This is a genomic window from Chryseobacterium koreense CCUG 49689 (genome assembly GCF_001045435.1).
Lineage (GTDB): Bacteria > Bacteroidota > Bacteroidia > Flavobacteriales > Weeksellaceae > Kaistella > Kaistella koreensis.
Genome location: NZ_LFNG01000004.1, coordinates 172,057 through 229,354, shown reverse-complemented (window position 1 = coordinate 229,354; position 57,298 = coordinate 172,057). Strand labels below are relative to the sequence as shown.

60 protein-coding genes and 1 pseudogene (2 of these 61 running past the window's edge) are annotated in these 57,298 nt (G+C 40.0%); 43 read left to right on the top strand and 18 right to left on the bottom strand.

From position 1 onward, the window contains the following. The 4 genes in view from ACM44_RS03930 to ACM44_RS03915 are tightly spaced (at most 7 nt apart) and all read right to left on the bottom strand, a layout consistent with a single transcriptional unit that may run on beyond the window. A protein-coding gene (locus tag ACM44_RS03930) for a DUF2326 domain-containing protein (RefSeq protein ID WP_002996024.1) crosses the window boundary here: on the bottom strand, positions 1–1,038 show its 5' portion. It extends 738 nt beyond the left edge of the window; only the first 1,038 of its 1,776 coding nucleotides appear in the window; its start codon is at positions 1,036–1,038; its stop codon lies beyond the left edge, outside the window. Further along, complete coding sequence (locus ACM44_RS03925; protein ID WP_002996022.1) at positions 1,028–1,318, bottom strand: hypothetical protein; 291 nt, start codon at positions 1,316–1,318, stop codon at positions 1,028–1,030. Before ACM44_RS03925 ends, ACM44_RS03930 begins: the two co-directional genes overlap by 11 nt. Further along, complete coding sequence (locus ACM44_RS03920; RefSeq protein ID WP_002996021.1) at positions 1,315–2,211, bottom strand: hypothetical protein; 897 nt, start codon at positions 2,209–2,211, stop codon at positions 1,315–1,317. Before ACM44_RS03920 ends, ACM44_RS03925 begins: the two co-directional genes overlap by 4 nt. 7 nt (positions 2,212–2,218) lie before the next feature. After that, a complete protein-coding gene (locus tag ACM44_RS03915; protein ID WP_227533391.1) occupies positions 2,219–2,575 on the bottom strand; it encodes a helix-turn-helix domain-containing protein in 357 nt (118 codons plus the stop codon). Between the two features lie 116 nt (positions 2,576–2,691). Here ACM44_RS03915 and ACM44_RS03910 point away from each other — a divergent pair, with 116 nt between their 5' ends. From ACM44_RS03910 to ACM44_RS03820, 19 genes and pseudogenes are all read left to right on the top strand, one after another. After that, on the top strand, positions 2,692–2,997 hold the full coding sequence (locus tag ACM44_RS03910) for a DUF4134 domain-containing protein (protein WP_002979435.1): 306 nt from the start codon (positions 2,692–2,694) through the stop codon (positions 2,995–2,997). Positions 2,998–3,007: 10 nt separating this feature from the next. Then, entirely contained in the window at positions 3,008–3,340 is a 333-nt protein-coding gene (locus tag ACM44_RS03905; RefSeq protein ID WP_002996016.1) for a DUF4133 domain-containing protein, read from the top strand. Beyond that, positions 3,337–5,418, top strand: a pseudogene (locus ACM44_RS03900) (TraG family conjugative transposon ATPase); the annotation flags it as partial. The gene ACM44_RS03905 and the pseudogene ACM44_RS03900, both read left to right, overlap by 4 nt. Positions 5,419–5,971: 553 nt before the next feature. Continuing rightward, positions 5,972–7,783 (top strand): reverse transcriptase/maturase family protein, encoded by a 1,812-nt coding sequence (locus ACM44_RS03895; RefSeq protein WP_048498772.1) that lies wholly within the window; start codon positions 5,972–5,974, stop codon positions 7,781–7,783. A 59-nt stretch (positions 7,784–7,842) separates the two neighbouring features. Further along, positions 7,843–8,328, top strand: coding sequence for a TraG family conjugative transposon ATPase (locus ACM44_RS03890; protein ID WP_168712017.1), 486 nt, complete (start codon positions 7,843–7,845; stop codon positions 8,326–8,328). Between the two features lie 27 nt (positions 8,329–8,355). After that, a complete protein-coding gene (locus ACM44_RS03885) occupies positions 8,356–8,988 on the top strand; it encodes a DUF4141 domain-containing protein (protein ID WP_002996013.1) in 633 nt (210 codons plus the stop codon). A gap of 2 nt (positions 8,989–8,990) precedes the next feature. After that, the gene (gene traJ / locus ACM44_RS03880; RefSeq protein WP_002996010.1) at positions 8,991–9,986 is read left to right on the top strand and encodes a conjugative transposon protein TraJ; all 996 of its coding nucleotides are present in this window, start codon (positions 8,991–8,993) and stop codon (positions 9,984–9,986) included. A 25-nt stretch (positions 9,987–10,011) separates the two neighbouring features. After that, entirely contained in the window at positions 10,012–10,635 is a 624-nt protein-coding gene (gene traK, locus ACM44_RS03875; protein ID WP_002996009.1) for a conjugative transposon protein TraK, read from the top strand. A gap of 11 nt (positions 10,636–10,646) precedes the next feature. Further along, positions 10,647–11,081, top strand: coding sequence for a hypothetical protein (locus ACM44_RS03870; RefSeq protein ID WP_002996007.1), 435 nt, complete (start codon positions 10,647–10,649; stop codon positions 11,079–11,081). 17 nt (positions 11,082–11,098) lie between these two features. Then, positions 11,099–11,383: a hypothetical protein gene (locus tag ACM44_RS03865; RefSeq protein ID WP_002996005.1), complete on the top strand. Its 285-nt coding sequence runs from the start codon at positions 11,099–11,101 to the stop codon at positions 11,381–11,383. Continuing rightward, on the top strand, positions 11,370–12,710 hold the full coding sequence (gene traM, locus ACM44_RS03860) for a conjugative transposon protein TraM (RefSeq protein WP_002996003.1): 1,341 nt from the start codon (positions 11,370–11,372) through the stop codon (positions 12,708–12,710). Before ACM44_RS03865 ends, traM begins: the two co-directional genes overlap by 14 nt. A 23-nt stretch (positions 12,711–12,733) precedes the next feature. Next, positions 12,734–13,627, top strand: a complete 894-nt coding sequence (gene traN, locus ACM44_RS03855) for a conjugative transposon protein TraN (protein WP_002996001.1) — start codon at positions 12,734–12,736, stop codon at positions 13,625–13,627. Positions 13,628–13,654: 27 nt separating this feature from the next. Then, a complete protein-coding gene (locus ACM44_RS03850) occupies positions 13,655–14,215 on the top strand; it encodes a conjugal transfer protein TraO (protein WP_002995999.1) in 561 nt (186 codons plus the stop codon). A 13-nt stretch (positions 14,216–14,228) separates the two neighbouring features. Beyond that, positions 14,229–14,678 carry a DUF3872 domain-containing protein gene (locus tag ACM44_RS03845; protein WP_002995997.1) on the top strand — a complete coding sequence of 150 codons (450 nt, stop codon included), beginning with the start codon at positions 14,229–14,231 and terminating at the stop codon, positions 14,676–14,678. A gap of 232 nt (positions 14,679–14,910) precedes the next feature. Beyond that, the gene (locus ACM44_RS03840) at positions 14,911–15,447 is read left to right on the top strand and encodes a GNAT family N-acetyltransferase (protein WP_002995995.1); all 537 of its coding nucleotides are present in this window, start codon (positions 14,911–14,913) and stop codon (positions 15,445–15,447) included. A 52-nt stretch (positions 15,448–15,499) separates the two neighbouring features. After that, the gene (locus tag ACM44_RS03835) at positions 15,500–15,781 is read left to right on the top strand and encodes a hypothetical protein (RefSeq protein WP_002995992.1); all 282 of its coding nucleotides are present in this window, start codon (positions 15,500–15,502) and stop codon (positions 15,779–15,781) included. A gap of 174 nt (positions 15,782–15,955) precedes the next feature. Beyond that, on the top strand, positions 15,956–16,267 hold the full coding sequence (locus tag ACM44_RS03830) for a helix-turn-helix domain-containing protein (RefSeq protein WP_002995989.1): 312 nt from the start codon (positions 15,956–15,958) through the stop codon (positions 16,265–16,267). 28 nt (positions 16,268–16,295) lie between these two features. After that, positions 16,296–16,541, top strand: coding sequence for a helix-turn-helix domain-containing protein (locus tag ACM44_RS03825; RefSeq protein WP_430827366.1), 246 nt, complete (start codon positions 16,296–16,298; stop codon positions 16,539–16,541). A gap of 280 nt (positions 16,542–16,821) precedes the next feature. Next, entirely contained in the window at positions 16,822–17,544 is a 723-nt protein-coding gene (locus tag ACM44_RS03820; RefSeq protein WP_002995984.1) for a response regulator, read from the top strand. Between the two features lie 250 nt (positions 17,545–17,794). Here the strand turns inward: ACM44_RS03820 and ACM44_RS03815 are convergent, their stop codons facing one another. From ACM44_RS03815 to ACM44_RS03785, 7 genes are all read right to left on the bottom strand, one after another. Next, on the bottom strand, positions 17,795–18,127 hold the full coding sequence (locus ACM44_RS03815) for a hypothetical protein (protein WP_002995980.1): 333 nt from the start codon (positions 18,125–18,127) through the stop codon (positions 17,795–17,797). Between the two features lie 23 nt (positions 18,128–18,150). Further along, positions 18,151–18,588, bottom strand: coding sequence for a hypothetical protein (locus ACM44_RS03810; RefSeq protein WP_002995976.1), 438 nt, complete (start codon positions 18,586–18,588; stop codon positions 18,151–18,153). Between the two features lie 4 nt (positions 18,589–18,592). Then, entirely contained in the window at positions 18,593–19,081 is a 489-nt protein-coding gene (locus tag ACM44_RS03805; protein WP_002995973.1) for a DUF1281 family ferredoxin-like fold protein, read from the bottom strand. A 2-nt stretch (positions 19,082–19,083) separates the two neighbouring features. Next, entirely contained in the window at positions 19,084–19,476 is a 393-nt protein-coding gene (locus tag ACM44_RS03800; RefSeq protein WP_232739544.1) for a hypothetical protein, read from the bottom strand. 70 nt (positions 19,477–19,546) lie between these two features. Then, positions 19,547–20,620, bottom strand: a complete 1,074-nt coding sequence (locus ACM44_RS03795; RefSeq protein WP_002995967.1) for a DUF932 domain-containing protein — start codon at positions 20,618–20,620, stop codon at positions 19,547–19,549. A gap of 42 nt (positions 20,621–20,662) precedes the next feature. Next, positions 20,663–21,055: a single-stranded DNA-binding protein gene (locus ACM44_RS03790; RefSeq protein WP_002995963.1), complete on the bottom strand. Its 393-nt coding sequence runs from the start codon at positions 21,053–21,055 to the stop codon at positions 20,663–20,665. Positions 21,056–21,469: 414 nt separating this feature from the next. Then, on the bottom strand, positions 21,470–22,720 hold the full coding sequence (locus tag ACM44_RS03785) for a site-specific integrase (protein ID WP_002995959.1): 1,251 nt from the start codon (positions 22,718–22,720) through the stop codon (positions 21,470–21,472). A gap of 433 nt (positions 22,721–23,153) precedes the next feature. On the opposite strand from ACM44_RS03785, the gene ACM44_RS03780 reads away from it, so the two are divergent. From ACM44_RS03780 to ACM44_RS03705, 16 genes are all read left to right on the top strand, one after another. After that, positions 23,154–24,464 (top strand): UDP-glucose dehydrogenase family protein, encoded by a 1,311-nt coding sequence (locus ACM44_RS03780; RefSeq protein ID WP_048498770.1) that lies wholly within the window; start codon positions 23,154–23,156, stop codon positions 24,462–24,464. A 32-nt stretch (positions 24,465–24,496) separates the two neighbouring features. Then, positions 24,497–25,471 carry a hypothetical protein gene (locus ACM44_RS03775; RefSeq protein ID WP_152669294.1) on the top strand — a complete coding sequence of 325 codons (975 nt, stop codon included), beginning with the start codon at positions 24,497–24,499 and terminating at the stop codon, positions 25,469–25,471. A 36-nt stretch (positions 25,472–25,507) separates the two neighbouring features. Further along, positions 25,508–26,356: an ABC transporter permease gene (locus ACM44_RS03770; RefSeq protein WP_048498768.1), complete on the top strand. Its 849-nt coding sequence runs from the start codon at positions 25,508–25,510 to the stop codon at positions 26,354–26,356. A 50-nt stretch (positions 26,357–26,406) separates the two neighbouring features. Next, positions 26,407–27,633, top strand: coding sequence for an ABC transporter ATP-binding protein (locus ACM44_RS03765; protein ID WP_048498767.1), 1,227 nt, complete (start codon positions 26,407–26,409; stop codon positions 27,631–27,633). 2 nt (positions 27,634–27,635) lie between these two features. Further along, positions 27,636–28,472 (top strand): FkbM family methyltransferase, encoded by an 837-nt coding sequence (locus ACM44_RS03760; RefSeq protein WP_048498766.1) that lies wholly within the window; start codon positions 27,636–27,638, stop codon positions 28,470–28,472. Then, positions 28,469–29,401: a glycosyltransferase gene (locus tag ACM44_RS03755; protein ID WP_048498765.1), complete on the top strand. Its 933-nt coding sequence runs from the start codon at positions 28,469–28,471 to the stop codon at positions 29,399–29,401. The genes ACM44_RS03760 and ACM44_RS03755 overlap by 4 nt, the downstream gene beginning before the upstream one ends. Positions 29,402–29,452: 51 nt before the next feature. Then, on the top strand, positions 29,453–30,403 hold the full coding sequence (locus ACM44_RS03750) for a glycosyltransferase family 2 protein (protein WP_048498764.1): 951 nt from the start codon (positions 29,453–29,455) through the stop codon (positions 30,401–30,403). A 38-nt stretch (positions 30,404–30,441) separates the two neighbouring features. Further along, on the top strand, positions 30,442–31,182 hold the full coding sequence (locus tag ACM44_RS03745; RefSeq protein WP_048498763.1) for a hypothetical protein: 741 nt from the start codon (positions 30,442–30,444) through the stop codon (positions 31,180–31,182). Positions 31,183–31,187: 5 nt separating this feature from the next. Next, entirely contained in the window at positions 31,188–32,111 is a 924-nt protein-coding gene (locus tag ACM44_RS03740; RefSeq protein ID WP_048498762.1) for a glycosyltransferase family 2 protein, read from the top strand. 18 nt (positions 32,112–32,129) lie between these two features. Further along, positions 32,130–32,930 (top strand): glycosyltransferase family 2 protein, encoded by an 801-nt coding sequence (locus ACM44_RS03735; RefSeq protein ID WP_048498761.1) that lies wholly within the window; start codon positions 32,130–32,132, stop codon positions 32,928–32,930. Next, a complete protein-coding gene (locus ACM44_RS03730) occupies positions 32,927–33,892 on the top strand; it encodes a glycosyltransferase family protein (protein ID WP_048498760.1) in 966 nt (321 codons plus the stop codon). Before ACM44_RS03735 ends, ACM44_RS03730 begins: the two co-directional genes overlap by 4 nt. Before the next feature lie 10 nt (positions 33,893–33,902). After that, entirely contained in the window at positions 33,903–34,724 is an 822-nt protein-coding gene (locus tag ACM44_RS03725; protein ID WP_048498759.1) for an FkbM family methyltransferase, read from the top strand. Positions 34,725–34,977: 253 nt separating this feature from the next. Beyond that, complete coding sequence (locus ACM44_RS03720) at positions 34,978–36,288, top strand: ATP-binding protein (protein WP_048498758.1); 1,311 nt, start codon at positions 34,978–34,980, stop codon at positions 36,286–36,288. 11 nt (positions 36,289–36,299) lie between these two features. After that, on the top strand, positions 36,300–38,099 hold the full coding sequence (gene asnB / locus ACM44_RS03715; RefSeq protein ID WP_048498757.1) for an asparagine synthase (glutamine-hydrolyzing): 1,800 nt from the start codon (positions 36,300–36,302) through the stop codon (positions 38,097–38,099). Positions 38,100–38,114: 15 nt separating this feature from the next. After that, positions 38,115–39,044, top strand: a complete 930-nt coding sequence (locus ACM44_RS03710) for a glycosyltransferase family 2 protein (RefSeq protein ID WP_241477132.1) — start codon at positions 38,115–38,117, stop codon at positions 39,042–39,044. A gap of 34 nt (positions 39,045–39,078) precedes the next feature. Next, complete coding sequence (locus tag ACM44_RS03705) at positions 39,079–40,023, top strand: glycosyltransferase family 2 protein (RefSeq protein WP_048498755.1); 945 nt, start codon at positions 39,079–39,081, stop codon at positions 40,021–40,023. A gap of 7 nt (positions 40,024–40,030) precedes the next feature. On the opposite strand, the gene ACM44_RS03700 is transcribed toward ACM44_RS03705, so the two are convergent. The 4 genes from ACM44_RS03700 to ACM44_RS03685 are packed head-to-tail and all read right to left on the bottom strand — an operon-like array spanning position 40,031 to position 43,949. Beyond that, positions 40,031–41,350, bottom strand: coding sequence for a DUF6056 family protein (locus ACM44_RS03700; protein ID WP_152669293.1), 1,320 nt, complete (start codon positions 41,348–41,350; stop codon positions 40,031–40,033). After that, a complete protein-coding gene (locus ACM44_RS03695; RefSeq protein ID WP_048498753.1) occupies positions 41,340–42,296 on the bottom strand; it encodes a glycosyltransferase family 2 protein in 957 nt (318 codons plus the stop codon). Before ACM44_RS03695 ends, ACM44_RS03700 begins: the two co-directional genes overlap by 11 nt. A gap of 4 nt (positions 42,297–42,300) precedes the next feature. Further along, positions 42,301–43,074 carry a class I SAM-dependent methyltransferase gene (locus ACM44_RS03690; RefSeq protein ID WP_048498811.1) on the bottom strand — a complete coding sequence of 258 codons (774 nt, stop codon included), beginning with the start codon at positions 43,072–43,074 and terminating at the stop codon, positions 42,301–42,303. Between the two features lie 56 nt (positions 43,075–43,130). Then, entirely contained in the window at positions 43,131–43,949 is an 819-nt protein-coding gene (locus tag ACM44_RS03685; protein WP_048498752.1) for a carbohydrate deacetylase, read from the bottom strand. A gap of 176 nt (positions 43,950–44,125) precedes the next feature. Here ACM44_RS03685 and ACM44_RS03680 point away from each other — a divergent pair, with 176 nt between their 5' ends. From ACM44_RS03680 to ACM44_RS03645, 8 genes are all read left to right on the top strand, one after another. Continuing rightward, the gene (locus ACM44_RS03680) at positions 44,126–44,962 is read left to right on the top strand and encodes a glycosyltransferase family 2 protein (RefSeq protein WP_048498751.1); all 837 of its coding nucleotides are present in this window, start codon (positions 44,126–44,128) and stop codon (positions 44,960–44,962) included. 3 nt (positions 44,963–44,965) lie between these two features. Next, positions 44,966–46,039: an acyltransferase family protein gene (locus tag ACM44_RS03675; protein WP_048498750.1), complete on the top strand. Its 1,074-nt coding sequence runs from the start codon at positions 44,966–44,968 to the stop codon at positions 46,037–46,039. Further along, positions 46,000–47,238 (top strand): glycosyltransferase, encoded by a 1,239-nt coding sequence (locus ACM44_RS03670; protein WP_048498749.1) that lies wholly within the window; start codon positions 46,000–46,002, stop codon positions 47,236–47,238. Before ACM44_RS03675 ends, ACM44_RS03670 begins: the two co-directional genes overlap by 40 nt. 10 nt (positions 47,239–47,248) lie before the next feature. Continuing rightward, positions 47,249–47,815, top strand: a complete 567-nt coding sequence (locus ACM44_RS03665) for an acyltransferase (protein WP_048498748.1) — start codon at positions 47,249–47,251, stop codon at positions 47,813–47,815. A 260-nt stretch (positions 47,816–48,075) separates the two neighbouring features. Next, on the top strand, positions 48,076–49,173 hold the full coding sequence (locus ACM44_RS03660; RefSeq protein WP_048498747.1) for a Fic family protein: 1,098 nt from the start codon (positions 48,076–48,078) through the stop codon (positions 49,171–49,173). 16 nt (positions 49,174–49,189) lie between these two features. Further along, a complete protein-coding gene (locus ACM44_RS03655) occupies positions 49,190–50,350 on the top strand; it encodes a glycosyltransferase (RefSeq protein ID WP_083993639.1) in 1,161 nt (386 codons plus the stop codon). A 97-nt stretch (positions 50,351–50,447) separates the two neighbouring features. Continuing rightward, positions 50,448–51,002, top strand: a complete 555-nt coding sequence (locus tag ACM44_RS03650) for a serine acetyltransferase (RefSeq protein WP_048498745.1) — start codon at positions 50,448–50,450, stop codon at positions 51,000–51,002. A gap of 29 nt (positions 51,003–51,031) precedes the next feature. Next, positions 51,032–51,700, top strand: a complete 669-nt coding sequence (locus ACM44_RS03645) for a carbonic anhydrase (protein WP_048498744.1) — start codon at positions 51,032–51,034, stop codon at positions 51,698–51,700. A 445-nt stretch (positions 51,701–52,145) separates the two neighbouring features. Here ACM44_RS03645 and pth read toward each other — a convergent pair whose 3' ends face one another. The 3 genes from pth to mfd form a co-directional block, all read right to left on the bottom strand. Further along, positions 52,146–52,709 carry an aminoacyl-tRNA hydrolase gene (gene pth, locus ACM44_RS03640; protein WP_048498743.1) on the bottom strand — a complete coding sequence of 188 codons (564 nt, stop codon included), beginning with the start codon at positions 52,707–52,709 and terminating at the stop codon, positions 52,146–52,148. 9 nt (positions 52,710–52,718) lie between these two features. Beyond that, on the bottom strand, positions 52,719–53,570 hold the full coding sequence (locus ACM44_RS03635) for a hypothetical protein (RefSeq protein ID WP_048498742.1): 852 nt from the start codon (positions 53,568–53,570) through the stop codon (positions 52,719–52,721). Between the two features lie 944 nt (positions 53,571–54,514). After that, positions 54,515–57,298, bottom strand: the 3' portion of a protein-coding gene (mfd, locus tag ACM44_RS03630; protein WP_048498741.1) for a transcription-repair coupling factor. Its footprint extends 576 nt past the window's final position; the window shows 2,784 of its 3,360 coding nt (coding positions 577–3,360); the start codon falls outside the window, past its right edge — the gene reads right to left on this strand; its stop codon occupies positions 54,515–54,517.

Below are 57,298 nucleotides of genomic sequence, written 5' to 3'. Positions count from 1 at the left end.
TTGGTCTATTGATGATTGTAATTTCTTTTCTTCTTCCAATAAATATTTATTTCTATTCGCCAGAAGTTGTTTTTTAAAGTCTATAACTTCATCTAAACTCTTTTTTACAAAGTTGCCAAATGTAGATACGGTTTCATTGTAGAGCTTACGAATTTTGTCCAGGTCGATAGATGTTACATCATTGTAAGAGGATTTGAGTTTTTCTAATTTACGGTTTGTATTATGATAGATGACAGATTGCTCGTTAATTTCAGATATAACCTGATTTAGCTTTTGCTCTATCTCTTTGTGATTAGCAAGAAAGTTGTACTCTTTCAGGCTATTCTCAAGTGCTACAATATCTTTTTCGATTTTTAGCCGCTCGGTTCTAAACTCCTGAATATCTTTCCCTGTATCTGCCTTAACCTTTTCTGATAATGATTTTACTGTATTATTGTATCTTTCATATTCAGAAGAAACTTCGTTATATTTTAAAAGTGTTTTAGTCGGGAGATTAAGCAAATAAAAATTATACAACGCCTTTTCTCTTGCATTGGCGTTATAAGAAACAAAATTTAAAGGGTCAACTCTCTGCTGACTTTGCAAGTCATCCTTAACAAAAAATTCCATCAACGTTCCATATCTTTTTCCCTCAAAGAATACTTCGTTGTTCTCTGTCGGAAAAAATATCCCTTCCAGCAATTTCGGCATTTCAGATTTTTCATATTCATCGAGAGCATCCGGTCGCTTCCCGAAAAATATTTTTTTTGTATCGGCAAAGCCCCTCTTGAGAAAATATTTTTGTTCCTGTACTTCAATTTCTAAAGTAATCGTGTGTTCATCCTCACGTAAAAAGTCATACTTTTTTTGAGCAAATCTTTTTTCTGCTTTACCGCTTAGTAAGGTAAAATCAACAAGCCTGACCAACGTAGATTTGCCAATACCATTAATCCCTCGTGCTTCTTTATCCCCAGAGTATTTGCCCAATATGATGTTTATTCCATTGTGAAATGGAACAGCATCTATAAGGTTGGTTTCTGAATATATTCTAATTAACATTGTCGAATAAACTTGTTTGATTTTCTTCTTGGCTTTCTTTCTTTACCAATTTAATTTTATATCCTTTTTTCTCAATACTGCCAATTGTATGCAAAAAGGTTAAAGCATACAGAAAAAGGTCGGGTGTTCTATCTTTATCCCTGTTTAAAAACTTATTCATTATATCATCCACGATGGTATATTTGTTTTTAAAAGGGGAATTGCCCATAATACTAATAATATCTGCTCCCAATACCATAAGATTGGTTTTAAGATTGCTTTCTGGCTGCGGTAATATCATAGTTCATTTTCTGTTTTTCTGCCTATTAAACACTGCTCAAACATATAAAGCAATATAGATTTTACACACTTCACATATTCATCATCTTTAATGTTTCCATATGCTGTTGTATATTGGTCGGTTAGATTATATAATCTATCCTTGAAATTTCCTGAAAGTTTATTGTAATCATTTATAACTCTTCTTTTCAGGGTATTAATCTCATCATCGTTATATCCCGAAAGTATATTGGTAATCGTGTTAAATTCTGCCATAACCAGTACCATTTCCGAGTTCATTCCATCCCAATCTTCCTGCTCAAAGTTGAGTTCGATTTTCTTTTGGGGAGGGACTAATGATTTCCTGTCGAAATGCAGAGCCTTATCTTCTTCGCTTGAAGCATTCAATAAGTCATTAATAATTTCCTGAATATAGTCCTGTATAAAAAAGTTCTCAATCCCCAAATAAGCTGCAAGTTTTCTTTTTTTACTTGATACAAGTTCATCAACAATAGAAAGAATTTGGTCTATACCCTTAATCGAAGTATCGCCGTCCAAACTCTGAATTAGCGTAAATTGTTCCGGTGATACTTCGTGGTTTACGTACATTTCCCAATTTGGAAATTTGTCTTTCCAGTTTTTCTGGTATTTTTCGAAATCTCCTTCTTTGTTTGTTGCCCCTAAAACTTTCGTTTCAAAATCAGTTTTGCTATATTTTCTTGGTGCGTAACAAGCCAATATTTTTTGTTCGGGTAAAATAGTACCGTCATTGCCTTTATCCTTATTCCTTCTAATGGGCGTATAGTTATCAACGCCATATTTCAAAAGAAACAGTTCATCAATAAATTCTTCGAACTCAAATCCTTCTTTGGATTGAATTTGCATTTTAAAAGCGTTCTTCAATAATTTATCCATATACAAATCAGAGTTCCAAATTAATTTTAACTGTACCGTCAAATCCCTTTTCTACTATCTCTTTAAGGGTTTGAAGTTTGATATTATTGCCATAATCAGTTTCAACCTTAGAAATGTAACTCCTTTTCTTACCCACTTTTTGGGCTAATTGTTCTTGAGTTAGCTGTCTTTGTTCTCTGGCTTCCTTCAGCATTTCTCCAATATGTCTGCCTGATATTTTCATCTCAAAAAGGATTAAAATTGACTTTATTACGAATGTACAAATGTAATTTAAAAGTTGCATTGAACCAACTGTAAATTGTATAAAAAGCATTTGAAAATTTCCACTCTCGTTCTGAAAATTCCCACCAACAAAGCCACTCACAGCCAAACACTTCCTTTGACTGCCACTTTCTTATAACGCCTCTTTTTCCACAAGACATTTGTCCCGAAAGCTCGCAAGGTGCGGGATAAAATGTAACAAATAAATGTGTTTCAATTATGGAAAAACAGAGAAAAAAAGTTTTGCTGGCAGCCGTGGCGATGCTGTCAGGAATTGGTGCGTTCGCACAGGGAAACGGTTCGGCAGGTATCAACGAAGCTACTCAAATGGTAACAAGCTATTTCGACCCCGCCACCCAATTAATCTACGCCATCGGTGCGGTGGTTGGGCTCATCGGAGGCGTTAAGGTGTATAACAAATTCAGCTCCGGCGACCCTGACACGAGCAAGACTGCGGCAAGCTGGTTTGGTGCGTGTATCTTCCTGATTGTTGCCGCTACCATCCTGCGTTCATTCTTCCTGTAATCCTTTGCTTATGAATAGTTACAATATTAACAAAGGCATTGGGCGTACAGTAGAGTTCAAAGGATTGAAAGCGCAATACCTGTTCATTTTCGCAGGCGGACTGCTCGGTACGCTTATTCTCGTGATGATACTGTATATGGCAGGCGTAAACTCTTACATCTGCCTGTTCATCGGAGCAGGGGGTGCTTCGCTCATCGTATGGCAGACCTTTTCACTGAACCAAAAGTACGGCGAACACGGGCTGATGAAAGTGGGTGCAAGAAAACGGCATCCTCGATACATCATCTGCCGCAAGCCTGTACACAGGTATTTAAAATTCACTTCTAAACCAAAAGCCGTATGAGAAATGTAGCAAAGACCTCCACTTTGGAAAGCAAATTTCCATTGCTGGCAGTAGAGAACAACTGCATACTTTCCAAAGATGCGGACATTACCGCCTGTTTTGAAGTGCGTTTACCGGAACTGTTCACGGTAGCTTCTGCGGAATATGAAGCCATTCACTCCGCTTGGCACAAGGCGATTAAGACCTTACCCGATTTTACGGTCATTCACAAACAGGATTGGTACATCAAAGAAAGCTACGCCCCCGATTTGGCACAGGAAGATCAGAGTTTTTTATCGAAATCTTATCAACGCCATTTCAACGAGCGACCATTCCTGAACCACTATTGCTACCTGTTCCTGACAAAAACCACCAAAGAGCGTATGCGTATGCAAAGCAACTTCAGTTCGCTTTGCAAAGGCACACTCATACCAAAGGAAATCAGGGATAAGGAAGCGATACATCGCTTTATGGAAGCCGTAGCACAGTTTGAGCGTATTGTGAACGATAGCGGTTTTGTGAGCCTGCAACGATTGAGCGAAGAAGACATCATCGGTACAAATGAAAAGCAAGGATTGCTGGAACAGTATTTTACCCTTTCGAGGGAAGCAGGAACGCCGATGCAGGACATCGCACTCGGTGCTGAAGAAGTCCGTATCGGAAACAAAAGGTTGTCTTTGCACACCCTGTCCGATACGGACGATTTGCCCGGAACGGTATCGGCAGATACACGTTTTGAAAAGCTATCTACCGACCGTAGCGACTGCCGTTTGTCGTTCGCTGCACCTGTGGGGTTGTTGTTGAGCTGCAACCATATCTACAACCAGTATTTGTTTTTGGATAACAGCGAAGCGAACCTGCAAAAGTTTGAAAAATCAGCAAGGAATATGCACTCATTGGCTCGGTACAGCCGTGCCAACCAAATCAACAAAGAGTGGATAGAAAAGTACCTGAACGAAGCACATTCGTTCGGGCTTTCCTCTGTTCGTGCGCATTTTAATATTATGGCGTGGTCGGAAGACCCTGCCGAACTCAAACAGCTAAAGAATGATTGCGGTAGTGCGTTAGCACTGATGGAGTGTAAGCCACGCCACAACACTACGGATGTTGCCACGTTGTATTGGGCTGGAATGCCGGGCAATGCCGGCGACTTTCCGGCAGAGGAAAGTTTTTACACGTTCATAGAGCCAGCCTTATGCTTCTTTACCGAAGAAACCAATTACCACAATTCGCCGTCCCCATTCGGGGTAAAAATGGCGGACAGGCTTACAGGCAAGCCTATCCATTTGGATATATCAGATTTGCCAATGAAGCGTGGCATTATCACGAACCGGAACAAATTCATTCTTGGTCCGTCAGGTTCGGGTAAATCGTTCTTCACAAACCATATGGTAAGGCAGTATTTCGAGCAGGGCGCACACGTACTGTTGGTAGATACGGGTAATTCCTATCAGGGTTTGTGCGAATTGATTAAGGGGAAAACCAAAGGCGAAGACGGGGTTTATTTTACCTATACCGAAGACAATCCCATTGCCTTTAACCCTTTTTATACCGATGACGGCGTGTTCGATATTGAAAAGCGTGAAAGTATCAAAACTTTGATACTAACGCTTTGGAAAAGGGACGATGAACCGCCGACCCGTTCGGAAGAAGTGGCATTATCCAATGCCGTTAGCGGTTATATCGAGCGTATCAAAACGGAAAACGTGTACCCATCATTTAACGGCTTCTACGAGTATGTAAAAGGCGATTACCGCAAGGTATTGGAGCAAAAGCAGGTAAGGGAAAAAGACTTTGACATTGCCAATTTCCTCAACGTATTAGAGCCTTATTACAAAGGCGGCGAATACGATTACCTGCTGAACTCAAACAAGCAGTTAGACCTGCTTTCCAAACGCTTTATCGTGTTTGAAATTGATGCCATCAAAGACCACAAAATCCTCTTTCCCATAGTCACGATTATCATTATGGAGGTGTTCATCAACAAGATGCGCCGACTGAAAGGTATCCGTAAGCTCATCCTGATTGAAGAGGCTTGGAAAGCGATTGCCAAAGAGGGAATGGCGGAATACATCAAGTACCTCTGTGCGCCCGTACAGGCGGCTTAGTAAATATCTCTTTGGCAAGAGATTAGGTTAGTGTTCTTTAAAAACCTATCATCAACCGACTTATCTGAAAGGGAAACTGGACAGGGAGTGAAGCATGTCGGTAAAGTCATAAGTCAGTTAGCTATCAGACTGCTACTGAATGGCAAGATGAAAAGATGGATATGAGGATAAAATCCGAATTGATTAAACGATAGTCCAAGCGATTCCACTTGAAATTATGGCGTAAGATAGCTATCAATCGTCATACTGTAATACTCCACCAGTGAATTGGTATGGTTGGAGCAGGAACTTATTACAGCGCAGTCGCAGTAAGCGTACAAAGGACGGAAGTCGTATCCGACAATCCATCGTGCCAATAGTTATTAAGTCGCAAACGGGGATTACCTAAATCGGAATGCCAAAAGGCTATGAGAGTAAAGCTCTCTGAATATCCGACATGGTAACGGAGCTTTCGTAGTAGTCCGAGCAAGGGAAAGCCTTGTACATGGCGAAGGGAAGCAGCTAATTTTTATTAATACGATTAAAGGAAAATGTGAGAGACATTATGAGAAATCCAGAAAGAGTATTAAACAGTCTAATGGAACACAGTAAAACTTCAAGCTACAGGTTTGAAAGGCTTTACAGGATTCTGTTCAATGAAGAGATGTTCTATGTTGCCTATCAACGCATTTATGCAAAAGAAGGTAATATGACGGAAGGTTCAGACGGTCAAAGTATTGACAATATGAGTTTATCTCGGATTGAAAAGCTGATAGCCTCATTAAAAGATGAAAGCTATCAGCCCCAGCCATCGAGGAGAATTTATATACCGAAAAAAAACGGTAAGATGCGCCCCCTTGGCATACCTGCTTTTGATGACAAATTAGTGCAGGAAGTGATAAGAATGATTTTGGAAGCTATTTATGAGGGACGTTTTGAATATACCTCACACGGTTTCCGTCCAAATCGTAGTTGTCACACTGCGCTGGCTCAGATTCAGAAGTCATTCAATGGAGCCAAATGGTTCATTGAAGGAGATATAAAAGGATTCTTTGATAACATCAGTCATGATGTGCTGATAGGCATACTTAAAGAACATATCTCCGACGATAGATTTATAAGGCTAATCAGAAAGTTTCTGAATGCAGGTTACATCGAAGATTGGAAATTTAATAAAACGTATAGCGGAACACCGCAGGGAGGTATTGTTAGTCCATTACTGGCAAATATTTACCTCGACAGATTAGACAAATACATAAAAGAGTACATCACAAAATTCGATAAGGGAGAAAAACGCAGACCAAGTAGAGTCCGTATGGATTTTGAAAATGCTAGAAGAAGAACTGTAAGAAAACTAAGGTATGTAGAAGACGAAAATGAAAAAGCGGTTTTGATCCAACAGATCAAAGCAGAAGATAAGGAACGTGCAATGTACCCAAGCTCTGAGGAAATGGACACAGATTATAAGAGATTGAAATATGTCAGATATGCAGATGATTTCCTAATTGGGATAATAGGCAGTAAACAAGATGCTAAAGCAGTCAAGGAAGATATTAAAAATTTCCTTAATGAAAAGCTCAAGGTGGAACTGTCAGATGAGAAAACTCTCATTACCCACACGGAAGATTCAGCACATTTTCTTGGTTATGAAATCTTTGTGAGAAAATCCAACGCACAGCGAAGAGATATTGCAGGTCGTTTGAGAAGAACCTATGGAAAAAGGGTATATCTCAAATTGAGTACAGAAACAATGAGGAATAAATTACTTGACTATGGCGTATTGGAATTCCGATACCCAAATGGAAAGGAAATTTGGAAACCAAAAAGCAGGTCTGGACTTATATTCAATGACGACCTTGAAATTCTTGACCGATATAATCGGGAAATTCGAGGGTTCTACAATTACTTCTCTATTGCTAACAACTGTTCTGAACTGCACAACTTCAGGTTTATAATGGAGTACAGTATGTACAAAACCTTTGCTGGGAAATATAAAAGTTCAACGAGAAAGATAAACGCCAAGTATCGTAGAAATGGAAAATTTACAGTAAGGTTTACCACTAAATCTGGTGTTGTAAAAGAGAGATACTTCTACGACTTGGGGTTCAAAAGAAAGAACCCGATGACAGACGCTGGCTTTGATATTTTACCCTATTCCATCTTTGATGCAGGTAGGACAAGCCTTATAGACAGGCTAAAAGCTGAGAAATGCGAAATATGTGGAGCTACGGAAAAGCTTGTGATGCACCATGTGCGAAAACTCAAAAACCTTGAAGGTAAAAAGAGTTGGGAAAGACACATGATTGCGAGAAGAAGAAAGACCGTTGCTGTATGCCACAGCTGTCATCAGAAAATCCATAACGGAACATTAGACTGACAAGATTAGTGGAGAGCCGGATACGCGGAGACGTGTAAGTCCGGTTCGGGGGCGAGTGTTTGGAAACCTACCGTAGCAATACGAAAAGGCGCTGGATGCTTAGCCTACTTAAGACCGTTCGCAAATTCTTCGGAGAAGCGATTGTCGTAACGCAAGAGGTCGATGATATTATCCAGTCGCCCATTGTGAAAGAAAGTATCATCAACAACTCCGATTGTAAAATCCTCTTAGACCAGCGCAAGTATATGAATAAGTTTGACGATATACAGGCAATGCTGGGGCTTACCGATAAGGAGAAAGGGCAGGTACTTTCTATCAATATGAACAACGACCCATCAAGGCTTTACAAAGAAGTCTGGATTGGTTTAGGTGGTACGCACTCGGCAGTCTATGCCACCGAAGTTAGTTTGGAGGAATACCTCGCCTATACCACCGAAGAAACCGAAAAAATGGAAGTAATGCAGCTCGCTGCTGAACTGGACGGAAACGTGGAACTCGCCATTAAGCATATCGCTATGCAACGGCGTGACAATTCAAATCAATAGTCATTAACAATTTAAAATTTCAAGAAAATGAAAAAAATCCTTTTTATGGTGTGTACGGCACTAATGCTTGCCGTTGCACCGTCCGCAAAAGCCCAATGGGTAGTAACCGACCCCGCAAACCTTGCATCGGGCATTCTCAACAGTGCGAATGAAATCGTACAGACTTCTTCCACCGTAAGCAATGTGGTTAAGAACTTCAACGAAGTGAAGAAAGTGTACGAACAGGGCAAGGAATATTACGACAAGCTGAAAGCCGTCAACAACCTTGTGAAAGATGCCCGTAAGGTGCAGCAAACGGTTTTGCTGGTAGGCGATGTTTCGGAAATGTACGTGCAGAATTTCGGCAAGATGATGAACGACCCCAATTTCTCGCCGCAAGAGCTGACCGCTATCGGTAACGGCTACTCCGCATTGCTCAATGAAAGTACCGAACTGCTGAAAGAACTGAAGCAAATCGTAACCTCATCCAGCCTTTCGCTGAACGACAAAGAGCGTATGGACATCATCGACCGTGTGTACAAAGAAGTAAAAGACTACCACAGTCTTGTACGCTATTACACCAACAAAAATATTTCTGTAAGCTACCTGAGAGCGAAAAAGAAAAACGATGCCAAAAGGGTGCTTGACCTATACGGAACTGCTAACCAAAAATACTGGTAACAATGGAATGGGATAATCTTCACGAACTCCTGCGTTCGCTTTATGACGATATGATGCCGCTTGCAGGCGATATGGCGGCAGTGGCTAAAGGTCTTGCGGGATTGGGTGCATTATTCTATGTGGCATTAAAGGTTTGGCAGGCTTTAAGCCGTGCCGAACCTATTGATATGTTCCCATTGTTACGCCCGTTTGCTTTGGGGCTTTGCATTATGTTTTTCCCAACCATTGTATTGGGAACTATCAATGCAGTGCTAAGCCCCGTTGTAACGGGAACACATTCCATACTCGAAGACCAGGTGCTTGACCTGAACAAGCTGCAACAGCAGAAAGACCAACTGGAATATGAAGCAATGGTCAGAAATCCCGAAACCGCCTATATGGTATCGGACGAAGAGTTTGACAAGAAGCTGGATGAATTGGGCTGGTCGCCCTCCGACATCGGCACGATGGCGGGTATGTATATGGACAGGGGTGCTTATCAAATAGAAAAAGCCATAAAGGATTGGTTTCGCAATCTACTGGAGATACTCTTTCAGGCGGCGGCTTTGGTTATTGATACCATAAGAACATTTTTCCTGATAGTCCTCTCCATACTCGGACCGATTGCCTTTGCAATTTCCGTATGGGACGGCTTTCAGTCCACGCTCACGCAGTGGCTCACGAGGTATGTGAGCGTTTACCTGTGGTTGCCTGTTTCCGATTTGTTCAGTTCGATGCTGGCAAGGATACAATCGCTGATACTGGAAAAGGATATAGCAATGCTTTCAGACCCGACCTATATACCCGACACCTCCAATACGGTGTACATCATCTTTATGATTATCGGCATCATCGGGTACTTCACTATCCCGACAGTAACAGGCTGGGTAATCCAAGCTGGAGGCGCAGGAAACTTTACCCGCAATGTAAACTCAACAGCAATGAAAGCAGGAAACCTTGCCGGAGCCGGAGCTGGTTCAACGGTTGGAAACATCGGCGGTCAGTTACTTAAAAAATAATGTAAAACAATAATCATTCTTAAAAATGGAATTTAAAACGCTAAGAAATATAGAAAACAGCTTTCGGCAGATACGTTTATATGCCATCGTGTTTGCCGTTCTCTGCATAGGCGTAGTAGGATTTGCCGTGTGGAAATCGTACAGCTTTGCAAATGAACAAAGGCAAAAAATCTATGTGCTGGATAATGGCAAATCACTGATGCTTGCCTTGTCGCAGGATGCCAGTATTAACCGACCTGTGGAAGCAAGGGAACACGTCAGGAGATTTCACGAATTGTTCTTCACGCTTGCACCCGATAAGAACGCTATTGAAAGCAATATGAGCAGGGCGTTCAACCTTGCCGATAAATCAGCTTTCGACTATTACAAAGACCTGTCTGAAAAGGGCTATTACAGCCGTATCATTTCGGGTAATGTTCAGCAACGAATTGAGGTAGATAGTGTGGTGTGCAATTTCGACAATTACCCCTATGCAGTGCGCACCTATGCCAAACAGTTCATCATCCGTTCGAGCAACGTAACACGCCGTAACCTGATTACTTCCTGCTATCTCGTCAACTCCGTTCGTTCGGATAACAACCCGCAGGGATTTAACATCGAAAAGTTTGCGGTAGTAGAAAACAAAGACATCGAAGTTATCGAACGCTAAAAATTAAGGATATGAAACAGTTACTTGATTTAGACGCATTCGCAAAAACGCTGACCGATAAAGGGTATGACGGTTATTTCCAAACGGAGGCAGCTTATGCCGACAAAATCAAAGACAGCATCAGCAGGTTTTTAGAGGCTTGTAAAAATGGGATGGATAAACCGATGTTGCCCAACATTATGATGCTGACAACTTACCTGCAATGGAATGGCGATGATAAGCCAAAGGTTGAATGCAATATGTGGGTAAAGTATGAAGACGGTCTTTTTGATGTACAGAAGATGAATATTGAAAGGATAGACCAATACGGGCAATTATTGAAACAATCCAAACTGACAGACCTCTCTACAAGCTCGGTTCCGACAAGGAAAGAAGCCATTGCCCAAGTGTCTGACAAACCTAAAGAACAGTTGTCTTCCCCGAAAAGGCGGTTTAAAATGCGATAACCGAAAATCATTAAAGTATGAAAAAATTAAGAGCAACTATGGACAGGTTTTTTGATAAGCTCGATGAGCGTTGGCGGGCTTTGCCAGTGCGCAAGCAGCATCAATACACGTTGTACTTTTTTGTGGGTTATCTCTTGCTTACGGCAGGGGTTATTGGCAAAGTAGTGTACGATACGGGCAAGCCGAATGATACCATCAACATCAGGCATATCGAGAACCCTGTCCTCAAAAGTAAAAATCCTGCAAGGTTGCAGGATAGTGTATCAACAATTTTAAAAAATCAGTTTTATGAAAGAAAATGAAAAAAGGGTCAGCATTCTCGTTGAGGAAGGCGACCAAAGTAAAGCATCCAATCTGCTGGATGATAAAAAGAACAGCAAAGACCGCCTTAAAAAGCCCTTGATATTCGGTTTGATGGCGATTGTCTTCTTAGGCTGTATGTACCTCATCTTTAAACCGTCAAAGGATAAAAAAGAGGTCGAAAACATCGGGCTGAACGATGCTGTTCCACAAGCTACCGGGGCAGGAATGCCCGACAGCAAAGGCAAAGCGTATGAGCAGGAAATGCTGGAACAAAAAGACCAGGAGAAACGCAATGCCCTTACCACGCTATCCGATTATTGGAATGAGGACAGCTCATCTGCCAACGCCAAGAGCGAAGAAGATTTTGTAGAAGAGGAAGAAAGCAACGGCTATGGCAGTGGCAGAAATTCGGGACGTTATGGCAATCCTGCCTTGAACAGCTACCGAAATACACAAAGCACGTTAGGCTCATTCTATAATAACGACAATGCAGAAACAATGGAACTCCGCAGGCAATTGGATGAGCTAAAAGAAAAACTGGCTGATAAAGATGTACCTAAAGCAACAACAGTAGATGACCAGCTTGCCCTGATGGAGAAATCCTATCAAATGGCTGCAAAATATCTTCCGCAAGGTAATAGCAGCAATGGAGAAGCCACACCCACAAACGGTACAGCTTCGGGAGCTTCGACTGCCAGCCAAAAAGAGCATTTTGTATCATTTACGCCCACAAGGAAAAACACCGTATCAGCCTTGTATCGTGAGCCAACAGACAGCGAATTTTTGAACGATTTAAACCAGACCAAAAACAGGGGCTTCTATACCGCAGGTTCTACTGAACAGGTGGTACAGCCGAAAAACAGCATCAAAGCCTGCGTACACGATGCACAAACCGTTGTTGGGGAAACGGGCGTAAGGCTTCGTTTATTAGAGCCTGCCAAAACGCCTAATCGTACCATTCCCAAAGGAACTATCGTAACGGCGAATGCCAAGTTTCAGGGCGGTCGTTTACAGCTAAAGGTTACTTCGGTAGAACTGGAGGGTAATATCATTCCCGTAGATATTACCATTTACGATTTGGACGGGCAGCAAGGCTTGTACGTTCCGTATTCGCCCGAAATGAACGCACTTACCGAAATGGCGGGCAATATGAGCCAGACAGGAGGAACGAGCGTGATGCTTACGCAGAATGCCGGACAACAGGTTGCTGCCGATTTAAGCAGAGGCATTGTACAAGGAATTTCGGGCTATTTCGCAAAGAAAGTACGTACACCAAAGGTTACGCTCAAAGCAGGGCATCAGGTCTTCCTTGTATCAAAACAATAATGTTAAACTAAAATAATTTTATAATGAAAAATCTTTTTAAAACACTTTGGGCATTTGCTCTGACTATCGGCTTAGCCGTAAATTCTTTTGCGCAGGACAGCATCAGAACTCCGCTTGCATTGGGCAAGATAGAACCATACAAAATGGAAGTAACCTACGATAAAACTTCGCACTTGATTTTCCCGACTGCCATTCGTTACGTGGATTTGGGAAGCGAATACCTGATTGCAGGTAAAGCCGAAGATGCGGAAAACGTACTACGAGTAAAAGCATCGGTAAGGAACTTTGAACCGGAAACGAATTTTTCAGTAATTACCAATGATGGACGTTTTTACAGTTTCAGTGTGTATTACAGTTCCTACCCTGAAGCAACAAGCTATGACCTGCTAACAATGCAAAAATCAGTAGATAGAACCAACGGAAACGATGTGCTTTTTGAAGAATTGGGCAACAATTCGCCCTCACTGGCAGGCTTGTTACTGGAAACCATTTACAAGAAAGACAAGCGCATTGTAAAGCATATCGGGGCTAAGAGTTTCGGCATTCAGTTTATCCTCAAAGGCATTTACATACACAACGGCAAATACTATTTCCATACCGAACTGCGTAACAAAACCAATGTTCCGTTTGAGATTGATTTTATCAATTTCAAAGTGGTGGATAAAAAGGTTGCCAAACGTACCGTAGTGCAGGAAATTCCTTTGACACCGCTTAGGACTTACAAACCATTGGACGGCATAAAAGGAAAATCTACCGAGCAAAATGTATTCCTCTTAGACCAATTTACCATTGCCGATGATAAGATACTTCTGATTGAGATTTTCGAGAAGAACGGCGGCAGGCATCAAACATTGCAGGTGGAAAATTCGGATTTAATCAAGGCTCGTTTGATTGACGATATGCACCTGAAATTTTAATAACCCATTTAAAACAACAGTAATAAAATGAAAAAGTATATCTATACCGTGATGCTCGTTTTAATGGGTATCACAACGACACAGGCACAGCGAATGCTGCCGAAACAGAAAGGGTTGGAAGTAAATGTTGGTGTGCTGTCCGATGATAAAATCGGCAACGATTATTATATCAATATCGGTATGACCGTGAACGGTAAGAACGGCAATTACCAGCTTTGGGCGTTGGAATATACGCACCAATACCACGATTATAAAGACCTCCGCATCCCGCAGGAAACTTTTACAGCCGAGGGCGGTTACAGCTTCTTCCTTTTGGGCGATGCCCGGAAGAACATCACGCTGAATGCCGGAATAACCGCCGTAGCAGGTTATGAAAGCATCAACCGTGGCGAACCGATGTTGTATGACGGAGCGAAGATATTGGACGAGGACAATTTCATTTACGGAGCTGGCGGACGACTGACCTTTGAAACGTACCTTTCTGACCGATTTGTATTAGTCCTGCAAGGGCGTACAAAAGTCTTTTGGGGTACGGATTTACGACAGTTCCGACCGTCGGCAGGTGTGGGATTAAGGTTTAACTTTTAAAACGTAAAAAACGATGATAGCAATATTCAATAAATTCAGAACAGGGCTACTGCCATTATATATATTCCTGGCAATCCTCACAGCTTCGGTTACGTTGGTATCTTGCAGCAAAGATGATGAACTCGAAATACAGAACAATTTTCCTTTCGAGGTCAATGTAATGCCAGTGCCTAAAGATGTTGCCAACGGACAAACCGTAGAAATACGCATTACCATACAGCGTACAGGCAATTACAGCAACACGCAGTATTTTCTTCGCTACTTCCAGTTTGATGGTCAGGGAACGTTGCAATACTACAATGAGCCGCCGTATCAGCCCAACGACCTGTACCAGTTACCAACGGAGCAGTTCAGGCTGTATTACACGTCAACGTCTGCCGTATCACAATCTTTTGATGTTTGGATTTCGGACAGCTTCGGGAACGAAAAGCAGATAACTTTTCAGTTTAACAGCAGCGATTAAGAGCAGTATTCCAATTCATAAATAACGGCTTATCTGATGGGTAAGCCGTTTTTAATTTTAAATTCGATAGTTGCTAAAGAAATAATTTCTTATCCTTGCAATAATGAAAAAGGGTATTATCCTTTCGGTTTACCAAATTTGAGTAAGTTATTATTTCCATAAACAATGAAAGCGGCTTGCCTTTTTGGGTAAGCCGTTTTCGCATTTTATAAAACTGCTGATTTTACAGACTATGGAAATAAAAATTAGAAAGGAAGAAAAGGAAGATTTCAAAAAAGTTTTTGAACTCATTCGCCTGGCTTTTGAAAACGAGGAATTGAGCGACCATAAAGAACAGTTCTTGGTGGAACGGTTACGCAATTCTGATGCGTTTGTCCCCGAATTATCACTTATTGCCGAAGTAGATAATCAAATTGCGGGATATATATTGCTCACAAAAATTAATATTGAAGACAAGGATAAAAACACTTACACCTCGCTTGCGTTAGCCCCTGTTGCTGTGTTGCCGAATTATCAGGGAAAAGGTATTGGCGGCAAACTCATACAAGCTGCCCACGATATAGCAAAAAAAATGGGCTTTGGCTCTGTGATGCTGTTAGGACACGAAAACTATTACCCTAAGTTTGGCTATAAGCTGACCAAAGAATTTGGGATAAAGCTGCCATTTGAAGTTCCTGAAGAAAACTGTATGGCAATAGAACTATCGCAAAATGCGCTGCAAAATGTAAGCGGTGTAGTTCGGTATCCGAAAGAGTTTGAAATTGAATAATGCCACGGATATTTTTCGTAAATTCAAACAGTGGAAATAAAGTATTTTTGGTATGGTTGCATCATTGGTAATAGGTATTATATTTTTGGTTGCAGGACTGGGACTTCGCTACTGGATTAACCGGAGAAAGTTTTACAGGCGCAGCCCTATGGGAGCAGAGGGCTTCTCATCTTATGAAAGTTCGGTTTTCATTAAATTCGTGGAAAGGGTCGGTAAATGGATAGCTTACGGGCTGATTATTTTCGGTCTGTTGTCGCTGTGGGTTTATTGGCGTGAGAAAAAAGAAAAACAACAACCTGAAGTAAAAATAGAACAACCTGCCGAACGCAGATAGTTATTACAGCATACATTTTTTAAGCAAATCGGATAGCCCAAAAGCTATCCGATTTTTTTATTTACGGCTTAGTAAATCGCCAAACGCTACCTCTCAAAGCCAAACCCTGCAACTTTCCCCAATGCCGTACTAAGCCTTTATAAATTCAACTTCCATAGCAAAATTGAGCAAACAATGGAAGTAATCGCAATACAAAAATCCGCACTGGACGGAATGAAGAATGAGCTGAAAGCACTTTTGGAACTTACCGAAAATGCCACGCAGAAATACACGCCAATTTTTGCGCAAGAGCAATGGCTCGATAACCAGGAAGTGTGTTTGATGATGAACATTACCAAGCGGACTTTGCAGACGTATAAGGACAAAGGGTTATTGCCTTATTCCAGACTGAACCGTAAAAATTATTATAAACGCTCGGATGTACAGGCTTTGCTCGAAGCCGGACAACCGTACAATACTGCCGAAAATGGATTTATTCACGAATGACAATGAAGAAATCATTGCCCATCAGGAAATGATAACACAGCTAAGAACCCGTATCGAAAGCATATTGAAAAACTACCGCCCTGTAATGAACGGAGAAATTTACCTTTCGGGCGAAGATGTGTGCAAGCTGCTCCATATCAGCAAACGCACTTTACAGCAGTACCGTGATGATAATATACTGCCGTATATACAAATAGGCGGTAAGATTATTTATAAGGAAAGCGATATCCTGACTATACTGGAGCAAAATTACATTTCACAAAAAATTGTTTGACTGTAATCTTTTTTGTATTATATGCTGTCAAAAAAGGACGAGTTTAGTATCTTTGTTGTCGAAAATATAGAAAATACTTAAAGTTGTTTTTGCTTTAAGTTCCGCATTAGAAACTGGTAATTTTTAAAACCCCGGAACGAATAAGTAAGAACGCTCACGTTATGGCGTGGGCGCTCGCTTATTTGGGGGTCAGGCGTACCAGTGCCTTAATGCCAGTAAGTGTGGTTGCCTGCGCCTCTTTTTTTTGCAGGTTCCACTAACTTGATAAACATTAAGAGTTATGGACGGCAAGGATATTTTTTACCCCGAATTTGACCACCCTGCTACGCAATTATCAGCGTTCTCTCTCTGCATTGATGTTTTTATCATATCCCTTAAAAACGGGGAAATTGTACATTTTAAACCTAACGAGATAGCACACTTTAAAGATTGGCTTGACCGTTTTAAAGTCAGGGACATTGAGGTCGATAAAGGAATACCTTACGTTACTCGAACTCCGAATTTATCTAAAGCTCCCAACGGATTTTTTAACCTCATCAAACTAAGCAAAAAGAAAATGAGCAAAGAACAAATAATAAAGGTAGGGATGATAGATGACCACGATATGCTTAGAAAGGGTATTTGTGATTTTCTAATGGGTTTCGGTTTTGAAATACTTTTTGAAGCCGAGAATGGAAAAATGGCAATGAAAAAAATGGAGGAAATCGAAGTTGTTCCCGATGTAATGGTTGTTGATATAAATATGCCGGTAATGAATGGTTTTGAAACCGCTAAAGCATTGAATGAAAAATATCCGCAAACCAAAGTCCTGGCTTTTAGCATTAATGATGATGTACAGGATGTAGTAAAGATGCTTCAGCGTGGCGTAAAAGGGTATATACTGAAAGGCGCAGACCCCGAAGAACTTAAAAAAGCCATAACCGTTATAAATGATGGAGGACATTATTTTAGTGCTGGCGTAGCCGAAATTGCAAAAGAATACTATAAACAGTTTCCGCAATAACAGGTTTCTTTGTTACTTTCTTTTCCGCAGAACTCACGAAAGAAAGTAATCCCCCAATAATAAATTATGGGATAATGAATATCCCAAGCAATAATGTCGCAACCTGTTTGGTAAAATGGAAAAGAAAGGATTTGTGTAAGGGCGCATTTTGCTAAAGGGGATTGCACCAATTTAAAGCAAAAAGACTGCCCAACCATCGGGAGGATCTGTCTTTTTGCCGCCCGACTTTTCGGGTCAGGCGGCTGCTATTTTAGCTTATGGTTTTTAAATACTCGTCATAACGTTCCGTTATATCCTTGCCTTTCCTGAACGTGTCTTTTGTGTAGCTGTAATGCTCTTCAAAGAACTTTACTTCTTTGGTGGTAAGGTCTATTAAATAGCGGTAGTCTGCGTTTATCCGCCTTTCATCCATTGTACAATGCTCCGTAAGCATTTCGAGTTCTTGCTCACTGTTGTCAAGGGATAACAAAGGCAAAAAAAGCCTTTCAACGATATATCCCTGTTCGGGTGCGCTGCTGCTGTCGGCAACGCAAATAAGAGATTTGCCGTTGCTCAATTTGATATGAAGATTTGAACGTGTCATAAATTGAAATTGGGGTTTATTGATTAAGCCGTTAATTGGATTAATGAAAATTCTTCCGTCCAAAATTCCTCGCTGGTGTGCTTGCCGTATGCTGTATAGTAGCCTGTACCGTTTGCACGCAATACAAGCCTGTAACAGTCCAATCGGTTTTCGGGTGCGGTAAACATTTCCTGCTCCCCCTCGTCAAGCTCCACAAATGCCCATTCTTTATCGTTTAGCATTTCTTCAATGTTCGGGGTATCGTCTTCGCCTGTGCAATAAAAATCTACTGCCGTATCATAGTAGTTCATTGAGCAGAAATAATGATTGCCCTCTAACGGCTTAACCAATGCAAGCCGTTTTGCCTGTTCCTGTTTCCATTCTTCGGATAGATGGATAATTGCAAACTCGCAATTATCCCATTCGCTATTGGTGTTGGCTTTAACCAAAATATGTGCTGTCGCTTTATCGGATAGTTTCATCGTTCTAAATTTTAATGGTGTTTAACTGATTTTCGATTTTACGTTCTAATAGAGTGTCGAGTATTTCCCATTCGCTGTCGTACTCCTTGCCCTCAAAATGGTAGGTGTCTGTTTCCTTGTCTAATTCGTAGCTGTCAAAATCTTCGTCTTCCAGATAAATATCTATGAGTAGCTTGTCAGAAAACATTGTCCTGCCATATACCAAACAACCTAATTCCTCATAATCCAATTGGAAATCTATGTTGTAATGCTCGGCTATCTGCTTAACTGCTTCCGCATTTGGCGACCATTTTGTTTGATAATTGAATATTCCCGTATCGCTTTCGTAAACCTCAAAGAAATATCCGCCGTTACTGTCGTCTATGAAATCGGGCAGTTGTCCGCAATTCTCTTTCCTTTCTCTTTCAGCCATTGATTTGAATAGCTGTGTTACCTGTTCGATTGCTTCAGGCTTCCCCTCGAAGACAACCGTATTGTTGCACCAATTTGGCATAATTATTTATCGTTTAAGGTTATTTTTAATAAAGGCTCACTTCCGAATATTAGGTGTATAGCCTGTTTTAGATTGGGTTTACAGTCCTCTGTCTGTGCATATTCGATAAGGCAGTGCATCGCAAATATTGCGTTGTATCCGTCAAAAAAATGGTCTGCAAACCAGCGTGGTTTTTTGAGAAGTTTGTCCTCGTTCTTCTCGATTATCCTGTGTGCATCCTGCACAAGCCTGTACCAAAATTCTGCGGTAAAAAAGCCCTTTTGATACCAACCCTCACGAATGGTAATTTCATTTTTCAGAAAGTATTCGCACTGCTTTTTTACGGCGTTCTGAATGTTCGCCATTTCTTCGGGGAATAGCCTGCAAAGCAATTCGCCTTTATCTAAGTTGTCCATTTTATGTAATGCTTTCATATTGTTGTTTTATAGTAGGCTACCACCATTTAAGGCGGTAGCCTGTTGTTATCTAATTAAGGTTTAGGATTTCCGCACCGTCCAAAGCAAATGCGGTACACAATTCAAATGCTTTCTGTGATTTGAGTTGGGCAGTACCACCCAATACAATGCTCTGTAATTTGGCTTCATCATCTTTGTAATTGCGTACATTCTGAAAGTAGCCTGTAACAGCGTTGTATGCTCCGAACAAAGTCCCTTTGGTCGTGTTCATCTGTTGTGCATCATCTGTCATAGCATATAGAAGCGCATTATCAACCACGTTTTTGAACACGGTGGAAACTTCATCGTCAGCCCCTTTGTTGATAAGGTCAAGTGTTTCTTTGTTCGGGCAAAGTGCCAACTGGATTAGCTTTCTTACTTCTCGGTCTGATACTTTTACCTTTGTCCAATTATTGAAAATGCCCTCTAATTGGTTGCTCAATGTGTTGGCAAGCCCCATAATCTTGTGGGCGTTCTCGATACGTTGTTTTGCTCCCGAAGTATGTTTGATACGGACTACATTGGTCATACTGCGTAGTGAGGCATTCAGCGTGTTTTGGCATACGATACGGATAGGCGTAAATGCTGCGGTAATACTTCCGCTACCATCGTGCGAAGTGGTTAGAAAAATGTACTTTTCCGTTACATCATCGCCATTGCCTACACGGATATAATCGGGCAGTTTGGCAGTGATAAAGATGCGTTCCCCTTTGCCCAATGCCCCTGCGGTTTCGTACAGGATACCTTCGCCACCACCTACAATAGCATCAAAAAAATTAAAGGCTTCCCGATTTTGTACAATGTGGTAATCCTTACCGACTACACCCAATACTGCATTGTTATCGGTGCGTATGTTAGCGAAATAGTTAGGTACTTCTAATTCGGTGCTACCTATTTCTATACCGTTGGCAGTTTCGATAATGCCCGAACCTTTGGTAAACAGTGGGGATTTTACGACATCGTAATCTAACCCTGCGTATTTGATAGCTTCCTCGCTCGTTGGGTATTGCTCTACGATTTGCCCCAAACCGTGCCACGCTTTTTGCTGTACTGAAAAGAAACTGTGCTTTCCTGTTTGCTCGTTGAAATGAATGTTATGTGCCATTTTGATAAATTTTGATGTTAAAAAATGATTGAATACTCGTTGTTAGAATGGGAGGTCGTCATCTGCTCCCTGTGCTGTAACCTTGTTGTTCTCGGCTTGTGCAGTAGCTTGTATGGTTTCGGCTCTCCTGCTACCTCCGTGCAGTTTGATTTGTGAGGTATGAAAGTTCAGCCCCGAATGTGCTTCGCCGTCTTTGCCTATCCACGCTCGTGTATTCACTCGCCCTGTGAGTTCTACCAATGTGCCTTTTGTCAGCAGTCTTGCCACGTTTGCAGATAGCCAGTAGGCACAATCGAAGTAGGTCGTTTGCTCTACACGCTCGCCTTGTTTGTTCTTGTAGCTTTCGTTGCTCGCTACCGAAAAGTTTACTACTTGCTTGTCGTTGTTAAGGGTTCTTACTTCCGCATCCCTTGTTAGTCGTCCGATGATGTTCATAATCGTTCTGTTTTAAAAGTTTGACATTTTGTTACGTTCGCTTTTCTCGCTTCCTGCTTCCTGTTGTGGTCTGCTCCGCTTCGCATAATATTTTCCAAAAGAAAAACCGGAAAAAAGAAAGCAGATAATCCAAGCGGGCAACAGCGATGACCAAGAAAAAAAATGATTTAATGGGGGTTCCTTTAGGGGGAAACCGTTCATTCGTTTTTTTTATTGGTGGGTGTGTGCGATGGCTGCCCGCTATAACTTAGCTGCCTTTTTACCGGTTGATTGTGGAAATTTTCTATTCCTAATTTTTATGTCAATTATGAACAGGCTTCAATAGTCTGAAACAAAGGAGGAGTAATAAAAAAGTATGGGCATAAAAAAAGCAGAACCGTTAAGTTCTGCTTCTTGTGGTTAGATAAAAGCGGATTAGATTGCCATCATAAATGCCTCTTCCATTGCTTTGAATTTCGGTGTAACCAAATCCATATCCTTGCTGATTTTTTGGCTTGTGATTTTAGCATAAATTTGTGTGGTGGAAATGTTTTTATGCCCCATCATTTTGCTAAGGCTTTCAAGCGGTACGCCCTCGGTCAGAAACATTGTTCCAAAAGTATGTCTTGCGGTGTGAAAGGTTACTTTTTGCTCCGTGATAATCTCTGCCTTTTCAACCAATTTACCTATGTGCGTATTGCAGGTTGCATTGGTAGGAACCGGAAAGATAAATTCATTCCTTGTTGTACCCTGATATTTCTCAATGATACGTTTAGGGATTTCCATTAACCGAACATTGGAAGCAACATCAGATTTCTTTCTCCGGCTGATAATCCATTGATGACCGTCAAAGAATGATTGAATATTGCTTCTTGTCAATTTCTTAATATCAGCGTAAGCCAATCCTGTAAAGCAACTGAAAATAAAAATATCTTTTACAAGTTCATATCTTTTATGCGGAACCTGACACATCATCAGCTTTTCAACGTCTTCTTTCAGTATGTACCCTCTGTCGGTTTCTTCCATACTTATTTCGTAATCCTCAAAAGGATTATCACGTATCAGCCCTTTTTTGATAGCCAGTTCAGCCAAAGCAATAACAGGCATTGTGTAAATCCAAACCGTGTTATGGGCGCATTGCTTATCGTAGCGGAGGTAAAAGTCAAACTCACGGATAAAATCTGCCGTCAGTTCCCGAAATGCCATATCTTCCCTGTGATAACGCTCTTTTATAAATTCCGTAAGATGATTGTAAACAGTGATGTATTTGTTGTAAGTTCCTTGTGAACGCTCCTCTTTATCAACCAATCTTTTAAATTCAACATTCTGGTCGTTAAAAACTTTCAATATGGCATCATCCATTACACCAACACCGAGAAAAGAGAGCTTTACTTTTTGGGCAGTTGCAAAGCCCTCGTGCTTCAGCATATCTTCATAAATCTTGTCGATACGTCCCCGTATATTGTCCAGCTTTTGGTTGATGCTCAAAGCTGTGGCACTTTTGCCCTGAACCCGTCCGTGTTTTAAATCCCAACTATTAGGGTTAATTTCTAACTTTGTCCCGAAAGTTTTCGGTGTTCCATCAATGGTAATACGTGCCATAACCGGGGCATTACCGTTCTTTTTCAGTTCGTTCTTTTTCAAATAGAAAAGCAGTTTGAACGTCGATTTTTTTGTCTGCTCCATAACTCAAATGTTTAACGTTTAAAATTAAATTACATTGAGTTACAAGGGAATATAAAAAAGGGTGCAAAAGACTGAAATATAATCAGTTAAGCTATATAGTTGCCTTTATCAATCGGTAACGAATTAGTAACCTAACCTTGTCAATTTAAGCCCAAAACCTATCAGACACCGAGTTCCAAACTAAGACTACACATTTATAAAGCATTGTATAGTAGCGGTTTTAATCGCTTTGCGTACTTTTGCTTTTTATTAATCTTTTTATTTCAAAAAGCAAAAAATTTATTCGTCACGAAAATTAAATCTTTGAAAATCAGAGCCGTGTGATTTTACGAATTAAGGAACTTTCTACAGCGGTCTTTCATCAATTCCTGTAAACGGAACAAGTTACGACAATTTTTCCCTATTTTTGTCCATGAATTTGAGTAAATCATAGATGAATATCACAATTGTAGGAACCGGTTACGTGGGTTTGGTCACCGGAACAACTTTAGCAGAATTGGGAAACAATGTCTATTGTGTGGATATTGACGAAAAAAAAGTGGAAGGAATGCGAAACGGCATCGTTCCCATCTACGAACCGAATCTGGAAGAAATGTTCCTGCGAAATATCCAGGCGCAAAGATTATTTTTCACTACCGATTTAAAAGAAGCTTTGGATAAAAGTGAGGTCATCTTTCTGGCTTTACCCACTCCACCCGGAGAAGACGGCTCTGCCGATTTGTCCTATGTCTTGCAGGTTTCCAATGATATTGGCGAAATGATGACCAGCTATAAAGTCATTGTCAATAAATCTACTGTTCCTGTGGGAACCGCAGAAAGAGTTCGCGAAACCATTTCCGCGAAAACCAAAATTCCTTTCGATGTGGTGTCCAATCCCGAATTTTTGCGCGAAGGTTTTGCTCTGGAAGATTCGATGAATCCTGCGAGAGTCATCGTGGGAAGCAGTTCCGAAAAAGCCAAAGAAATCATGGCCCAGATTTACCAACCGTTCACCAACACGGGCATTCCCATTATTTTCATGGACGAGAAATCCTCTGAGTTGACCAAATATGCGGCAAACTCTTTCCTCGCCGTGAAAATCACCTTCATGAATGAAATCGCCAATTATTGCGAAAAAGTGGGTGCCGATGTGGACAAAGTGCGCCTCGGAATGGGAAGTGACGATCGAATCGGGCACCGTTTCCTTTTCCCCGGAATCGGCTATGGCGGAAGCTGCTTTCCAAAAGATGTGAAAGCACTGATCAAATCCGGAAAGCAGGAAGATTTTGATTTTCAAATTCTGGAGGCCACCGAAAAGGTGAACCAAAACCAAAAAACCATTCTGGTGTCTGAAATCGAAAATTATTTTGGCGGAGATTTAAAGGGGAAAAAAATTGCTTTGTGGGGACTTGCCTTTAAAGCAAATACCGATGACATAAGGGAAGCTTCCTCTTTAGATAATATTAAGATGCTCCTAGAAAAAGGTGCCGAAATCACCGCTTATGATTCCATCGCTGAAGGAAATGTGAAGAAAATCTTGGGCGACCAAATATCCTATGCCAAAGACATGTATTCCGCTCTGGAAAACGCCGATGCCCTTTTAATCGCTACGGAATGGAGCGAGTTCAAAAATCCAAATTTCGAATTGATGGCAAAAAAAATGAGAAACAGAGCTATCTTCGACGGTAGAAATATGTTCGCCATCGAAAAGGTGGAAAACTCTGGGTTCTATTATAAGTCGATCGGAAGAAAGACAGTGAAATAAGTCCACATCATCACGAATTAAGAAAGCTGCAATTGAAGCCCAACCTCACTTTCAAACTGATTTTCGCTGTAATACTGGCGTTTACCGTGAGTGTCTTTGTTTATTTTTCATTTGCAAATGTGTATTCCTCGGTTTTATTTAATCCCGAAAATTTCCAAAAGCAGTATTACAACGGGATTTACCGGTATCGGATTTTGAGCAGTGCTATGCTGGATTCGGTTTACACACTGATCCAATCTCTGCCAGTTAAAAACAAGGTGCAGACCTTTCTTTGGGACAAAAGTGGCGATCCCGTCCTGTATCTCTCATTTGCGATTCTTAATACTTTTTTCACGATGCTTTCTGCAGCGGTGATGGTGCTGATCACCGAAAGCAAAAATTTTGTGGCAAGTGGTTCAGAAAAAATACTGTTGGTTGTGGCATCTCTTTTTGCCATCATAATTACCCAATTCGTTATTGTTCCCTATGATTGCAGCAGCTATTTTTTTCTGCTCCTGTTTTTTGCCGTATTGCTGAAATATATGGAGAAGGAGACATGGTCAACCTTGGCGGTCCTCATTTTGATTATGGTGGTTTCATCTTTGAACCGGGAATCTTCGGCACTTTCTATTTCACTTGCCGCCACTTTGCTCTTCTCGAAATATGGGCTGCACAAGAAATCCATACTGCCAGTTTTCTGGCTGGCTCTTTCTTTTATGGCGGTTTATTTTGGAGTGCGGATCTATTTCGGGGTTTTTTCCACCAATGACAGCAATCTGCTGTTCCGCAACTTCACCCTTTACCGGAATTTGTTTGGAATCTTGTTTTGGGTGGTGTTTTTTACGCTCTCCATCATCATTGCCAAAGACAAAACCGCGGTTCGAAATATCTTTGTTTTCCATTTGTTTGCAATTCCCTACATTTTGATGTGCTTTTATGCAGGAATTCTTTATGAAGCCCGCCTTTACGTACCGTTATTTTTGACTTCTCTCTTCCTTGGAAGGACAGCGTTTCAGAGAATTGGATAATTTACTTTATTTTTGTTAAAAATACATTGCGCACAAATGACCGAACCACAACAGCAATGGACAGAAACCATTGAATCCCACCATTCCGTTTTCGAACTGAAACTTGGCGAAGTCTGGCGTTACAAGGATTTGGTGTACATGTTCGTGAAGCGGGATTTCGTTTCCAGTTTCAAGCAGACAATCTTGGGTCCGGTTTGGTTTTTTATCAACCCGATTTTCACCACGCTGGTTTACATCTTGGTGTTTGGAAATCTGGCGAAGCTTCCCACAGACGGTGCTCCCAAGATTTTATTTTATCTGGTGGGAGTCACTTTATGGAATTATTTTTCAAGCTGTCTGACTGGGACATCCTCCACCTTTACCGGAAATGCGTCCATTTTTGGAAAGGTATATTTTCCGCGGTTGGTCACTCCGATTTCGGTCGTAATTTCTAACCTGATGAAGTTTGGCGTACAGTTTCTGCTTTTTCTTTGCTTTTTCTTTTACTATTGGTACCAAGGCGAGGTTCACCCAAATTTATGGATCTTGGCGACTCCGTTTCTTATTTTATTGATGGCGGCGTTTGCTTTGGGAGCGGGAATGATTTTTTCTGCGATGACCACTAAATACCGCGACCTCAACATGCTTTTGGGATTTGGAGTCAGTCTTTATATGTATGCTACACCGGTAATTTATCCGGTTTCTGCACTTTCCGGAATCTGGAAAAAATTAGCGATGGGCAATCCACTTACCGGTATTTTTGAATGTTTCAAATACGGCTGGCTCGGCAAAGGAGATTTTTCAGCTTTAATGTTGGGAATCAGCACCTTGATAATTTTCATTATTTTAGCCATGGGAACCATCATATTCAATAAAGTGGAAAAAAGTTTCATGGACACGGTATAATAAGCGATTGCCAAGAAGTATTGAATTGAACAACAGAGAACAAATAAAATATGCTGGCTTTAAAAGCGGAAAACATATCAAAACAGTACCGTCTCGGGCAAATTGGAACCGGAACGCTTTCGCATGACCTGAACCGATTGTGGGCCCTGTTTCGCGGAAAGGAAGATCCTTACTTGAAAATCGGAGAGGCAAACGACCGCTCCACCAAAGGCAACTCCGATTACGTGTGGTCTTTGCGGGACATCAACTTCGAGATCGAACAGGGAGACGCGGTGGGAATTATCGGAAGAAATGGTGCAGGAAAATCAACATTGTTAAAACTTTTGAGCAAAGTTACCAAACCTACCACCGGAAAAATTTACACCAACGGAAGAATCGTATCTCTTTTGGAAGTGGGGACCGGATTCCACCCAGAAATGACCGGCCGGGAAAATATTTATTTGAATGGTGCGATCCTGGGAATGACCCGAAAAGAAATCAATAGGAAGTTTGATGAAATCGTGGATTTTTCAGGAGTTGAAAGATACATCGATACCCCGGTGAAACGCTATTCTTCAGGAATGTATGTCCGTTTGGCATTTGCGGTTGCGGCCCATTTGGAATCCGAAATATTGATTGTCGACGAAGTATTGGCAGTGGGAGATGCGGAGTTTCAAAAAAAATGTCTCGGGAAAATGGGCGATGTAAGCAAGGGAGAAGGAAGGACCGTGCTCTTCGTGAGCCATGACCTGAATGCCGTTTCGCAATTATGTGACCAAGGGATTTTGCTGAACCAAGGGATTGTGGAATACAAGGGCAAAATCAGGGAAACGGTTTCCACTTACCTCAATGCCGACAATGACGATGTAGTTTATTTAAACAGGTCAGACCACAGCAAAAAACCAATGTTTATCAAGCAAATCAAAGTGGTGAAATCAAATGGTGAAGTTTCGAAAGAATTCTCCTATGATGAACCCATTGAATTCAGCATAGCTATCGGCATTAATGAAACAATTCCCAATTGTAGTTTTTTTGTATCGATTCTTGATTCAAGAAAGAGAAGGGTGTTTTCTTGCGAAAGGGATTTGATTGAAGAGACCATGACGCTCTCAATTGACCCGAAAACGCTGGTCAGGGGAAACTATTCCATTCATGCATTTATCAATAAACCAAAAGTTGCACAAATTGATGTGGCCGAAGATGTTTGCAAATTCACCGTGGTTGATTCTGATTCCTATCTTGCCAAACATGGCGAATACGATTACGGATCCGTATTTGGAAGATTTACCTGGAAATAATTATGATGAATAAAATTAGATCTCTGTTGCAAGCTTATAAAAGAGAGAGACATACTGAATTAACAAGAAACCTGGTCAACCCAAAAACAGGTATTTCGCCGGCAGAACGAATGCGTTTAATGTCATTCCGATCCTTTACGGAAAGTGACGCCACCTTCTTTGGCAAATCATTTTATTTTTCGCACGGACCATCTATGGTTCACTCCATTGACGAAATTTTCGGCCAAGAAATCTATTCTTTTACCACAGATGAAGAAAAACCCTATATTATCGATTGTGGTGCTAATATTGGCTTAAGTATCTATTATTTTAAGAAGCTGTATCCACTTGCAAAAATACTGGCATTTGAACCAGATGAAAGAATTTTCGACATTTTAAGTAAAAATATCCCTTCTCTACCGAATGAGGAAAATGTACAGATTAAAAAGGAAGCCGTTTGGACTGAAGACACTACATTGGAATTCTATTCTGAAGGAGCATTAGCAGGCTCCTCTGTTACGGATTTTGGGAATCACAATAATATTATCAAAGTAAACGCGGTTGATCTGAACAAGTATTTGGAAGAGCCGGTCGATTTTCTCAAATTAGACATTGAAGGAGCAGAAAACAAGGTGATTTTTCATATCAAAGACCGTCTGAAAAATGTCAAGAATTTATTCCTGGAATACCACGGAATCATAGGAGAGGAGCAAAATCTGGGAGAAATCCTGAACCTCCTGAAGAACGCAGGTTTTCAATACTATATCAGATTGGCCGGCGAAACGATCGAGTTTCCATTCCGGCGGGAAAATCCAAAAAATTTCAACCAGCAGCTTAATATTTTTGCTTACAGAAAATGATTTCAGTTGCACTCTGCACATTCAATGGCGAAAAGTTTGTTGCCCAACAGCTGGAAAGTATTCTTTCGCAGCATCTTCCGGTGGATGAAATTGTGGTTTGTGATGATGGCTCAACTGATCACACCTGGGAAATACTCACCAATTTCCAAAACAGATATCCCAAGATTTTTCGTGTTTTCAGAAATGAGCAAACACTGCAGGTCATCCGAAACTTTGAAAAAGCCATCAACCTTTGCACAAAAGATATCATCATCCTTTCCGACCAGGATGACTTGTGGTTGCCCGAGAAGACCGAAAACATCAAATCCTATTTTGATGAAAATCCCAGTATGGACGCATTGTGCCATGATTTGCTTCTCATGAAAGACGAAACCATTCTGGATTTCACGAACTGGTACACCCTGAATTTCGACCCCGATGAACTCAACCACATGAGCATGATCGATCGTTTGCTTTTCCGAGGGAATATCGTCACCGGAGCGGGATTTGCTTTCCGAAAGAGGAATGAACCGATTCGTTTTGACAAGGCTTCCTCCAAATTTCTTCATGACCGACAACTTGGGCTTTATTTCGCGTTGGAAGAAAAACTTGGAATCATCCGCAAACCGCTTGCAATCTATCGACTTCATGATGCCCAACAAATCGGCACAGACTTTTCGATACGTGCCGCCAAACAAAAAGAATTCAGCAAGTTTGATCATGCAGGTCCGCGATTGAGAATCAATTTTTACAATGCAGCCTTGGAATATTGGAACCAGGATTTTCAGTTCAGCTCCCAAGAAAAAATAAATAGGATCATTTTGCATAAGCTAAAGCAGCAGAGAGACTACTACTTTTCACAACTGCCTTTTTTCAAAAGAAAATATGTTCAATTGGTTTGGTGGTGGAACAACAGATATGGTTTCAGGTGGAAAGATTTTTTTTCGTGAGCTTTTTCAATTGGTGATTAATTTGTAAATTTCAAATGTCTTAAAGAATTTATGCCAAAAATCTCCGTCATCATTGTCACCTACAACGCCATGAAATGGGCAGAAAGATGTTTTTCAAGTTTGAGAAAATCAGCCACTCCCGTGAATTGCATCGTGGTCGATAATGGCTCCGGAGATGGAACCCAAGATTTCATTAAAACCAATTTTCCAGAAATAGAATTTATTCAGTCCGAAGAAAATTTAGGTTTTGGGAAAGCCAATAATCTGGGAATCGAAAAAGCGTATAAAAATGGGGCAGACTTCTTTTACCTGATGAACCAGGATGCCTGGATTTTCCAAGATACATTTGCTAAACTTATGGAAGCTTATGAGAATTATCCGGACAAGAAGGAAATCGGAATACTTAGTCCGATGCATTTGGACGGAACCGGGCAAAAACTGGACTTCAATTTTGAAAGATATCTTGGCAAAAATACCGGTCGCAACAGAATCATTTCAGATCTTTATTTAGGAAATGCGAAATCATTTTATGAGGTCGATTTCGTCAATGCCGCACATTGGTTGATCCCTAAAAAGACCATAGTTGAAATTGGCGGATTCAATCCGTACATTTTCCATTACGGTGAAGATTTCGAGTATGTCAACCGCGTTCGTTTTCGGAATTTGAAAATTTTGGTGTGCACGGAAAGCAGTGTGGTTCATGATACCGTGCAGGGATTGTACAAAAAAGAGCCGAAAACCAAACAAGAAATGCTCGCCGAGAGCAGGATTTCCGCAAGAAAACAACGGGAAAACAGATATTTTGATCCCGCTTCCGATTTCGACTTAAAGAAAGAAAAAAAGGAATTTTTCAGCAATATCATTAAACTTGCATTAAAAGGAAGATTGGAGGAATCCAAATATTATTACCAATTGTATCAGTTTTTCTCTACACGGTTTCCTGATATTGTGCAAAAGAGAGAAATCATTTTGAAGGAAAAACATCCGTTTTTAAATCTTTGATCAGAAGAATAACACACCAATCCTAATCCACATTTTCGATGAAAAACCTTTTTTCCTATGCCACTAATCTGACTTTGAGAATCAAAGACATCCAGCGCCACCAAAAAAAAATAATGGATCTGCAATATGAAACCATCTGGGCAAATATTTACCATGATTCCATCAAAGGAAATCGTGAAATTAAATCGCTTCCCCTGAATATTGGTCGCTTTGCAGGAAGTTACGCATTTTTTTATGTGCTTTTTCGCATAATGACCGACAAAAGACCTAAGCGAATCTTAGAATTTGGATTGGGCGAATCTTCCAAATTCATTTCCACTTTCATTAAAAATGAGTGGCATGAGAATTTGCACACCATTGTGGAACACGACGAAAATTGGCGAAAAAACTTTGAAAAATCATTTGAGCTCTCCAAAGAAAGTCAAATCATGATTTTTCCTTTAACCACCAAAAATGTGAAAGGGTTTGATGTCCTTTCTTATCAAAATATTGAAAATACCGTTACAGGAAAATACGACCTTTATGTCATTGACGGTCCTTTTGGATGTGAGAGGTACTCGCGATATGATATTGTGGGTTTGTTGACAAATTTGCAAAAAGATGATGATTTCATTATTATTCTAGACGATTACGACAGAGCCGGCGAAAAAGACACCCTGAATGATATTGAAAATCTACTGAAACAAAAAGGAATCACTTCAGAAACCGGAATATATCGAGGAGAAAAATCTGTAGCAGTGGTGGTAAGCGAGCAAAATAAATACTTCACAACTTTGTAGAACCCATGCAGTCTAACTTAATTTCCATCATCATTCCCACCTATAATCGTACAGATTTGCTGCCCGAAACGTTGGACTCCGTGTTGAGCCAGACTTATGAAAACTGGGAATGCATCATTGTGGACGATGGAAGTTCAGACCACACCCCAAAAGTTGCACATCAATATTCGCAAAAAGATTCCCGATTCAAATTTCATCAAAGACCAACTGAACGGAAATCCGGCGGCAACGGCGCAAGAAATTTTGGCTTTCTGCAATCAACCGGAAATTATGTGAAATGGCTGGATAGTGACGACCTGATCGCGAAAGACCTTTTGCAAAAGGAAATACAATTGCTTTCCGAAGAAAATGCAGACCTCATTTTAAGCAGCTGGATTTATTTTGACTCCGCAAACACCCATTTCCCGGAGCGAAACCGTCTGGTAAAAGCAGCGCCACATAAAGGCATTGAGCTATTGAACAAAATGGGAGAACTGGGCGAGTTCAGTTTTCCGTCCTGTTATCTGGTAAAGCGGGATTTGGTGGCAATCGCAGGACTTTGGAATGAAAATTTGCGGGTCAATCAAGACGGCGAATTCTTTTTCAGGATCATCAGCAATTGCAATAATTTGCGGATTTTGGAGTATTGCGGTTCTCTTCACAGAAAAGACGGGGAAAATAAAATCAGCCAAAAAGCAGATCACAAAAGCATCAGCAACAGAATTAATTCTTGGAAGTTGATTGATGCCATGATTCAAATCCGAAAAAATCCGCAGGAACTGCAAACCTATATTTCGGGAACCAAAACCATCCTCTACAACGAGCAAAGAGATTCCGGAAACCTCGATGTAATTTTGGAAAACAGTGACTTTTTCAAAGAGCAAATAAGGAGTGAAAAAAGCCGAAAAATGAAGCTGAAATTGATGTTGCTGAAGCTGAAAAAATCTTGAACAAGAAAACGAAAACACATGATGAATCCACCGATAAGCATTTGCATCCTTTCCTGGAACAGTGGCAAAACACTGAAAAACACTTTGGCTTCTTATCAGAGGAATGGCATGTTGGATTTTTCAGATGATATCACGATTCTATTTCAAGAAGTTTCCGAAAAAGATCAATCCACTGCAAATCAATACCATGTGAAATTCATCGGTTTGAAGGAAAACATCGGGATTGGAAAAGGCATCACCAAACTCATTGAAAACGCCAAATATGAAACCGTCCTTTTTCTGGAACATGATTGGGAACTTATTGAAAACAAAGCAACTTTAAAGTCAAGGTTAAATTCCGGCATTGAACTTTTAGAAAACGGTTTCGACATCGTGCGATACAGAAGCAGAAAAAATCCCGGACATCCCATTCATTCACTTCGTCACAAAGGAAACGAACTCAACTATTATGATGATTGGCACAAAGCGAAATCGCCCCATTTGCTGGAATCGCTTTATTGGCTGGATCCTGCAGCGGAGTTTCCCGATAAAATCCAAAAACAGGGAGCATACTTCATCACCACCGCAAGATGGGCGAACTGGACAAACAATCCCTTCCTGCTGAAAAAAGAATTCTTTGCGAAAAATATCGCTAAAATTGCGACCTCATCTGAACATTTCGAAAGAGATATTGCGGAATGGTGGGTGAAACAGCCGTTCAAAATTGCGCAGGGAGAAGGTTTGTTCACGCATCACGATTTGGAAAAATATCCACAAATCTCTATCTTATCCAACATTAGCAAAAAAATAAAAACAGGGTTCAAAAAACTTTTCCCATGAAAATCCTCTTCCATGAAAACGAGCTGAATTACCGCGGAACCTCCATCGCGCTATATGATTATGCGGATTTCAACGAGAAAATTCTGGGAAACGAATCCGTGATTGCGTTCGATAAAAACTGCAAAACCAACCATCCTTTAGGAATTGAAAAATTCAGATCGCGCTTTGAAGTTTTCGGCTATGACGACTTTTCGGAAGTGGATTCGTTTATCCAAAAAAACAACGTGGAACTTTTGTATGCCATAAAGAATGGCGACCATGATGGAATCGTTTCCAAAGAATGTAAAACTGCGGTTCATGCGGTTTTCAAACATTTCGAACCGCATGGAGATGTTTACGCTTATGTTTCGGAATGGCTGGCTCTGGAAATGACCGGCGGAAAATATCCTTTCGTTCCGCACATGGTCAATTTTGAGCAGGATACTCACGAAGATTTAAGGAAAGAATTAAATATCCCGAAAAATGCGAAAGTTTTCGGATATTTCGGAGGGTCGCAAAGCTTTAACATTCAATTTGCGCAAAAAACGGTGGAGGAAATTGCCGGAAAATATCGGGAATATTTTTTCATCTTCATGGGAGTGGATTCGTTCATCAAGAAAAGATGGTGGAAATCTGATTTGAAAAATATTATTTTTCTGCCACCGAGCAACAGCATTTTATACAAATTAAAATTCATCAATACCTGCAATGCACTACTGCATGCGCGCGAACGGGGTGAAACTTTCGGAATCACCGTTGCGGAATTTGCCCTCAAAGGAAAACCCGTCATCACTTTTGCAGATTCGCCGGAAAAAGCACATTTGATGGAATTGGGAAATGACGCTTATTTGTACCATAATCAAAAAGAACTGAAACAGATTCTTCTGGAAGCCGACCTAACGCTTTTCGCTAAAAAATCTTACGAAAAGTTTCTGCCGGAGCCGGTGATGGAGAGGTTTAAAAACATATTTTTGAACCTATAGAATAATTGTCATGAATTTACTAAGATCAATAAAATCAATCCTCTTCCAGGAAGGCGTTAGCAGTTTTATAAAGAGGAAAAGAAACAAAACCTTTTTGGACAACCGAACTTTATTCACGATGAACTATGAAGGGCGTAAAGTAAAAATTTTCCTCAACAAAAAGTTTGGCTATGTTGACCAATATATTTTTGACCAGGGCATCTATGAAAAAGACATCATCCGTAAAATTCGTGAACACTTATCACCGGAGAAAACAATGCTAGACATTGGTGGAAACATTGGCCAACACAGTCTCTTACTCGCGCCTTACTGTAAAAAAATTTATGCATTTGAACCCATTCCAGCGATTTATTCAGAATTTAAGCAAAGTATTTCTGCAAATAGATATGAGAACATTGAGTTGCATAACACTGCGATCAGTGATGAAAACTCTGAAAAAACCATCTACTTCTCTTCAAAAAATGCAGGTTCAAGCTCATTTCTTTCAATTCTGGCTGAAAACCGTACTCCTATCAAAGTACATACAAGCAAAATAGCGGATATTATATCAAATGATGTAAAAGTCGATGTAGTAAAGATCGATGTTGAAGGATTCGAAGCAAAAGTAATTCTTGGAAACAGGGATTTCTTCGTTAAAAACAGGCCGATTATTTTCCTTGAATTTTGTCCGAGCAACATCGATACCGAAGGAACTTTTAAAGCCAAAGATCTGGTCAGTTTTTTTATTGAAAATCAATATGAAATAGAAAGTCAAAGACTCGACAAAATCCTTAGTTTTAAAAGACCAGAAGAAATCTATGAAACAGACAACTGGATTTGCATACCAAAATGAACATATATACAGTGCGGTATTAATTCAAAATAGATTTATCTGAAGAGCACAACCAGTTAAGAAAATCACCAAATCATCTTCACACCGCTCTGCAAATACCGATAAATATACATATCGTAACCACTATTACAATAACCATCATTACAAGAAAGCCAAAACAATGTGCGGAATCTCAGGAATCTTTGCATAAATTCATCATTTACTATATATTTGCATTAGCGTAACCACGGTTACAGTAACCATCAGTACAATAATGAAGTTTTACAACAGGGAAATAGAAATCGAACAACTGGATGCTATCAGAAAGCAATCACTGAAGCAGGCACAGATGACCTTCGTGGTTGGCAGACGTCGCGTAGGAAAAACCAGTCTCTTAAAAAAAGCAGTAGAACCACATTTGTATCTCTATTTTTTTGTCGGTCGCAAAAATGAAGCCCTCCTCTGCTCCGAGTTCACCGCAGAAATCGAACAGAAACTGAATGTAGAAATTTTTGGGCAGATCAATACATTTAGAGACCTTTTTGGAAATCTTTTGAACCTTTCAAAATCTAAACATTTTACGCTGATCATTGATGAATTTCAGGAGTTTTATTCGGTGAATTCTTCCGTTTACAGTGAAATGCAAAACTTGTGGGACAGCCATAAACAGGAAAGTAAAATGAACCTGATTCTATGTGGTTCAGTATATTCGATGATGTCGAAAATATTTGAAAACAGCAAGGAACCGCTGTTTGGAAGAGCAAACCACAGAATTACGGTGAAAAAGTTTGATACCGTAACATTGAAAAAAATTCTAGGTGATTACCATCCCCAATACACCGCCGAAGACCTTCTCACGCTTTATGTGATTACTGGGGGAACCGCAAAATACATCGAAATCCTGATGGAAGCCGGTGCCTTTACCTCTGAAAAAATATTGAATGAAGTACTGAAGGAAAATTCGCTATTTCTTGATGAAGGCAAAAATGTGCTGATTGAAGAATTCGGAAAAGATTACGGAAACTACTTTTCAATTCTTTCGCTCATTGCCTCTTCCAAAACTTCCCGACCTGAAATTGAATCGGTGATGGGAACAACAGTGGGCGGATTCCTAGAGCGTCTGGAAAAGGATTACGAATTGATTAACAGGGTTATTCCCTTCGATGCAAAACCAGGAAGCCGAAATATCAAATACAGAATCCGCGATCAGTTTCTGCATTTTTGGTTCCGGTTCATCTTCAAATATCAAAGTGCGGTTGAAATAGAAAATCTGGATTTCGTGCGGACTATTGTCGACCGCAATTATGCGACCTTTACTGGCGCGGTACTTGAACAGTACTTTCGGGATCAGCTACAGGAGACAAAGAAATTTTCAAGAATAGGAACCTATTGGGAAAAAAACAATCTGAATGAGATTGATATTGTAGCAGAAAATGCATTGGAAAAAACCATGCTGATTGCCGAAGTAAAAAGAAACCCCAAAAACATTAGTATTTCTGCGCTGGAAAAAAAAGCGGAAAAATTGATTAAGAAATTCCCTGATTACCATTTTGATTTTAAGGGTTATTCAATGAACGACATCTAAACACCAAAACCATGTGCGGAATTGCCGGAATCATATCGCCCAACGCCAAAAACCATTCTGGGCAAATCCAGAAAATGACCAACGCCCTCATTCATCGCGGTCCCGATTCCGGGCATCATGAATTTTTTGAAAACGCGGCACTCGGTCATCGAAGACTTTCCATTATCGACCACTCAGAAACCGGGAAACAGCCGATGTTTTCGAATACGGGAAATGAATGTATCGTTTTGAACGGCGAAATCTATGGTTTTCAGGATTTAAAGAAAAAATTTTCCGATTATCCGTATCGCGGCACTTCAGACACGGAACTCATTTTGGCAATGTATCAAAAATCCGGAACCAAATTGCTGAATGAACTTCCGGGAATGTTTGCTTTCGCAATCTGGGACGAGGAAAAACAGGAGCTTTTTTGCGCAAGAGATCGTTTTGGCGAAAAACCATTTTATTATGCAACCGGAAGAAACGGTGAATTTATTTTCGCATCGGAAATCAAGGCGATTTTAGCCTCCGGTTTGGTGGATCCGAAAATCAATCAGGAAGCGCTTTATCACTTTCTGCAATACGGCTATGTGAGTGCCTTTCAAAGCATTTACTCTAATATTTTCACGCTTCCTCCCGCACATTTTTTGATCTATTCCCAAGGTAAGGTTTCTGTGGAAAGATATTACGAAATCCCAAAAACCGACTTGAATATCTCGCTTTCCGAAGCCAAAGAAGAATTTACGACATTATTAAAAAAGGCCGTCCAAAAGCAATTAATCGCCGATGTGGAAGTGGGCAGTTTTTTGAGCGGCGGTTTGGATTCATCCACCATTGTGGCAATGGCGAACGAGTTTAAGGACAAACAGACCACCATCAGTTTCGGATATTCCGGGGAAGACAGCGAACTGAAATTTGCTGAGGAAATTGCCCGAAAATACAAAACCAACCATATCGAAATCTACGAAAACCGAGGAAATATCGCGAATGAGCTTCTAAAGATTTCCCCTTTTTTTGATGAGCCTTTTGCAGATATGAGCTTTATTCCGCAATTCAAAATTTGCGAAGCGGCGGCAAGACATCTAAAAGTGGTTTTGTCCGGCGATGCAGGTGACGAACTTTTTGGCGGATACAATTTCTATCAAGTTGAAAACCAATTAAGAAACCATTTCAGTTATCACAATGCTTTGGTGAAATTCGGCTTGAAGCAGTTTGGGAAATTTCGCAAAACGTCTTATTTGACTAAAGAAAATATTGCCCATAAAAACATCCTGGATTTCCATCAGCATCAAGTGAGAAACTACTTCAATAAATCGGAAATCCAATATTTGGGAATTGCTTCAGCATACCATCAAAATTACAGTTTCAAGGCAAATCCCGATTCGCTGAACGACATCATGCGAACCGATATAGAGAAATATGTTCCCGGGAATATGCTGGTGAAATCCGACCGAATGGCGATGGCCAATTCACTGGAAGTAAGAACTCCGTTTTTGGATAAAGATTTCGCAGAATTCTGCATCCAACTTCCGGAAAACCTCAAAATCAATACTGAAAACGACAAAATCATCCTTCGCGAAGCGATGGGGAAATACTGGACGGAAACCATTCGGAATCGCCAAAAACAGGGATTCGGCTCCTCCGTTGAAGATTGGTTCGAGGAAAAAAGCCTGATCGATTTGGCGGATGATTTGCTGCAAAACAAATCCTCGCCAATTTTTGATTTCATTAATTTTAAGGAGACGCAAAAGTTTCTGAACAAAGGCAAGCAGCATTGGAATTTGCTTCAATTGGCGATTTGGGCAGAAAACGCCAAACCGCAAAACCCTTAAACCTTAATGTAAATCGTGAACATCTCCGTAATCATCCCCGTTTACAACGCTGCTGCTTTTCTAGAAAAAGCAGTAAGTTCCGCTTTGCAGTTTGCAGAAGTAAAGGAAATCCTTTTGATTGAAGACCAATCCACTGACGACTCGTTGGAAATTGGCAGAAATTTGGAGGAGAAGTTTGAAAAGGTCAAGCTCTTCCAACATCCGGATAAAGGAAATCACGGAGCGGGAGCATCAAGAAATTTAGGGATAGAAAAAGCCTCCCAAGAATTCATCGCATTTCTGGATGCCGATGACTACTATCTTCCGAATCGTTTTGCTGAGGACAAGAAGCTATTTAAAGAGGAAAGAATTGAAGGGGTTTTCAATGCAATAGGAACAGAATTTCTGACTGAAAAAGGAAAAGATGAGTTTCGGGCAAAATTCAAAAACACCGAACTGACTACCGTGAAAAAGCCCGCAGAAGGAAAAGATATTTTTTATGGATTACTCGGAATGAACAACGATTTCGGGACTTTTTTTCATTTGGATGGTTTGACGGTCAGGACGGAATGCATCAGAAAAAACAATTTAAGATTCAATGAAAATCTGCGTGTTCATCAGGATTCAGACTTTATCATTAAGCTTTCATACCACTGCCATCTGAAATCGGGAAATATTTCGGAAGCAGTAGCAATTCGCGGCGTTCACGATGACAACCGGATCACGAAAATCCAACTTTATTCTGAACAATACAATCAGCGGCAATCACTGTTGTGGAACTCAGTTTACGAATGGTCAAAAGGGCAGGACATCAGAAAAGAATATCTGGACCATCTTTCATTGAAGAAAAAGTCTTTTGAATTATCCTTGAAAAAAGGACTGCCGAAAATTCTTGGTATTATTTTGACCGTAATAAGAAATCCGAAATTTTTAAAAACAAGATACCGTTTCACCTACTGCAAATAGTTTTTCAGCCAAATACTACAATTACAAAACACCAATGAAAATCTCCGTGATCATCCCCGTTTACAATGCCGAAAAATACGTGGCTCAAGCTGTGGAATCTGCTTTGCAGTTCCAGGAGGTTTCGGAAGTGATTTTGGTGGAAGACCAATCTCCGGACAACGCTTTGGAAGTATGCGAAAAACTGGTTGAGCAATTTGAACGAGTGAAGCTGTTTCAGCATCCCGACAAGGGAAATCACGGTGCGGGAGAAAGCCGGAATGTTGGAATGCGAAATGCGACCGGAGATTTCATCGCTTTTCTGGATGCAGACGATTTTTATCTTCCCAACCGTTTTGATGCTGAAAAAACAGTATTTCAAAATCCGCATGCAGATGGCGTTTATGGCGCAATTGGCGTTCATTATTGGTCAGAAAAGGCGAAAGAACAGTTTTACCACATTTACCAAGAAAAACTCGCCACAGTTTATGAAACCCATCCTCCGGAAGATGTTTTCCCCGGTTTGATCGGTATGAGAGGAAGTTTCGGGTTGTTCAGCATTGATGCATTAACCATTAGAAAATCGGCATTAGAAAAAATGGACTTGCTGATGAAAACCGATTTAAAACTTCATCAGGATACCGATTTTTTGATGAGATTGGCATTTTATACCAATCTTTATCCCGGAATTTTGGATCAGCCGGTAGCAGTTCGCGGGGTGCATGAAAGCAACAGAATTTCACAGCTGGATTCAGGGAAAGTGAAACCGGCAAAAACAAGGGTATTGCTTTGGAAGCACCTGAAAAATTGGGCAGAAAAAGAACCTAAAATGCCGAAAGAAGAATTGCTGCACATCACCAGAATCCATCGCAGTTTTGAAATCGCGCACTCCCCTTTCTTCAAAAAATGGGGAATGATTCTGAAGTATCTGGTTTTGGATTTTAAGAGTATGCGGAGCGGATTATACAATATCAACTTCAGAAAAACTTTATTCCAAAGATGAGTCGGAACTATTTGATAGAGATCGTTTTCAGCCGGTAATGCCTTTTCAAATTCCTTTCCACCGAAGTATCTTTCGCCGGATTGCAATCAATATAATTTTCTCCTGTTTCCAACAACACTTTTCTATCTAGGTATTTTGAAAACCGATAATTGAATCCGGATTCTAGCACCACATCGGGCGACTTTTTCCTTTGAAACTCAATCTGCGAAGTGACCATTTCATAATTTCTATAAGCATGAAAGGAAACCACAGCCGCGAAAAAAAAGAACATCAGCAAAAAAATATTCAACACGAAATGAAAAATTTTGGTTTTAAGAAAAACTATTATTTGTGAAAAAAAGATAAAAATTGAGGTGATAAAACAAATGTTGCTAAAAAAAAGGACGCGGGTTCCGAAAAGTGGCGAATACGCATCAACAAACAAACCAAATATCCCTGCAACGGAGAACAAAACGATTCTATGAAGTTCCTTTTTTTCTATTTTTTTTCTAAAATAAAAAACCAAAAAAGGGAACAAAACCAGAAGGGAAGCCAATTCGAAATTATAGTAATAATACATTTTGAAAAGCATCTTCCAGTTTTCAAGATATTGCGCAGCATTAAGACTGTAGGGTTCTTCTCCCACAAAATGATATCTCACCGAATTGGCAGGTGCAAAAAACAACAGCAGATAACCAAACAGAACTGCAATTGATAAAATGAGCAATTTCTTGTTTGGCAATTTTCGCAACTTCACATAATTCACGACGGAAAATAAAACAAAAGCTGCTAACACAAGAGGAATCGTGTGCTCGTTTCCAAGTCCGGTAAAAATCCCGATCAAGATCAAGAACCAAATCGCCAATTCCTTTTCATCTAACCAAGCTTTTTGGTAAACAAATTCGTCGATAATCAAAAAAAGATAGCCAAACGAAAAAATGTGGGTGAATGTGTAATTTCCACTGTAGGGAACATAAAAAAACATTTCCCCGAAATAGTTGATCAGGAAAACAAATCCTGCGATCAGCCCCAAAAAATTTCTGATAGGTGTTTTTTGAAACTCGATACTTCTTCTGAAAACCACCCTATAGATCAACCAAAAAAACGAAGTAAAAAGCATAACCGCAAAAATGGGCTGCAACCATCTGTTTCGCCCGACCAGATTTGAAAAAAACTGTCCAATTCTGGGGTTCGTCTCTAAATAGGAATGGTAATATTCCACAAAAGGATTGGTATAACCTCCCAGATAATAGAACTGGTCGCGAAGAACCGGATAAAAAAAACCGCAAAAAAGAACACAGCAAAAAACCATGCACAAGGTAAAAACATCAAAAAAACTAATTTTCATTTTTGATGATTTCATTATAGTAAAGTGGCCGATTCTTCACCTCAATGTGGATTCTGCCAATGTATTCACCAATCACGCCCAGAAAAATAATCGTAATGGAGCTGAAAAAGGTAGTGATCGAAAGCAAAGTCAAAAATCCCGTTTTGTCTTCGCCATACCAATAACTTCGATAAATGGAATAGAATAATACTCCGAACGAAAACAAACATCCCAAAACACCAACACCAAATGCGACACGCAATGGTTTCACCGAAAACTGTATCACACTGTCAATAGCCAACTTATACAGTTTCAGAAAATTGTATTTGGTGGTTCCCGCATATCTCTTCGGCGCAGCAAACTCAATGATCTGCGCATCTTGCATACCAACCAAAGAGAGCATTCCGCGAAACATCCTGTCTGTTTCATTCAGTCTATTAATCCAAAGAACGTATTTCTTATCGAGCAACCTGAAATCCGGCATATTCCGCGGGATTTTCAGATCAGAAAACGAGTTCAGAATCCAGTAATAAATATTGCCTAGTATTTTGTATTTCCACCCTTTACCTTGGTTATCAATTCTTTTTGTGAGCACCAGTTTTCGGCCATTTAGCCATAGATTGATCATTTTGAAGACCAATTCCGGTGGATGCTGCAAATCGGCATCCATGAAAACGACCGCAAATTCATCCGATTTATTTTTGATTTCCTCAGCGACATAATTCAAACCTGCGGTCATCGCGATTTCGTGTCCGAAATTTTTGGATTGATTGACGATGGTGATATTCGGAATCGTTTTTTGCGATTCCAATAAAACGGACAAAGTCAAATCTTTGGAACCGTCATTCACAAAGACCATTTCATAGAGGAAATCCTTACCGTCGAGATTTTCCTTCAGCGCATCAATCAAAGGCAGAATATTTTCCTGCTCATTATAGGCGGAAATAATGATAAAAACTTTTTTCATATCATTAGTTTTTTAAAAAAATCCCGACAAATTTTCCTTCAAAATCCACCACGGTAGGTTCAATACCATTCTTTTCACAGAAATCCTGGAACGCCGAATTGTCGTTAATATCATCGCTGATAAAAACGCCGCCCGCTCTCAATCTCGGATAAAGTTGTGAATATGCCCAACTCATTCCCTCATAAGCTTTATCGGAATCATAATGAACCACATCAAACTCATGAGCTTCACCGAAGATTTTAGGTAAGGATTCCTTATCTGCATGCCGAAAAAGTTTCCAGTTGGATTTCAATTTTTCCGGAACCACGCAGCCAACATATTGGTCACCGTTTTGATCCAAATAGGGCATATCCGAACTGTAAAGCGTTCCGTTTCTTTTAGCCAGAGAAAGCAATGCCGCAAAAGAAGACCACCCGTAAGCAACTCCGGTTTCCACCACATTTTTCGCATGGGTAAATTCACATGCCGAATAAATCAGTTCCAACGCTCCCGCTCCACCCATTTTTATCGGGCAGGATTTTTCCTTTTGCTGAGCGGCTTTTAATTCTTCCGGGAAAAGTTCAGAGAACGGCTTCATTTCGAAACCAAAAAGAATCTTTAATGCCTCTTCTGGCGAAATCGCTTTTGCCGATGCCCAAAGAAAAGTTTTTTCTTTCCCCCGGAATGCGGCATTCCTGCTGAAGATATTTTTGATGATTTTTCTTCCCAGTTCAGGGTAAAGGCGCGGCCTTTTCAGATACCCGAAAAAGGTTTTTGAAATACGTAAAATTTCATTCACTGTGTTTTGCTTTGAACAAAAATAGAAAAAGTCTGCCGATTTATAGCAATTGTTTATCAAAGCCTTTCAAAAGCCTCAAATTCTTTATCAAAACAGAGTTCTAATTCCGTAGTTCGCGAAATATCTTTAAAAAAGGAAACGAATCTTGGATCTAGTTTTTGCAAATATTCGTCGCTGTCTAAACCATTGATACTCGGGTGCAGCATGATTTCCACGGTGTCGTAACTTTTGCTTTCCCTTAAGAATCTGAACAAATTTCCTGAACGGATATCACAGGTATTTAACATGCAATAAAAACCAATCTTTTTTTCATTCTTATTAAAAAGTGAAAGCGTTTTCAGCAGAATCAGTTTAATGATGTTCGCCAAATTAGTGGTGGAACCATTGAATTTCAAACTTTCAAAAAAATTTTCATTGATTTCCCTAATTCTTGGGATCTTATGTTTTTTGGCAAGTTTTCGTACGATTTTGTTGATCGAAGGAATTATGTGAATATGTTCGTGGCCGTCAATATGGGAGATTTCAATGCCGTTTTCCTTTATTTTCAAAATCTGGTTTTCAATTTCATTTTCTAAAGATTCCAGCACCTTTGACGTTTTCCTCAATAAAAGCAGTTTCACAAAAGTCCAGTCAAGTAGGCCATTTTTTCCGAGCACATTTTTTTCATACAAAGCTTTTCCACAAGTTAAAGTAACATGGACACCAATCCTTAGATCCTTCAAATTCGGGATTAATTGGATGGCATCTTGAAAATATTCCGTATTGGCCATCAAACTCGCGTGAGTAAGGTAACCTTCTGTATTTGCCTTTAAAATCGCCTGATTTACTCCCACCGAAAATCCAAGGTCGTCTGCATTAATGATTATTTTTTTCATCTTTTTTCGGAAATTGAGAAAATTAGCGATTGTTTAGCCCGTATTTACCGTGCCCAAAATTACTAATTTTCAGACTGTTTTTAAAAAAGCAGTTATATTTGTGAGCTATTATGGTTCAAAGTGCCATTTGAATGTGAATGCAGCATTTGCGATTGTTATTTTGTGATAAAATTTGAATGAAATTTTCCATCCTCATCGCCAATTACAATAACGGGAAGTATTTTCAAGAATGCTACCAAAGCCTTCTTTCACAAACCTACCAGAATTGGGAAGCGGTCATCTTGGACGACTGCTCAACAGATAATTCGGTTGAAATCCTGAAGGATATTTTTAAGGATGATGCCCGTTTTCGATTTTATCAAAATAAAAAAAACGAAGGCGTTGGGTTTACCAAAGGAAAGCTGATTGAGCTCGCCCAAGGTGAAATTTGTGGTTTCGTGGATCCCGATGACGCAATACTTCCAGCTGCTATAAAAAAAGCGGTCAATATTTTCGAAAAAGAAAAAGAAGTGGTGCTCACGTATTCCAGATTCATCAAATGCGATGAAAATTTGAAGCCAGTTTCTCAAAATAAATCCGCAAAACAGGTTTTAAACGGCAATCGGTATTTTTTCAATTGTCCCATCGTCATCAATCATTTCGTCTGTTTCCGCAGAAAAACTTATTTCGAAACCGAAAAAATAAATCCCAAACTGAAGATTTCGGAAGATCAGGATCTTTACTTAAAGTTATATGAACAGGGAAAAGTAAGATTCATTGACGACGCCAATTATCTATACCGATTTCATTCTGGCGGAATTTCACAAAACGAAAACAAGCAGAAATCCCGCGAATTTTGGGGCAAAGTCATTTTCAATGCGATGAAGAGAAGAAATCTTAAAGCCATTAATGGAAAAAAAATCCCCGAAACATACACCGATGCCCGGGAAATTTTTGAACTCCTGGATTACCAGAATTCCATTCAATATAGGCTTAAAAAGAAAATCAAAGTTTTTTTCCAAAACCTTCTCTAACTGATGTCGCAGAGCACAAAGAAATTCTTTCCGGCACTTACTGGCTTTCGTGCAATCGCGGCATGGATGATATTTGTGCTGCATTTTTTTCCGTTCAACAATCCGTTTTTTCCAGATTTCATCAAGAAATTCATCCAAGAATGGCATATTGGTGTTGATATGTTTTTTGTACTGAGCGGATTTTTGATTACTTACCGATATTTCGGACAGAAACAAATGAATCGCGTAGAGATCAAGAACTATTTCGTGAATAGATTTTCCAGGATATATCCCATGTATTTTCTGATTACTTTGGGCGTTTTTGTAGATTTCATCATTAGAAATCAATATTGGGACCGGGAAAAAACCATAGAAGCCATCCTCAGTTTCACCATGACCAAGGCCATTTTTGCCAAATATTTTTTCGCTGCGGGAATTTCGCAGGGTTGGACTTTGACGTTGGAGGAGATGTTTTACTTTACCGCGCCGCTTTATTTTGTGCTCATCAAAAAAAACAAATTCTGGTTGGTCGCAATACCGGTGTTCCTTTTTTTATTCGGCGTTTTTCTCCGAAATATCAGTGCAGTTCCTGAAAACTCATGGGGATTTATGCAAAAGAATTTTTCCTATTATATTTTCGAGTTTTTCGCGGGAATGTTTCTTGCACTGGTTTTCACCAGGAATCGATTCAATTTAAAAAGCAGCGGTTTGTTCACTTATTTCGGGATTTTTTCGATCGCAGTATATCTGTTGCTCAATCCTTTTGGGTACAGCAGTCCAGATTTTATCCGCGCGTCGCAAACCATTTTACTGGCAAGTTTTGGCATTCTGCCGCTTTTTTGGGGCCTTCTGCATGAAGATACCTTGGTGAGCAAATTTCTGTCAACAAACCTCATGGTTCTGCTCGGCAAAAGTTCCTTCATCTTCTACCTCATTCACAAAGGATTTATCTCCATGTTTATTTACGAATTTGTTTTTCCTAATGTTTTGGCAATTTTTATTATCTTGAACATTATTTCGATACTGATGTTTAAATACCTGGAAGAACCCGCAAGACAATGGATAAGGAAAAAATACGCCGAAAAGGCCAAAAAATAAAGCTCCTTTTTCGCCACCGTTCCATGGAAATGGGAGGCGTGGAAAAAGTGATGCTAAGTCTGCTTCACAATCTGGATCGGGAAAAGTTTGAGATAACGGTTTTATTGAACCTCAATCAGGGCGAACTTCGGGATCAAATCCCGGAATATGTGAGGAAAGTTTTTTTGACCGATGGGAAAGAAGATTTTTCCAACAATCACTTTATCCAAAAACTTCAACTTTTTTTAAGGAGAATAAAACTCCGGAAATTCAGAAAAAATCCCGAAATCATCGACCAAGAAATCTTGAAGGAAAACTTCGACATCGAAATTGCGATGACTTATAATGATTTTGAATCGGTTTTAAACTCTACCAATAAAAACTCGAAAAAAGTCGGCTGGTTTCATTCCGAAATCCACCTGCCGAAATTGCAGCCACTGGTTCCAAAAATCCTGGAACATTTTCCCCAATTTGACTATATGGTATATTGTTCGACAAGAATAAAGGATTTGATGCATGAACATTATCCAAACCTGAATTATCCGCCAGAAAGCGTGATTATCAATGCGATTCCCATTGAGGAAATTAAGAGAAAAGCCGAATTCCCAGAATCCGAAGCGGGAACTTTTGGAGAAACTCCAAATTGGCGGGAAAGTGAAAATCCGAATTCCGAAAACAGGATTCCTCAGTTCATCTCCATCGGTCGTCTTCACAGCAGAAAAGGATACCACAAATTAATGAAAGCTCACGCCAAGTTATTGCAGGATGGGTTTGAGCATTCCGTCCTAATCATAGGTGATGGCGAGGAATTGCCCAATCTTTTGCAGCAGCAGAAAAAGTTGGGTGTGGAAAAAACCTTCGTCTTTGCCGGAAATAAAATGAATCCATATCCAGATTTGAAAAATGCCGATTTTTTCATCATGCCGTCCGAAAGTGAAGCGTGGCCTTTAGTGATTGCGGAAGCTTTGATTTTGCAGAAACCGATTATCGCAACAAAAGTGGGCGACGTGGAAACCATGATTGAAAACCAAAAAACAGGTTACCTCATCCATTATGATACCGATGAAATATACAGCGCCATGAAGGAATTTTTAACGAACAAAAAAATGGTTTCAGAAATAAAGCAAAATTTAGTCGAAATCGAAAAACAGTTTGATAACAGTAAGGTTTTTGCGGAAATCGAAAAAATATTCGTTAATTTAGTTCAGTCTAAAATCTAATTTTTTTCTAATGATCGTGCGCTTCTTCTACAGAATTATCTTAAAGATCAATACATTTTGCGAAAGCTTGGTGGGAAAAGCCTATATCGAAATCTGCAAAGCCAAAGGATTGAAGGTGGGAAAAGACGTCATTTTCGTGGAGGCCCCGAAATTTGGTTCGGAACCCTTCCTAATAGAAATTGGCGACCGCACCAAAATCACCGCAAACTGCACTTTCATTAACCATGATGGCGCAATGTACGTGATCCGTTCCATGGAAAAATACAGTGACGCACGTAATTTCGGAAGGATCAAGATCGGAAAAAACTGCTTTATAGGAAATAATTGCACGATTCTTCCCGGAATCGAAATGGGCGACAACTGTATTTTGGGCGCCGGTTCTGTATTAAGTTCATCAATGCCGCCAAATTCGGTTTTTGCGGGAGTTCCCGCCAAATTCATTTGCACCACCGAAGAATATGGCGATAAAGCACTGAAAAACAACGTGATGTATCCCAGAGAATTGGAGCCGAACCGCAAAAAACTTGAAGCATACATTCGGGAAAACCTTCCCCATTCTTACAAACCGATTAAATAATTTCTTGTTTTTGTGGCATCCAAAAAGAAAATGCTCATCAGAATCGGTTCCCTGCGTCATGGCGGTGCAGAGAAAGTATTGGTGACTTTTCCAAACGATATGCATTTTTCAAAATAGTCATGTTAAAAAAATACATATTTTTGCACACGTTTCGTTTTCGTGTTAAAAAAATCGTTTTTTATTAACATGATATTTTTTTTAAGCTTAATGGTTTAACACGTGTAAATTACTATTGAATAAAAAAAATAAAATACTTCAAAATGAATAATTCCTTTCAGCTCAAACCATTGCCTGCATATTTCGATTTCGACACGATTGCGATCCTGAAGCAGCTTGCAGTTTCTCATCGGCTTCTTGCCGAACTGAAAGGAATCTCGCAAACCATTCCCAATGAGAACATTCTGATTAATACACTTGCTTTGCAGGAAGCAAAGGACAGTAGTGCTATTGAAAATATCGTTACTACCCACGACGAACTTTATAAAGAAAATATCTCCATCCACAGCAGTGCTTCTTCTAAAGAAGTGTACCGATATGCGCAAGCGCTGAAATTCGGTTTCGGAATCATCAGAAAAGAGCAAATGTTAATTACGAAACACATTGTTGCCATTCAAAAAATATTGGAAAATAATGACGCTGGAATCAGAAAACAGGCCGGAACTGTTTTAAAAAACAATTTAGGAGAAGTCGTCTATTCTCCACCACAAGACAGCAGTGAGGTGCAAGCTCTTATGTCTAATCTTGAAAAATTCATCAACGATGACGGGATGATGCAAGTTGATCCGTTAGTAAAACTTGCCATTATCCACTATCAGTTTGAAAGTATTCATCCTTTTTACGACGGCAATGGCAGAACCGGAAGAATTATCAATATTCTGTATCTTGTCCTCCAAGATTTATTACATCTTCCGATATTATATCTGAGCCGCTACATCACACAAAATAAAAATAAATACTATGATGTTCTTCAAAATGTCAGAAACCAAAATGACTGGGAATCAATGGTTTTATATCTGTTAAAAGGTATTGAAGAAACTTCACGGGAAACGATAGAACTTATTAAGAACATAAAAAGCATCTTGCAACAATACAAAATCACCATAAGGAAAGAGTTGCCAAAAATTTACAGTCAAGACCTCATCAACAATCTCTTCAAAAATCCTTATACAAAAATTGAATTCTTGGTAAACGATTTACATATTTCGCGACAGACGGCTTCAAATTATTTAGATCAGATTACACAACTCGGTCTGCTTGAAAAAGTAAAATCTGGAAAATCAAATTATTATATTAATGTTGCGCTTTCGAACTTATTAATAGGTAAACCAAATATAAAACCCAACGATTTGATAGAATAACCGCTCAAATTTACCAATTAGATTGAAAAAGAAAATCCTCATCAGAATCGGTTCCCTGCGTCATGGCGGCGCAGAGAAAGTATTGACGACGTTTCTGAAAAACCTTCCCGAAGACAAATACGAAATCGATTTGCTATTGAACCTGTATTCGGGGAAATATTTGCCGGAAATCCCAAAATGGGTCAACATTCTTTACCTCAACAAAGGAGAAATGATCACCACGAACCGGATTCAGGATATTCCGAAAAAGGCATTCCGGGTGATTTATCAGAAACTTTTGAAAATATTTCCGCAAATCCTTTATTCTAAAATTTTAAAGGGAAAAATATACGATATCGAATTCGCGGCAATCCATGGATTAAGGGACGACGTTTTGAACTCGCCGATAAAATCATCCAAAAAAATCGTCTGGATTCACAACGATTTAAGAATGACCGATTTCCATCATTATACCGACGAAGAAATCCGCAGGTTTTTTGGCTTTGACAAGATCTTGGTGATTTCTGAGCAGATCCAAAATGATTTTACAAACCTTGCAAAAAATGAAGAAGAGCGAAAAAGAATTGTGAGGATTTATAATCCTTTGGATACAGAAGAAATTCTGCTAAAATCCAATGCCCATAAATCCCCAAATGAGGTTTTGGAAAAAAAGATTCCAAATTTCATTTCCGTCGGGACAGTATTTCCACAAAAGGGTTTCGACAGACTCCTGAAAGTCCATAAAAAATTATTAGACGAAGGATTTGGTCATCAAGTGAAAATCATCGGAGACGGCTACGATTTTGAAAAAATCAGAAACCTGAAATCAGAATTGGGAATTGATAAAACTGTGGAAATGGAAGGGTTTTCCGATAATCCCTATCCTAATTTTAAAGCGGCGGATTACTATATTTTAAGTTCAAGATATGAAGGTTTTCCCACGGTTTTGTTTGAAGCTTTGACTTTAAGAAAGAACATTATCGCCACAGACGTTTCCGGAGTCCGGGAAATGCTGCTTGACGGAAAACTGGGTTTAATCGTGGAAAATTCCGAAGAAGGAATCTATCAAGGAATGAAAAAAGCACTGACTGAACCGGAAAGTTTTGAAAAGTATCAAGAGGAATTAAAAGATTATGAAATGCCTTTTAATCTTGAAAATTCCGTGAACTCCATAATGAAAATCATCGATGAACTTTAACCTTAATTTATAAAGGGTTTTCATTCTTTACCGGATGGATAGGAGAAAATCTGTTCAATTCTGTGAAATTTGTGAGATAAAAATTATCTTTGTTCCAATGTCTAAAACCACCATCCAAAAAGATTTTTACCGGGAAAGCGGAAAATGGCTTTCCACACCAGAAATTTGGGCAAAGTGCATCAATCCGAATCTGCATTTTGTCTATCTTTTGAGGAAAACCCAACAATTTCCGAAAAAATCGTTTTGGGGAATTTGGTGGCGTTTGATTTTGAGACACCATCAAATCAAATACGGTTTCCAGATTTATCCTGAAACGGAAATCGGCGAAGGATTTTATCTGGGACATTGGGGAATGGTGGTCATCAATCCCAAAACGAAAATCGGCAAAAACTGCAATATTGCTCAAGGCGTCACGATCGCACAGGCAAACCGGGGAAAAAATGAGGGCGTTCCGGAAATCGGAGATGAAGTCTGGATTGGACCCAACGCAGTGATCGTGGGAAAAATAAAAATCGGTGACAATGTGTTGATTGGCCCGAATTCTTATGTGAACTTTGATGTTCCTTCTAATTCCGTAGTCATCGGAAATCCGGGACAGATCAGTGCAAATCAGTTTGCAACGGAAAGTTACATTAACCACAAGATACCATAATTAAAATCTAAAATCAATTCCACTTAAAAATGAAACAATCCTACCAAAAAATCTTCGAAAACAACGAAAACTGGATTCAGAAAAAATTGAATTTGGATCCCAATTATTTTGACAAACTCGCGGCTGGTCAAAGTCCACAATACCTATATATCGGTTGCTCAGACAGCCGTGTATCTGCAGAAGAACTGATGGGGTTGACTCCGGGAGAATTATTCGTGCATAGAAACATCTCCAATGTGGTGAACACCCTTGACATGAGCTCAACCGCCGTGATTCAATATGCGGTGGAACATTTGAAAGTGAAACACATCATCGTTTGTGGACATTACGGTTGTGGTGGCGTGAAAGCAGCCATGACTCCCCAAGATTTGGGATTGCTGAATCCTTGGTTAAGAACCATTCGGGATGTTTACAGGATCCACCAAAAAGAACTGGACGCCATTACAGATGAACACCAACGCTACGACCGACTGGTAGAACTAAATGTGGTAGAAAACTGCATCAATGTGATTAAAATGGCATGTGTCCAAGAACAATATATCGCCAACAATTTTCCGATTGTGCACGGCTGGGTTTTCGACATGAAGACCGGAAAGATCATCGACCTGGACATCGATTTTGAAGAAATCTTGAGAGATATCCAAAAGGTCTATGACCTCACCAATACAGAATGGGTGATGGGCAAAAAAAGTGAATAAGATCTTCAGGTCGAAGATCTATGTAAGAAAACGATTTTTCGAAATGGTGCGATTTTTTTTCGCACTTTTTCTTTTGCGCAGTCGCCATTAAATTTTGCTTAAGATTTAGCACCTCTTATCCTTGGTCAATCAGCTGTGCTTAACTTTACAAAAATTTTCCGTTTGAACCGATTCCTTTTTCTCATGATTTTCACGTGGAGCCATTCTTTTTTTTATGCTCAAAATGCTTTTTCGGACAGCATCCAAAACCCGAAAACCGAGCAAAAGGATATTCGAGATGTGATTCACCAAATACTGCATTCGAAAAAAAAGCTACACCAATCTCGCGATTGATTACGGTTTCGGATAGGATGGGTCGAAGGGATTTTTTGTAAATCTCGGCGAAGTCTTTTAACCAACCAGGTAAATCGGAATTTTCCCCAATAATTATCGGAATGGGCTTTCCTTATTTCCCATTATAAGCTGACATGGTATTTTGAATTCCCGCGAAAACAAATGACAGACAGGCTTTCCCAAAAAGATCGATTCTTGCCTGCAATGTTTTCAGTTCCTCCTCATTCCATTTTCCCAGAACATAATCCACTTGCTTCCCTTCGGAGAAATCGGCTGAAATCCCGAACCGGATCCGTGCATAGTTTTGGGTTTGGAGCTGTTCGTTGATGCTTTTCAAACCGTTGTGTCCCGCATCCGAACCTTTCGCTCTAAGTCTTAATGTTCCGAAGGGAAGTGCCAAATCATCTGTGATAACGAGCAAATTTTCCAACGGAATGTTTTCTTTCTGCATCCAGAATCTCACGGCATTTCCGGAAAGGTTCATGTAGGTATCCGGCTTTAGCACAAAAACCTTTCTGCCTTTGTATTTGCCTTCCGCCATCCAACCAAAATTCGCAGATTTGAAGGGGGCATCAATTTCCGCGGCGATTTTTTCCGCAACTTTAAACCCGACATTATGCCGGGTTTCAGTATATTCCTCGCCTTTATTGCCGAGACCTACGATGAGGTATTTCATTTCATGTAATTATTTGTAGGTATAATTAACGTACTCGTCCGCAGAAGAGGTACTCTTCGTAGGATATCCTTGGCTATCGTAAATATGAGTATAGTCAAAAGTTTCGGTAGGAGCACCGGTAACACTGTGTTTTTGCTGTGTCACATTATTAGCTGATAGCAGTGATCCACCATGAGGTGCCATTCCCGCAAGATAAACAAGAAACTCGGTTGGTAACAACCTCATTGGGGATTGCTTGTTATCATAAGTCATTTCATAGGTGTTGATTTCTGGATTCATTTGAAGCTCCCCTAGAAGATCGTAAACCCCGGATTTCGCAACTGTTTTAGTAATATTTGCGCCGGTATAGGTGTAATTAGCTTCTAAATAAGCTTTTGCTGGTATTGGAAACGAAGTATCGAGAATTGCAACTACTTTAATCAACTGAGTTCCGTTATAAGTATAGGTAGCTGTCGTTTTCAGAAAACCCGGAATCTCTGATACCATTTTTGAAACATTTGCCCCGCTATATTCCAGCGTAACAGTTTGAGCAGGATTGGTAATCTTGGAAATCTTATTATTTGAGTTATAAGTCATTAACCAAACATCTCCGTCACCCGTGTAAGAAATAAATTTATTCCCTTCATATTGATAGGTTGTGGTTTGATCTTCCCACTCGCCGGTTTCTTCATTAAGGGTATGCGATTCCGTTTTAGTCAGCAATCTTCCGGCAGGTGGAGTTCCGCCACCACCGGATCCGCCGTCAGAACCGGTTCCTCCCACTCCGAAAAGCAGATCGCCGTTTTCGGCCCTATTCGGTTCGCAGGAAAAAACGATCAACAAACTGAATGCAAACGTAAAAAAATAAAGTAACTTTTTCATTGTTAAAGTATATAGCGCAAATGTAATATTTTTTTTTGAACGAAATTTTTGTTGGAAAATTACTTTTGGTAAAAATGCTCCCACTTTTATTTAGCAATTTTTTGCAGCAACTAGATCTCTCCAAACCCAGCGCAACATTTTCTCGGAAGCATCTGGGTTGCCGAAGTTGTTAATGTTTGAAATTTTTTCACATTTATTTTTGAAACATGAAGGACATGAAGGGGTTAAGGATCATTATGCTTCATATCGTTAAGAATTCTAAAGAATTAATTCAGGGGTATGTTTTGATTTTCTGTACTTGGTATTTCACTTGTGAAATCTAAAAAAGATATTGGACAAAATTTCTCTTAAATCCTTCATGTCCTTAATGTTTGAAATTTTTTCACATTTATTTTTGAAACATGAAGGACATGAAGGGGTTAAGGACAATTATGCTTCATATCGTTAAGAATTCTAAAGAATTAATTCAGGGGTATGTTTTGATTTTCTGTACTTGGTATTTCACTTGTGAAATCTAAAAAAGATATTGGACAAAATTTCTCTTAAATCCTTAAGGTCCTTAATGTTGGAAATTTTTAACATTTATTTTTGAAACATGAAGGACATGAAGGGATTAAGGACAATTATGCTTCATGTTGTTAAGAATTCTAAAGAATTAATTCAGGGGTTTTTTCGATTTTCTGTACTTGGTATTTCACTTGTGAAATCTTAAAAAGATATTGGATTAAATTTTTCTTAAATCCTTCAGGTCCTTAATGTTTGAAACTCATCAAGCGCAATAATGAATTGTCATCCTTTTTTAGGGAAATGTTTTCGCGAAGGTTCAAAATTTCGAAATAATTTCTTTCATGTCTTCCCAATCAAAACTCATCCTGAAATCAATCTCTAATACTGAACTTGCCGTTTTACAATTTTCCGATCAGAAAGTTACCTATGGGCTATATTTATTGATGCAATATCCTTTCCAAAACACCGGTCACCTCATCCACATTTCGCACATGCTCCTTTCTCATCATCAACTGATTTCCCTCTGCCGAATGCTTTTCCTTTAAAGTTGCTTCCTTCGGATTCATCGATAAATACGAAATAATATGCTTGAATTTATCACTCTGGTAAAATTTATCCTGCGGATTCGACGGAAAATATCCGAGGAAAATCCCATTCTTGACCACGATTTTCTCAAAACCGATTTCTGCCGCAATCCATTTCAGCTCCACAGATTTCAAAAGGTTTACCGCTTCTTTCGGCAAGGTTCCGAAACGGTCAACCAATTCACTTTCCAATTTTTTCAGTTCTTCTTTGCTCTGGATTTCCGCCAGTTTTTGATAGAGCGAAAGCCTTTCTTCAATACTTGAAACATAAGAATCCGGCAACATCAGCTCCAAATCCGTGTCGATATTAACTTCCTTCGCTGACTTGAACAATTTCTTCCTTTCGTCCTCATTCTCGAAAAGATGGTCAAACTCCGCGTCGTTTTGAAGTTCGTCCAGCGCTTCCTGCATGATTTTTTGGTAGGTATCAAAACCCATTTCGTTGATGAATCCGCTCTGCTCTCCGCCAAGCAAATCTCCTGCACCACGGATTTCCAAATCTTTCATCGCAATCTGGAAACCGCTTCCCAAATCGGAAAACTGCTCGATCGCTTCCAGCCTTTTTCGGGCATCCGAAGTCATCATGTCAAAAGGCGGCGTAATGAGAAAACAAAACGCTTTCCGGTTGCTTCGGCCCACTCTTCCACGCATTTGGTGCAAATCCGCCATTCCGAATTTCTGCGCATCGTTGATGAAAATGGTGTTTGCATTCGGCACATCCACACCACTTTCCACAATGGTTGTGGAAACCAAAACGTCATATTTCCCTTCCATAAAGTCCAAAACATTCTGCTCCAGCTGTTTCCCGTCCATTTGTCCGTGTCCGGTTATGACACGCGCATCGGGAACCAGTCGCTGGATCAATCCCGCGATATCTTTCAGGTTTTCAATCCTGTTGTTGATGAAATAAACCTGTCCGTCTCTTTGAATTTCGTACGAAATTGCATCGCGGATTACCTCTTCATTAAATCCTACGATCTGCGTTTCCACCGGTTGTCGGTTTGGCGGCGGCGTTTTGATGACCGATAAATCCCTTGCAGCCATCAGCGAAAATTGCAGCGTGCGCGGAATTGGAGTTGCCGTCAAAGTCAGCGTGTCAATATTGCTTTTTAAAGTTTTCAGTTTATCTTTTACCGAAACACCGAATTTGTGTTCTTCATCTATGATTAAAAGGCCTAAATCTTTAAATTTCACTGAACTTCCAACCAATTGGTGCGTTCCGATCACGATGTCTATTTTGCCGTTTTTCAGACCTTCCAAAGTTTCGGATTTTTGTTTAGCCGTGCGGAAGCGGTTCAAGTATGAAATTTCTACCGGGAAATCCATCAGTCTTTCCTTAAAACTTCGGTAATGCTGGAAAGCCAAAATTGTGGTCGGAACCAAAACGGCCACCTGTTTTCCATCGGTCGCCGCTTTGAACGCCGCCCGAATCGCCACCTCGGTTTTCCCGAAACCCACGTCGCCACAAATCAAACGATCCATCACGGTGTCGTTTTCCATGTCCTTTTTCACATCTAAAGTGGCTTTTTCCTGATCCGGAGTGTCTTCATAAACGAAACTGGCTTCCAGTTCGTTTTGCAGGTAAGAATCGGAAGCAAATGCAAACCCTTTCGCGGTTTTCCTTTTGGCATAAAGTTTTATGAGGTCAAAGGCGATTTGCTTGACTTTCGCTTTTGTCTTTTGCTTCAGGGATTTCCATGCCGGAGAACCCAGTTTCGAGAGTACGATTTCCCTTCCGTCCGGACCGTTGTATTTCGAGATTTTGTGCAAAGAGTGAATGGAAACATAAAGCAAATCGTTGTTTTTATAAACCAGTTTGAAACATTCCTGCACTTTTCCGTTATTGTTCACTTTCACCAAGCCCATAAACTTCCCGATTCCATGGTCGATATGGGTGATGTAATCGCCGACTTTCATCTGCATCAAATCCTTCAGCGTGAGTTGTTCTGATTTTGCGAAAGTGTTTTTGGCCTTAAACCTTTGATAGCGGTCAAAGATCTGATGATCGGTATATACCGAGATTTTATGGTCAAAATCCACAAAACCGGAGTGCAGTTCAGACTTAAATGATTTAAAGGGAATATTTTTTTCCAAATCCTGGAAAATTGCCTCTAGTCGCTCCTTTTGTTTTTCGGTGGAAAATGAAATCCAGGTATCAAAACCATCACGGTGTTTTTCTTCTAAATCTTCAATCAAAAGCTGAAAATTTTTATTGAAGGTCGGCTGCGAAGTCTGATTGAGCTGCAGGGTCGGAAAACCGGAAGTCTGCAAAGTTGAAGAAAAATCCAGCCACTGGAATTTTTGGATGCCATTCCTGAAATCCTCTTCAGAAACGAAGAGGTCTGCAGGTTTTTGATGCTTGATCGCCGTACTTAAAGTAGAAAATTTTTCCTCGGCTTTTTCATAAAAATCCTTTAGTTTCGAAAAACCCGACGCTGAGTTTTTGGTAATGACCATCAAATTCTTGGGAGCCAGTTCCAACAGAGAAACCTTAGTTCCCGTGACTGAAAAATTCATATTGGAAACCAGTTGAAACTCCTTTATTTTATCCTTTGAAAGTTGGGTTTCAATATCGAAAGTCTTGATGCTTTCCACCTCATTCCCGAAAAACGTAATTCTGAAAGGTTCTTCATTGGA

What these genes read in the sequence shown, in the direction of transcription:
- ACM44_RS03925 (WP_002996022.1), bottom strand. Translation starts at nt 1,318, where the DNA reads ATGATATTACCGCAGCCAGAAAGCAATCTTAAAACCAATCTTATGGTA.
- ACM44_RS03920 (WP_002996021.1), bottom strand. Translation starts at nt 2,211, where the DNA reads ATGGATAAATTATTGAAGAACGCTTTTAAAATGCAAATTCAATCCAAA.
- ACM44_RS03910 (WP_002979435.1), top strand. Translation starts at nt 2,692, where the DNA reads ATGGAAAAACAGAGAAAAAAAGTTTTGCTGGCAGCCGTGGCGATGCTG.
- ACM44_RS03905 (WP_002996016.1), top strand. Translation starts at nt 3,008, where the DNA reads ATGAATAGTTACAATATTAACAAAGGCATTGGGCGTACAGTAGAGTTC.
- ACM44_RS03895 (WP_048498772.1), top strand. Translation starts at nt 5,972, where the DNA reads ATGAGAAATCCAGAAAGAGTATTAAACAGTCTAATGGAACACAGTAAA.
- ACM44_RS03885 (WP_002996013.1), top strand. Translation starts at nt 8,356, where the DNA reads ATGAAAAAAATCCTTTTTATGGTGTGTACGGCACTAATGCTTGCCGTT.
- traJ (WP_002996010.1), top strand. Translation starts at nt 8,991, where the DNA reads ATGGAATGGGATAATCTTCACGAACTCCTGCGTTCGCTTTATGACGAT.
- traK (WP_002996009.1), top strand. Translation starts at nt 10,012, where the DNA reads ATGGAATTTAAAACGCTAAGAAATATAGAAAACAGCTTTCGGCAGATA.
- ACM44_RS03870 (WP_002996007.1), top strand. Translation starts at nt 10,647, where the DNA reads ATGAAACAGTTACTTGATTTAGACGCATTCGCAAAAACGCTGACCGAT.
- ACM44_RS03865 (WP_002996005.1), top strand. Translation starts at nt 11,099, where the DNA reads ATGAAAAAATTAAGAGCAACTATGGACAGGTTTTTTGATAAGCTCGAT.
- traM (WP_002996003.1), top strand. Translation starts at nt 11,370, where the DNA reads ATGAAAGAAAATGAAAAAAGGGTCAGCATTCTCGTTGAGGAAGGCGAC.
- traN (WP_002996001.1), top strand. Translation starts at nt 12,734, where the DNA reads ATGAAAAATCTTTTTAAAACACTTTGGGCATTTGCTCTGACTATCGGC.
- ACM44_RS03850 (WP_002995999.1), top strand. Translation starts at nt 13,655, where the DNA reads ATGAAAAAGTATATCTATACCGTGATGCTCGTTTTAATGGGTATCACA.
- ACM44_RS03845 (WP_002995997.1), top strand. Translation starts at nt 14,229, where the DNA reads ATGATAGCAATATTCAATAAATTCAGAACAGGGCTACTGCCATTATAT.
- ACM44_RS03840 (WP_002995995.1), top strand. Translation starts at nt 14,911, where the DNA reads ATGGAAATAAAAATTAGAAAGGAAGAAAAGGAAGATTTCAAAAAAGTT.
- ACM44_RS03835 (WP_002995992.1), top strand. Translation starts at nt 15,500, where the DNA reads ATGGTTGCATCATTGGTAATAGGTATTATATTTTTGGTTGCAGGACTG.
- ACM44_RS03830 (WP_002995989.1), top strand. Translation starts at nt 15,956, where the DNA reads ATGGAAGTAATCGCAATACAAAAATCCGCACTGGACGGAATGAAGAAT.
- ACM44_RS03825 (WP_430827366.1), top strand. Translation starts at nt 16,296, where the DNA reads ATGATAACACAGCTAAGAACCCGTATCGAAAGCATATTGAAAAACTAC.
- ACM44_RS03820 (WP_002995984.1), top strand. Translation starts at nt 16,822, where the DNA reads ATGGACGGCAAGGATATTTTTTACCCCGAATTTGACCACCCTGCTACG.
- ACM44_RS03815 (WP_002995980.1), bottom strand. Translation starts at nt 18,127, where the DNA reads ATGACACGTTCAAATCTTCATATCAAATTGAGCAACGGCAAATCTCTT.
- ACM44_RS03810 (WP_002995976.1), bottom strand. Translation starts at nt 18,588, where the DNA reads ATGAAACTATCCGATAAAGCGACAGCACATATTTTGGTTAAAGCCAAC.
- ACM44_RS03805 (WP_002995973.1), bottom strand. Translation starts at nt 19,081, where the DNA reads ATGCCAAATTGGTGCAACAATACGGTTGTCTTCGAGGGGAAGCCTGAA.
- ACM44_RS03800 (WP_232739544.1), bottom strand. Translation starts at nt 19,476, where the DNA reads ATGGACAACTTAGATAAAGGCGAATTGCTTTGCAGGCTATTCCCCGAA.
- ACM44_RS03795 (WP_002995967.1), bottom strand. Translation starts at nt 20,620, where the DNA reads ATGGCACATAACATTCATTTCAACGAGCAAACAGGAAAGCACAGTTTC.
- ACM44_RS03790 (WP_002995963.1), bottom strand. Translation starts at nt 21,055, where the DNA reads ATGAACATCATCGGACGACTAACAAGGGATGCGGAAGTAAGAACCCTT.
- ACM44_RS03785 (WP_002995959.1), bottom strand. Translation starts at nt 22,720, where the DNA reads ATGGAGCAGACAAAAAAATCGACGTTCAAACTGCTTTTCTATTTGAAA.
- ACM44_RS03780 (WP_048498770.1), top strand. Translation starts at nt 23,154, where the DNA reads ATGAATATCACAATTGTAGGAACCGGTTACGTGGGTTTGGTCACCGGA.
- ACM44_RS03770 (WP_048498768.1), top strand. Translation starts at nt 25,508, where the DNA reads ATGACCGAACCACAACAGCAATGGACAGAAACCATTGAATCCCACCAT.
- ACM44_RS03765 (WP_048498767.1), top strand. Translation starts at nt 26,407, where the DNA reads ATGCTGGCTTTAAAAGCGGAAAACATATCAAAACAGTACCGTCTCGGG.
- ACM44_RS03760 (WP_048498766.1), top strand. Translation starts at nt 27,636, where the DNA reads ATGATGAATAAAATTAGATCTCTGTTGCAAGCTTATAAAAGAGAGAGA.
- ACM44_RS03755 (WP_048498765.1), top strand. Translation starts at nt 28,469, where the DNA reads ATGATTTCAGTTGCACTCTGCACATTCAATGGCGAAAAGTTTGTTGCC.
- ACM44_RS03750 (WP_048498764.1), top strand. Translation starts at nt 29,453, where the DNA reads ATGCCAAAAATCTCCGTCATCATTGTCACCTACAACGCCATGAAATGG.
- ACM44_RS03745 (WP_048498763.1), top strand. Translation starts at nt 30,442, where the DNA reads ATGAAAAACCTTTTTTCCTATGCCACTAATCTGACTTTGAGAATCAAA.
- ACM44_RS03740 (WP_048498762.1), top strand. Translation starts at nt 31,188, where the DNA reads ATGCAGTCTAACTTAATTTCCATCATCATTCCCACCTATAATCGTACA.
- ACM44_RS03735 (WP_048498761.1), top strand. Translation starts at nt 32,130, where the DNA reads ATGATGAATCCACCGATAAGCATTTGCATCCTTTCCTGGAACAGTGGC.
- ACM44_RS03730 (WP_048498760.1), top strand. Translation starts at nt 32,927, where the DNA reads ATGAAAATCCTCTTCCATGAAAACGAGCTGAATTACCGCGGAACCTCC.
- ACM44_RS03725 (WP_048498759.1), top strand. Translation starts at nt 33,903, where the DNA reads ATGAATTTACTAAGATCAATAAAATCAATCCTCTTCCAGGAAGGCGTT.
- ACM44_RS03720 (WP_048498758.1), top strand. Translation starts at nt 34,978, where the DNA reads ATGAAGTTTTACAACAGGGAAATAGAAATCGAACAACTGGATGCTATC.
- asnB (WP_048498757.1), top strand. Translation starts at nt 36,300, where the DNA reads ATGTGCGGAATTGCCGGAATCATATCGCCCAACGCCAAAAACCATTCT.
- ACM44_RS03705 (WP_048498755.1), top strand. Translation starts at nt 39,079, where the DNA reads ATGAAAATCTCCGTGATCATCCCCGTTTACAATGCCGAAAAATACGTG.
- ACM44_RS03700 (WP_152669293.1), bottom strand. Translation starts at nt 41,350, where the DNA reads ATGAAAATTAGTTTTTTTGATGTTTTTACCTTGTGCATGGTTTTTTGC.
- ACM44_RS03695 (WP_048498753.1), bottom strand. Translation starts at nt 42,296, where the DNA reads ATGAAAAAAGTTTTTATCATTATTTCCGCCTATAATGAGCAGGAAAAT.
- ACM44_RS03685 (WP_048498752.1), bottom strand. Translation starts at nt 43,949, where the DNA reads ATGAAAAAAATAATCATTAATGCAGACGACCTTGGATTTTCGGTGGGA.
- ACM44_RS03680 (WP_048498751.1), top strand. Translation starts at nt 44,126, where the DNA reads ATGAAATTTTCCATCCTCATCGCCAATTACAATAACGGGAAGTATTTT.
- ACM44_RS03675 (WP_048498750.1), top strand. Translation starts at nt 44,966, where the DNA reads ATGTCGCAGAGCACAAAGAAATTCTTTCCGGCACTTACTGGCTTTCGT.
- ACM44_RS03670 (WP_048498749.1), top strand. Translation starts at nt 46,000, where the DNA reads ATGGATAAGGAAAAAATACGCCGAAAAGGCCAAAAAATAAAGCTCCTT.
- ACM44_RS03665 (WP_048498748.1), top strand. Translation starts at nt 47,249, where the DNA reads ATGATCGTGCGCTTCTTCTACAGAATTATCTTAAAGATCAATACATTT.
- ACM44_RS03660 (WP_048498747.1), top strand. Translation starts at nt 48,076, where the DNA reads ATGAATAATTCCTTTCAGCTCAAACCATTGCCTGCATATTTCGATTTC.
- ACM44_RS03650 (WP_048498745.1), top strand. Translation starts at nt 50,448, where the DNA reads ATGTCTAAAACCACCATCCAAAAAGATTTTTACCGGGAAAGCGGAAAA.
- ACM44_RS03645 (WP_048498744.1), top strand. Translation starts at nt 51,032, where the DNA reads ATGAAACAATCCTACCAAAAAATCTTCGAAAACAACGAAAACTGGATT.
- pth (WP_048498743.1), bottom strand. Translation starts at nt 52,709, where the DNA reads ATGAAATACCTCATCGTAGGTCTCGGCAATAAAGGCGAGGAATATACT.
- ACM44_RS03635 (WP_048498742.1), bottom strand. Translation starts at nt 53,570, where the DNA reads ATGAAAAAGTTACTTTATTTTTTTACGTTTGCATTCAGTTTGTTGATC.